Annotated in this window: 43 protein-coding genes; 8 read left to right on the forward strand and 35 right to left on the reverse strand. The window is 41.4% G+C overall.

The features are described from left to right. The 30 genes from DEH07_03725 to DEH07_03870 all read right to left on the reverse strand — a co-directional run. On the reverse strand, positions 1-620 hold a 620-nt coding region (locus tag DEH07_03725; protein ID HBY03645.1), incomplete at its 3' end, for a polymerase. Further along, positions 613-1,749 (reverse strand): glycosyl transferase, encoded by a 1,137-nt coding sequence (locus DEH07_03730; protein HBY03646.1) that lies wholly within the window; start codon positions 1,747-1,749, stop codon positions 613-615. The genes DEH07_03730 and DEH07_03725, both read right to left, overlap by 8 nt. Before the next feature lie 18 nt (positions 1,750-1,767). Further along, positions 1,768-2,853, reverse strand: a complete 1,086-nt coding sequence (locus DEH07_03735; protein ID HBY03647.1) for a hypothetical protein — start codon at positions 2,851-2,853, stop codon at positions 1,768-1,770. 20 nt (positions 2,854-2,873) lie between these two features. Beyond that, positions 2,874-3,758 (reverse strand): glycosyl transferase family 2, encoded by an 885-nt coding sequence (locus DEH07_03740; GenBank protein ID HBY03648.1) that lies wholly within the window; start codon positions 3,756-3,758, stop codon positions 2,874-2,876. Between the two features lie 77 nt (positions 3,759-3,835). Next, on the reverse strand, positions 3,836-4,285 hold the full coding sequence (locus DEH07_03745) for a dTDP-4-dehydrorhamnose 3,5-epimerase (GenBank protein ID HBY03649.1): 450 nt from the start codon (positions 4,283-4,285) through the stop codon (positions 3,836-3,838). Continuing rightward, entirely contained in the window at positions 4,282-5,280 is a 999-nt protein-coding gene (locus DEH07_03750; GenBank protein ID HBY03650.1) for a sugar dehydratase, read from the reverse strand. The genes DEH07_03745 and DEH07_03750 overlap by 4 nt, the downstream gene beginning before the upstream one ends. Positions 5,281-5,300: 20 nt before the next feature. Then, positions 5,301-6,083: a glucose-1-phosphate cytidylyltransferase gene (gene rfbF / locus DEH07_03755; protein ID HBY03651.1), complete on the reverse strand. Its 783-nt coding sequence runs from the start codon at positions 6,081-6,083 to the stop codon at positions 5,301-5,303. Between the two features lie 5 nt (positions 6,084-6,088). Further along, entirely contained in the window at positions 6,089-7,210 is a 1,122-nt protein-coding gene (locus tag DEH07_03760; protein ID HBY03652.1) for an aminotransferase, read from the reverse strand. 39 nt (positions 7,211-7,249) lie between these two features. Beyond that, entirely contained in the window at positions 7,250-8,731 is a 1,482-nt protein-coding gene (locus DEH07_03765; protein ID HBY03653.1) for a hypothetical protein, read from the reverse strand. Positions 8,732-8,746: 15 nt separating this feature from the next. Beyond that, positions 8,747-10,528, reverse strand: a complete 1,782-nt coding sequence (locus DEH07_03770; GenBank protein ID HBY03654.1) for a hypothetical protein — start codon at positions 10,526-10,528, stop codon at positions 8,747-8,749. A gap of 8 nt (positions 10,529-10,536) precedes the next feature. Next, a complete protein-coding gene (locus tag DEH07_03775; GenBank protein ID HBY03655.1) occupies positions 10,537-11,406 on the reverse strand; it encodes an NAD-dependent epimerase in 870 nt (289 codons plus the stop codon). A 453-nt stretch (positions 11,407-11,859) separates the two neighbouring features. Then, positions 11,860-12,519: an HAD family hydrolase gene (locus tag DEH07_03780; GenBank protein HBY03656.1), complete on the reverse strand. Its 660-nt coding sequence runs from the start codon at positions 12,517-12,519 to the stop codon at positions 11,860-11,862. Beyond that, entirely contained in the window at positions 12,516-13,178 is a 663-nt protein-coding gene (locus DEH07_03785; protein HBY03657.1) for a hypothetical protein, read from the reverse strand. Before DEH07_03785 ends, DEH07_03780 begins: the two co-directional genes overlap by 4 nt. 12 nt (positions 13,179-13,190) lie before the next feature. Next, positions 13,191-14,120: a hypothetical protein gene (locus DEH07_03790; protein ID HBY03658.1), complete on the reverse strand. Its 930-nt coding sequence runs from the start codon at positions 14,118-14,120 to the stop codon at positions 13,191-13,193. A gap of 74 nt (positions 14,121-14,194) precedes the next feature. Continuing rightward, a complete protein-coding gene (locus DEH07_03795) occupies positions 14,195-15,178 on the reverse strand; it encodes an SAM-dependent methyltransferase (GenBank protein ID HBY03659.1) in 984 nt (327 codons plus the stop codon). 1 nt (position 15,179) lies between these two features. Then, entirely contained in the window at positions 15,180-15,956 is a 777-nt protein-coding gene (kdsB, locus tag DEH07_03800) for a 3-deoxy-manno-octulosonate cytidylyltransferase (protein ID HBY03660.1), read from the reverse strand. 22 nt (positions 15,957-15,978) lie between these two features. After that, positions 15,979-16,746 carry a 2,4-dihydroxyhept-2-ene-1,7-dioic acid aldolase gene (locus DEH07_03805; GenBank protein HBY03661.1) on the reverse strand — a complete coding sequence of 256 codons (768 nt, stop codon included), beginning with the start codon at positions 16,744-16,746 and terminating at the stop codon, positions 15,979-15,981. After that, positions 16,743-18,311, reverse strand: a complete 1,569-nt coding sequence (locus tag DEH07_03810) for a hypothetical protein (protein ID HBY03662.1) — start codon at positions 18,309-18,311, stop codon at positions 16,743-16,745. The genes DEH07_03805 and DEH07_03810 overlap by 4 nt, the downstream gene beginning before the upstream one ends. Next, positions 18,271-20,148, reverse strand: coding sequence for a hypothetical protein (locus DEH07_03815; protein ID HBY03663.1), 1,878 nt, complete (start codon positions 20,146-20,148; stop codon positions 18,271-18,273). The genes DEH07_03810 and DEH07_03815 overlap by 41 nt, the downstream gene beginning before the upstream one ends. Beyond that, on the reverse strand, positions 20,145-20,774 hold the full coding sequence (locus DEH07_03820) for an acylneuraminate cytidylyltransferase family protein (GenBank protein HBY03664.1): 630 nt from the start codon (positions 20,772-20,774) through the stop codon (positions 20,145-20,147). Before DEH07_03820 ends, DEH07_03815 begins: the two co-directional genes overlap by 4 nt. Positions 20,775-20,794: 20 nt before the next feature. Then, entirely contained in the window at positions 20,795-21,877 is a 1,083-nt protein-coding gene (locus DEH07_03825) for a hypothetical protein (protein HBY03665.1), read from the reverse strand. Continuing rightward, entirely contained in the window at positions 21,849-22,580 is a 732-nt protein-coding gene (locus tag DEH07_03830; protein ID HBY03666.1) for a hypothetical protein, read from the reverse strand. Before DEH07_03830 ends, DEH07_03825 begins: the two co-directional genes overlap by 29 nt. Then, positions 22,571-23,686, reverse strand: coding sequence for an aminotransferase DegT (locus DEH07_03835; protein ID HBY03667.1), 1,116 nt, complete (start codon positions 23,684-23,686; stop codon positions 22,571-22,573). Before DEH07_03835 ends, DEH07_03830 begins: the two co-directional genes overlap by 10 nt. Beyond that, positions 23,677-24,585 carry a hypothetical protein gene (locus tag DEH07_03840; GenBank protein ID HBY03668.1) on the reverse strand — a complete coding sequence of 303 codons (909 nt, stop codon included), beginning with the start codon at positions 24,583-24,585 and terminating at the stop codon, positions 23,677-23,679. Before DEH07_03840 ends, DEH07_03835 begins: the two co-directional genes overlap by 10 nt. Then, a complete protein-coding gene (locus DEH07_03845; protein ID HBY03669.1) occupies positions 24,579-25,709 on the reverse strand; it encodes a hypothetical protein in 1,131 nt (376 codons plus the stop codon). Before DEH07_03845 ends, DEH07_03840 begins: the two co-directional genes overlap by 7 nt. Beyond that, on the reverse strand, positions 25,618-26,283 hold the full coding sequence (locus tag DEH07_03850) for a hypothetical protein (protein HBY03670.1): 666 nt from the start codon (positions 26,281-26,283) through the stop codon (positions 25,618-25,620). Before DEH07_03850 ends, DEH07_03845 begins: the two co-directional genes overlap by 92 nt. Further along, the gene (locus DEH07_03855) at positions 26,280-27,371 is read right to left on the reverse strand and encodes a hypothetical protein (GenBank protein ID HBY03671.1); all 1,092 of its coding nucleotides are present in this window, start codon (positions 27,369-27,371) and stop codon (positions 26,280-26,282) included. Before DEH07_03855 ends, DEH07_03850 begins: the two co-directional genes overlap by 4 nt. Positions 27,372-27,402: 31 nt before the next feature. Then, positions 27,403-28,344, reverse strand: a complete 942-nt coding sequence (locus DEH07_03860) for an epimerase (GenBank protein HBY03672.1) — start codon at positions 28,342-28,344, stop codon at positions 27,403-27,405. A 14-nt stretch (positions 28,345-28,358) separates the two neighbouring features. Further along, the gene (locus tag DEH07_03865; GenBank protein ID HBY03673.1) at positions 28,359-29,510 is read right to left on the reverse strand and encodes an aminotransferase DegT; all 1,152 of its coding nucleotides are present in this window, start codon (positions 29,508-29,510) and stop codon (positions 28,359-28,361) included. Positions 29,511-29,626: 116 nt separating this feature from the next. Beyond that, positions 29,627-29,857, reverse strand: a complete 231-nt coding sequence (locus DEH07_03870; protein HBY03674.1) for a hypothetical protein — start codon at positions 29,855-29,857, stop codon at positions 29,627-29,629. Positions 29,858-30,126: 269 nt separating this feature from the next. Here DEH07_03870 and DEH07_03875 point away from each other — a divergent pair, with 269 nt between their 5' ends. Genes DEH07_03875 through DEH07_03885 form a run of 3 tightly spaced genes read left to right on the forward strand, consistent with a single transcriptional unit; the run spans position 30,127 to position 32,582 of the window. Beyond that, a complete protein-coding gene (locus DEH07_03875) occupies positions 30,127-31,128 on the forward strand; it encodes a pilus assembly protein PilM (protein HBY03675.1) in 1,002 nt (333 codons plus the stop codon). Beyond that, positions 31,125-31,769: a hypothetical protein gene (locus DEH07_03880; protein HBY03676.1), complete on the forward strand. Its 645-nt coding sequence runs from the start codon at positions 31,125-31,127 to the stop codon at positions 31,767-31,769. Before DEH07_03875 ends, DEH07_03880 begins: the two co-directional genes overlap by 4 nt. Next, on the forward strand, positions 31,770-32,582 hold the full coding sequence (locus DEH07_03885; GenBank protein HBY03677.1) for a hypothetical protein: 813 nt from the start codon (positions 31,770-31,772) through the stop codon (positions 32,580-32,582). Between the two features lie 66 nt (positions 32,583-32,648). On the opposite strand, the gene DEH07_03890 is transcribed toward DEH07_03885, so the two are convergent. Both DEH07_03890 and DEH07_03895 read right to left on the reverse strand, forming a co-directional pair. Next, complete coding sequence (locus DEH07_03890) at positions 32,649-34,163, reverse strand: undecaprenyl-phosphate galactose phosphotransferase WbaP (GenBank protein ID HBY03678.1); 1,515 nt, start codon at positions 34,161-34,163, stop codon at positions 32,649-32,651. 22 nt (positions 34,164-34,185) lie between these two features. Then, the gene (locus tag DEH07_03895) at positions 34,186-34,485 is read right to left on the reverse strand and encodes a hypothetical protein (GenBank protein ID HBY03679.1); all 300 of its coding nucleotides are present in this window, start codon (positions 34,483-34,485) and stop codon (positions 34,186-34,188) included. A 10-nt stretch (positions 34,486-34,495) separates the two neighbouring features. Here DEH07_03895 and DEH07_03900 point away from each other — a divergent pair, with 10 nt between their 5' ends. The 5 genes from DEH07_03900 to DEH07_03920 are packed head-to-tail and all read left to right on the forward strand — an operon-like array spanning position 34,496 to position 38,648. Then, positions 34,496-34,837, forward strand: coding sequence for a hypothetical protein (locus DEH07_03900; protein HBY03680.1), 342 nt, complete (start codon positions 34,496-34,498; stop codon positions 34,835-34,837). A gap of 9 nt (positions 34,838-34,846) precedes the next feature. Continuing rightward, positions 34,847-35,437, forward strand: coding sequence for a hypothetical protein (locus DEH07_03905; GenBank protein HBY03681.1), 591 nt, complete (start codon positions 34,847-34,849; stop codon positions 35,435-35,437). After that, on the forward strand, positions 35,401-35,958 hold the full coding sequence (locus DEH07_03910; GenBank protein HBY03682.1) for a hypothetical protein: 558 nt from the start codon (positions 35,401-35,403) through the stop codon (positions 35,956-35,958). Before DEH07_03905 ends, DEH07_03910 begins: the two co-directional genes overlap by 37 nt. A gap of 27 nt (positions 35,959-35,985) precedes the next feature. Next, the gene (locus tag DEH07_03915; GenBank protein ID HBY03683.1) at positions 35,986-37,284 is read left to right on the forward strand and encodes a hypothetical protein; all 1,299 of its coding nucleotides are present in this window, start codon (positions 35,986-35,988) and stop codon (positions 37,282-37,284) included. Then, positions 37,245-38,648, forward strand: coding sequence for a hypothetical protein (locus tag DEH07_03920; protein ID HBY03684.1), 1,404 nt, complete (start codon positions 37,245-37,247; stop codon positions 38,646-38,648). Before DEH07_03915 ends, DEH07_03920 begins: the two co-directional genes overlap by 40 nt. On the opposite strand, the gene DEH07_03925 is transcribed toward DEH07_03920, so the two are convergent. The 3 genes from DEH07_03925 to DEH07_03935 form a co-directional block, all read right to left on the reverse strand. Continuing rightward, a complete protein-coding gene (locus tag DEH07_03925) occupies positions 38,638-39,759 on the reverse strand; it encodes a Nif3-like dinuclear metal center hexameric protein (protein ID HBY03685.1) in 1,122 nt (373 codons plus the stop codon). The genes DEH07_03920 and DEH07_03925 overlap by 11 nt on opposite strands. Next, positions 39,740-40,444, reverse strand: a complete 705-nt coding sequence (locus DEH07_03930) for an SAM-dependent methyltransferase (protein HBY03686.1) — start codon at positions 40,442-40,444, stop codon at positions 39,740-39,742. The genes DEH07_03925 and DEH07_03930 overlap by 20 nt, the downstream gene beginning before the upstream one ends. A 2-nt stretch (positions 40,445-40,446) precedes the next feature. Beyond that, positions 40,447-41,115 (reverse strand): adenosine deaminase (locus DEH07_03935; GenBank protein ID HBY03687.1); only part of this gene is annotated, 669 nt, incomplete at its 5' end.

Here is a 41,115-nt window from a genome sequence, read left to right on the forward strand (position 1 = left end):
TTTTGAAAATAAAGCAAAATAGAACCCGGCAGAGTGAATACCATATATGTGCCCAGAAAATTTGGATGGGGCATGGTACCATAGCTGATTAAATCCTTTTTAACAAAATCGTGCGGAACTAGATTAATTCCGGTATATTGAAGGAGGGCAATAACAGATACAACTGCAGCGGTAAAAATTAATGAGCTTAAGATTATTGGCAGCTTATCTTTACTGCAGGTACTGGCTAAAATAAATAGTATTATGCAGCAAAAAATAGTGCTGGCGCCTGTATACCTGTAAGGGCTGCCTATCCAGGCTGTTACCTGCACAGGCGCAAGAAATGATGAAATAATAATCAAAACAACAAACAAGGACAGCGGTATGAAAACCGGGTGGTTTATTGTCGTTCTATCCTTAATTAATATTATTAAAGCTATAATGGAGATAATAACCAAAATCACATATCTCGGGGCATAGAAATAATTTGGCGGCACAACCCCTCCCGGAAAACTGATATAGAATGGGTTTGGTATTACAACCAGGGGGTATACGGCAACCATAAACCAGAGGATTAAAAACCTTATATTAAATAATCCCTCTTTTTTATATGAGATAAACATATCTTTTAGCTTATCCATCTTGCTCTTCCTTTTTCCCTGTATATTTTTCTGTTATAAAGTTATTTATCTGTGTTTTAAACCTTTCACTGTTAAACAAATCAGCATTGTTTTTAAGCGCTTCCAATTTGAACTTATCCTCTATTCGCAGGAAACTCCGGATGGCTTCGTTTAAGGAACTTACAGACTGCTCCCTGAAAAAAACTCCGGTTGCCTGGAACCAGTTATTATCGCAAGCCGGTACAACGGTTTCTAACACGCCGCCTTTGCCATAAGCAATAACAGGCGTGCCGCAGGCTTGCGCCTCGACAGGAACTATTCCAAAATCCTCTTCGGCGGCAAAAACCAGCGCCCGCGCTTTGGACATCATCTCTTTCACAATATTGTTTTCCTGGTAGCCTAAAAACCTGATATTTTCCCCCGCCGCCTGGACACATTTTTTTAACTGGGGCCCGTCCCCAATTACAACCAGGGGCAGGCCGAGTTCCGTGAAAGAAGTTACAACAAGGTCTGCGCGCTTATAGGGCACAAGTCTTGAAACAAATAGAAAGAAATCCTCTTTCTTACATACGGGCCAGTTTGTTTCCACAGGCGGGTAAATAACATCCGCTTTTCTCCGGTAAACGCGCCAGATTCTTCTGGCTGTATATTGCGAATTGGCGATGAAAAAATCCACCCTGTTTGCCGTAAGAGAATCCCACTGACGAAGGTAGTGGAGGAAAAAGCGGGCGGCCGTGCCCTTTACCCCCCTGTCCAAACCGTGATCCTTCAGGTATTCATGGGTCAGATCCCAGGCATAGCGCATGGGCGTGTGGCAATAGCAGATATGCATCTGACCTGCCCGGGTAAGAACGCCCTTGGCGGCGGCATGGCTGCTGGACAGAATCAGATCGTAATCCTTAAGGTCAAACTGTTCAAAGGCTAACGGATAAAGAGGAAGGTACTTCCGATACCATTTCTGCGCTCTGGGGAAACGCTGCAAAAAAGAAGCATGTACCCGGTTGTGGTCAAAGCCTAGTTCCTGAGCGCTTTCAGGGTTATAAACCAGAGTATAAAGCGGGGCTTCGGGGAAAAGCCCGTGAAAAATTTTCAGGCACTTCTCGGCGCCTGCTATTGTAACTAACCAGTCGTGAACAAGAGCAGTTTTCATAAGCCGCTGACCTGCTTTTCATTCATAAACTTTAAGGAGTTCGCCCAGCATCTGATCAGTTTGAAATCTCTCCTCATATATTTTTTTGCCGTTTGTGCCAAGTGTTTGTGATTTTGCCGGATTATTTTTCAGATCCAAAATATACCGGACTGCTGTTTCGGGATTGCTTAAAGGATAAAGAAAACCGTTTGAGCCATCCGTTACCACTTCGTTATTCCCGGCTGTATCTGTGGCTATTATAGGAACGCCCGCCGCCGCAGATTCAATTAAAGTTAAAGGCAGGCCTTCTTTTAGCGAAGTTGACAGATAAACATGGGCGTACTTGAAGAGTTTTACCGCTTCTAATTTAGGCCCTAAAAAATATATGTTGGATAAATTTCTGTTCTGGGCTTCTCTTTCAAGAGCCGATCTTTCAGGTCCATCTCCTACAATAGCGAAGATAACCCCTGAATCCCGTCTTTTTATTGCTTCCGCTATTTTCAATACCAGGCTGCTGTTCTTTGCGCTGTCAAAACGTGAAATATGTAAAACAACAAAGGAATTACCTGCTGCTTCCTTAAAGCTGTTGTCTTCAAAACCCGATAAATCAGGGCTTTCGATACCATTGAAAACAAGCGAGCTTTTTTGCGGTCTGCAAATACCCAATTTAACGGCTTCAGCCAACTCTGCCCTTGATACGCAGATAAATTTGTCCGTAAAACCTGTTAAGAGCCTTTCTGCTTTCAATTGAATGAAATTAGACAGCTTTTTTTCTTCATAATGCAGTCCGTGAAAGGTGTGGACAACTCTAAGATCATTTTTAAATATTTTTAATAACCTTGCGTAAATACCTGCCCCTTTTCCGTGCGAATGAACAATATTCATATCTCGTGAACGCAGCAAGGAAACCAGCTGTAAAAAACTTTTCAGCGAGAATTTCCGGTGGGGAATTTCGAACAATCTGCCCGGTCCTATGATTGATTCATAAAGTCCCCAGTAGGGAAAAGAACGCGGGCATGCCGTATAGATTTCAAAATACTTGTTGAAACCCTTGATTAATGTAAACATGTGTTCAGGGCCGCCGCCAAAATCAGCCCTGGCCGAAATATATAAAAGACGCTTCAAAATTACCCCGGCCTTGTTTTTTAGGATAATCTTTTTCTTGCAAGATAATTAATGTGGTTTAAGAGCTGCCTATATTTTTTAGCGTAACTGCAGGAATACTTGATTGCCTGTTTAAATCTGAAGCGCTTTAAAAGTATATTTAAATTGCTTAAAAAGAGCATGCAGACCTTATTTTTAAACTGGCCGGCTTCTTCTTTTGAAACACCTTCTAAAAGCCTGATATTTTTTTCTATAACGTATAGCTTTTCTTCAATGTCCTTTTCCCAGTGGGTAAAGGTAAAACAGTTCTGATGTTTCCTATAAACAGCCAGAGGATTGGCTAAGCAGAAAGCTTTGTACTTGTGCGTAAATCTCAAAAACAGATCATATTCTTCGGCAATGGTCAGCGATGAATCAAAACCGCCGATCAGGTCATATTTGTCTTTTTTTAAAACAGCGGTCAGGCAGGGTATGAAATTATATCTGGTTAACAGGTTGAAAAAAATATTTTCTTGAAACGGTTTATATTCGTCAAAAAAGGTGGCGCCTTTTGGAGTACTGTCGCTGCTGATATAGCAATCGGAAAAAACGAGGTCGATTTCCGGGTTGTTTTCCAGGAAAAAAATCTGCTTTTCGAGCTTTTCCGGCAGCCAGACGTCATCACAGTCAAGCAGCGCAATATATTTGCCCTGCGCTTCCCCGATAGCCTTATTTCTGGCCTCGCCAAGCGGCAGAAAACTTTCACCGCGGAAATAACGAAGCGGGGCGCCGAAGCTCTTCGCGATTTGAGCACTGTTGTCGGTTGACTGGTTATCCCAAAAAATTATTTCGTAATCTCTAAATGTCTGCCGGGAAACGCTGTCCAGCGCTTCCTGCAGATAGTCACCGCAATTATGGCAGTTCATTATGATGCTGACTTTTGGCATACCGGCTTTACACCTGCCCTAACTGATCACTACTTTGAAAATAGCTTGCATAGAGGAATTTTAAAGCCCATTCGGAATTAGCCGTGGCGGATATTCCAATCATAGGGTATTTCCTTTGCAAAGGGACTAATCCTTAATATTTCACCGGGATCATGGGGATGTGAAGCGCAATTGGCTACAATAGCCTGTTTTATGCCTATACCCTTAAATCCGTTGTAGATTAAAGGCGGTATTTTAACAAGTACATAGTTGTCTTCACCAACAAACAACTCCTGTACAGACCCTTTTGTTACCGAATTTTCCCTCGAATCATAAAGCACGAGCTTAATCATACCGGAAACCACGGCATAATTCAGCGTCATTTTCTTATGCAGGTGCCAGGCTTTAATCGCCCACGGGTAGACGACGGAAAAGTAAATTTCCCCGAACTGCTCGAAGTGGGGATCGTCGGCGCGCAGCATATGCATTACAGCGCCGCGTTCATCAGGTATCTTTCTTAGCGGTATTACTTGTACTCCCTCAATCATCGGTTTGCCTTTCCGTATTTAAAAAATTCCGTATACCAGCTTATGGTTTCTTGGAGGCCCTTTTCAATGCTGCGCCGGGGGCTCCAGCCCAGGATTCTTCTGGTCTTTTCCGTTGAAAGAAATTGCTTTTTAATCTCACTGCCCGCTTCTCCCAAAACTACCGGTTTTAGATCCTGCCTTCCCATAAGCTCAAGGATTTTATTGGTCAGTTCCAGGACAGTCAGTTGAATTTCATTGCTGAAGTTGAATGCCTCGCCGTGCAGCGGGTGTTGGTCCATCTTTTCAGCCAGACAAAGATAGGCGTCAACCGCATCCAAAATATACAGGTAGTCCCTTACATAACTGCCGTCGCTGCGGATTACCGGCTTTTCGTTAAAAAAAACCGAACGGATTGTGCCCGGGACGATACGGTTGAAATTCAGGTCACCCCCGCCGTAGAAGTTGCCGCACCTTGTCACGCAGACGGGCAGTCCGTATGTATTGAAGTAGCTGTGTGCGATCATGTCGGCGCAGCTTTTTGATACATCATAGGGATGCGAGCCCTGAAGAGGCATTTCTTCACTATACGGCAATACATCCTGGTCTCCGTAAGCCTTATCACTGGAGGCAACGATGATCCTATTTACATTGTGATTTTTGCGGCAGGCCTCCAGCAGGTTCCAAGTTCCTTCAATATTAGCCTTAAAGGTTGATACCGGGTTGTTGTTGGCGATGGTGACAATGGTCTGGGCAGCCAGGTGAAAAACTGTCTCTATCTCATATTCGTTGAGAACCCTTTCCAACAGCAGGTAATTTTCAATTTCTCCATGCACGGAAACAATCAGCTTGTCCAGGCCCAAACTGAAAAAATTGGCTTTGGGCACATCGTCCCTGACCAACCCGACAACGCTGGCTCCCCGGTTGACCAACTCTTTAGCCAGCCAGGCTCCCAACAGGCCTGTGCATCCGGTTATAAATACGTTTTTGCGGCTCCACCTGTCATTCAGTGTATTCATGCAAATACTTCCGGTCCTTTTTACCATGTCTTCCAGAAGGCTTTTTCGCTCTTCCAGAGTTTGTTCAGATATTCGACGTCCCTGTATGTATCCATGCAAGCCCATGAGCCGTCATGCATATAGACCATCAGCTCTCCTTGCGCAGCCATTTCTTCCAGGGGGCCTTTTTCAAAATCACAGCTGTCGTCTTCATTCAAGTAATTAAAAAGATTTTTATTAAAAACAAAAAAACCCCCGTTGATCAGACCGGCTGAAGTCTGCGGTTTCTCAGAAAAGAGAGTTGCCCTGTTTTCTTCCACGACCAGTTCCCCAAATAAGGACGGCGGCCTTACGCCTGTAACCGTGCCCGTCCGGCCATGCTGCAGGTGAAAAGACAATAATTTCTTAAGATCGACATTTCCTATGCCGTCACCGTAAGTGACCATAAAGACATCACTGTCAATATATTTTTCAATCTTTTTTAAGCGGGCGCCTTTTAAAGAACTCTTGCCTGTATCCACAAGGGTGACGCTCCAGTTGTTTTCACCCAGATCATTGTGCATGGTAATAGATTTCTGGGCGCCGAACTTGATGGTGAAATCATTATTCAGTATTTCATAGTTATAAAAATAATCTTTGATCATTTCACCCTTGTACCCCAGGCAGAGTATAAAATCAGAAAATCCGCAGCTGGCATATATTTTCATGATATGCCAGAGGATTGGCCTGTTGCCTATCTGTACCATCGGTTTTGGCCTGTATTCAGTTTCCTCTTTTAATCTTGTGCCCAGCCCGCCGCATAAAATAACTGCTTTAGTTTTCATGGCTTTTACTCCGTTGTTATACTTGCCCATGACTTTACCCCCTCGATTACTTTTTCAACATCTTCGTCGGACAGCCTGCAATGCAGGGGTAAAGTCAGGATTTCCTCAAAGACCTTTTCCGTCACAGGCAAAAACGTCTTTTCTTCTTTGTAAAAAGAGTGAAAGTGATTGGGAATATAGTTTATAGCGGTTTCTATGTCCCTTTCTTTGAGAAAAGACATCAGATTATTGCGCTGGCCGTTTTGAACAAGAATAACATAAATATGAGGGAATACATCAGTATAATTTACATTTAAACATCTGATCAGGGGAAGGCTTTGAAAAGCAGCATCGTACTCTAAGCAGATCTGCCTTCTCCTGGCTGCAAAAGCGTCAGCCTTTCCAAGCTGCGCGAGGCCGATGGCGGCGTTAATATTACTCATATGATAACGAAAGCCCTGTGTTCTTACTTCGTAAAACCAGCTTCTTTCTCTCCAGTCAGAAACGTGTGTCTTGCGATCCATCCCAAGCAGTCTTTTTTGTTTGATTAATTCCATCAAGTCATTGTCCCGGCTGACAATTGCCCCGCCTTCACCGCAGGTTATATTCTTAATCGAATCAAAGCTGAAGCAGGTAAGATCGCCGAAACTGCCGATTTTTTTACCCTTATAAAAAGAACCGAAGGCGTGAGCGGCGTCTTCTACAATTTTCAGGTTATATTCCTCGCCGATTTTTAACAAAGAATCCATGTCACAGGGATTTCCGCCGTAGTGCACCGGCATAATGGCTTTTGTTCTGCCGGTTATCCTATTCCTGACGTCATCAAGATCGATCAGCAGTGTATCCCCGCTGACTTCACAGGCCACCGGCCTTGCTCCTGTGGCTGAAACGGCCTGAAAGGAGGCCACAAAAGTCAACGACGGGACAATCACCTCGTCCCCCGGGCCCAATCCCAGAGCATCCAAAGCCAGATGAAGCGCGGAAGTGCCGCTATTTACAGCCGCTGCCTGCCCGCCGCCCAAATAAGCGGCCAACTTTTCTTCAAACTCGACAACTTTGGAAGCCATGCCGAAGTAACCGTAACCAAAAGCGTCCTCTACCTGGGCAAGTTCTTCTTTGCCAAGGCATCCCTGAGATACCTTTATCATCTATATTCCTTTCCGGAGCAGATTTGTTCTGTGCCGTATCTAAGCATTTCTAAATATAGATTTCGGGTAAGAAACACAAATATTAATCAGCTTTTGAATTCCTTTTAAAATAAACTTGAAAGGCTGATCTTTAAAGAAAGAGATTATTAAATATCTCTTTCCCTTATTATAAATTTCTTTTAGCTTTTTGCCATCCCAGTCTTCTGTTGCAATACAAAAACTCCTGATATATAAATCGTCTAAGGAAAAATTATCCGGCAAATATTTTTTTTGAACACAGATATCATAAAGTTCGGACCCCGGGTATGGTGTTGCAATTGATATATGGGGAGAATAAATTTTCAAATCCCTGGCTAAACGAAAACTGTCCCAGATTTGTTCCTCTTTTTCTCCGGGCATTCCCATAACTAAAAACATCCCTACATCAAGCTGAATACTTCTGGCGTAATCCACAAGTGGTTTTATTCTATGTAATTTTACAGGCTTTTTAATGATATTGTCCATAACGTATTGATTGCCTGTTTCTATGGGCAGATTTAATTTATAGCACCCACTTCTTTTCATTTTATAGATAATATTTTCATTTAAGGAATAAGCGGAAACACCATTTGGCGTGTCCCAAACGAAATTTAATTTTTCCTGGATCATTAAATCAAGTATTTTTTCAGTTCTTCCAACATTTAAGTTAAAGTTATCATCTTCAAATAATAATTCTTCAATTGCATAGGTGCTTTTAATCTGTTTCATTTCGGCGATTACATTTTCTGCCGACCGGCACCTGTATTTCTTCCCCCAGACCTGCTTCGCTGAACAAAAAGTACATTTTGCAGGACATCCCCTGGAAGTAATGATCGGTGAAAAACGCTCTTTTCTTCTGGTTCCATGCGACGCTGCTAAACCAAAATACTTTTCCATGTTTAGCAGATGCCTTGCTGGAAAAGGAAGTCCGTCCAAATCGGAGATGAACTTTGTTTTGGGCAGAATCCTAATCGTGTTCTGGTCTTTAAACCCGATCCCGTCAAGAACAGACCTGTCGCTCTTACCCTCCAGCACATTAATTAAGTCGATCAGCGTATTTTCTCCTTCGCCGATGACTGCATAATCTACATTTTGATCGGCTAAGACCATCTCCGGCAGAACAGTTGCGTGTGCCCCTCCGGCAACTGTAACAATATTTTTATTAACCTTTTTGGCCAGACTGAAAATTTTATGTGCATTTTCCCGTTGTTTTGTAAAAAGAACATTAACCCCAACAAGGTCGGGATCATACTGCCTGATGATTTCCTCAATTTCTTCAAAAGGCAGGCCGATTCTGATTGTGTCTTTTCCAATCTCAGCCCTTTTTTCCCATCCTTCCACCAGGCAGTCTACAATCTTAGTCTGGATTCCGTTTCCCTCAAGAACAGCGCCTAAATAAGCAAGCCCCAGGGGCGGCAGCGGGTTTATGTCTATATTATCCTTAAATGTAAATGCAGGCGGGATAAATAAAAGGACTTTTTTAATTTTTTTCATTTTTTTCATTTTGCAACCACCTGCTTAACTTGCTTTTTTTGTTGTTAAAATGTTTTTCCATGTTTCAACATCAATTGGGGCGAAATATCTTTTCAGATCTATTTCTGTTTCTGCAAAAGAGTAATTCTTACCAAGAGCTAGTAATATTTGGTCACGAATATTTTTTCCGGAACATTTTAATACAGGAAGATCACTGACTGCATCCAAAGGATCCAGGTCGAGCAAATGCTCCGAATAGTATTTGATAACCGGCACGCCTGCCAGCAGGGCTTCCAAACCAACAGTTGATGAAGAATAAACTGCCAGGCTGATTTCCGGTAGATAGTGGGATATTTTTTCTCTGGCGACACTGATATGTTCCGGCAATACACCTAATTTAAAAGAATTCATTTGAATGTCAGGGTGAAATTTTACAATGAACCGGATATTACCGTTTAAGCTGCTGAAAGATGTAAGCAATACGGTTATCATCTCTTTTGTAAGCTCAACTGAGGAAGGCAGGGCGATTAATACTTTTTTAACCGCATTTATTTCAGAATCGCTTTTTCTTTTAATGTGAAAGAGGTATTCATACCTTAAGGCGCCGCCGTTATGCATAGGCAATTTGCCGTAACCCGAGTTCTTTAGAAGATCCAAATTATAATCACTGTTGGTTACAAGAATATTTGGCTTTGGAATTATCTCCTCTTCACGTTTCCCCAGGAAATAATTTAATAATAGAGTGGGAACTGTAGAATGTTGATAACCTATTAGCTCAGCGCCAGCCCTTTTGCCTTTTACCGCCAGGCAGAGCATTTTTTCCCAGGGTTGATTTTCAAACAGATAAATAATTTTTATCTGTTTGCTGGTAAAACGGCTTAATAAATTATTAAACGCATAATAATAAAGAAGGTTCAGCAAGAAGGAACTCTTCGAAAATTCATAAACTTCCTCTCTGTTCAGCAGTGTCTTATATGAAAAGAACTCCCCGTTTGACTTGCTGATTCTGAATGTGGAAAAGGCTGCCCTGGCGACGCTGATCAGATTGATATAGTTATCCAGAAAGATATTTACGCCATGTTTTTTGCATAATGATTTTAATTTCCTGGAAACAGATAAGGTAGTTATATAAGAAAACTTAATTCTCTCATCATTAAACACTTCTTCTATTTTGTTAAAATATTTATTATCATATTTCTGATCATTAAAAAAACTGTCTTCTATCCATGAAATAATAAAATGATTTCCTTCAACAGTATTTTTATCGGACAAACAAAAGGTATTAATAAGACATTTGAAAGTGGCTGTTAAAAAAAAATAGGCTCTTGAAAAGAAGCCTCTGGCCATCAGCTTGATCAATTCAGGCAGAACGCTTTTTCTGCCTGAAAACTCTGCAGCATCCCTGTACTTTTCAAATAAGTGTTTATATAACCACTGATCTTCGACAATAAAAATAATGAATGAAGTATTGTTTGGCTTTTCCCCGGATAGGATTTCTTTAAATATGCATTCATAGCAGAACAACAGATATAAGTCGTTGGTCAAGGGGTTTCTATATGATATATTTGATGCCCACCAGGAAAGCTGATTATTTTGGTGAAAACCTAAATTAGAAATAAAATCCAGAAATGTTTGCCTGTTTTCGTAAGCCTTCTTTTGAAGAAGATCGTCCAGAAAAAAAGATTTCTCGGCTCCAAGCCAATAATTGATTCTTTCCAGTTGTTTTGTTTTTTTACCCAGGTAAATCCAGCTGAAATTTTTTTCACCAAAAGATTTTTTTATTTTGAAAATGTCCCTTGCATGGAAAACAATTATTTTTAATTGCATTTTACCATTTATTTGATACTCTTATAAATTTCACTAATACATTCCAACAACCCTTGCCCCATATCTACATGATACTGGCCTACCAGTTTATATCCGGCTTTGGGTACAAATGAATACGGAGTAATATTATAATGGTTGTTATTCTCCATTCCGTTAAATTCGATAGAAATCTTATTGCCTAAAATTTCATTGATCATGCTCAGCATATCCTTGAACTGCATAGAATTGCTTCCGGTAATAATGACGTGCTTATTGCTGTATTCTTCATCTAAAGCCATTACGCTCAAGCGCGCCGCATCCTTGACGTTTATATATTCCCGAATTTCGTTACCCGTCCCGCTGCAGACAATTTGTTTATTTTCAATAGCCTGCCTTAAATAATTGTAAATGCTGTTTCTGTTGTTTGCTCTTTGCCCATAGAGAGTGCCAAAACGCAGCACAGTATAATTCAAACCATATTTTCTGAGATATTCTTCTATATACAACTCCGCGGATTGTTTGCTGCAGCGGTAAAATCCTCCTTTTTCACTGTAGACGTATATGGTGCTGGCGTAAAGGAACCTTTTCACGCCGTGTTTTCTTGAAGCTTCCAGAAGAATCGCCGAACCCATGATATTCTGCTTTATTGTTTCGATGGGCCGGGTAGTAGCGTCGTCAAGGTCGGCTATGCCCGCAAAGTTAAAAATGTAATCCTGGTCTTGAACAGCTTCATAAACTGCCTGCTCGTCCAGAATATTTCCGATAATCATCTTTTGATCCGGAAGCAGGTAAGGTGAAGGTTCCAAATCAAAGATACTTACCTGATAGCCTTTTTCGGTTAAGCAGTCGGCAACGTGGCTGCCTAAAAATCCTGATCCGCCAAAGACAATAACTTTCATTTCGTAGATCACTCCGCCTGTAAATATAATCTGCTTTAGGGAGGTCAACTGCCTATGTGCTCATGTTCTCCCTCAAGCCGTTGTTGTTACGGTTCGCTCAGGTGCTCCGTGCCGGCAACACCAACGGTTCGCCCCGGACAGGACCAAGCGGCGCTGCAAAGGCGGCAAGGCAGGTATCGTAATATCGCCAACATTAAATTCCCGACATCACTAAGTCATTTCAAGAAGCTTTAAGTGTGCCGCTGGTTTCGCACCGCAGTCCTGTGACAGAAGCTTCACCGGGTGCTGCAGCGGCACTCCGCAATATCGCTCACCTGTGAACAACGACGCCCTTCAACTAATATGATTCACTCGTTCTTTGAATTAAGGCTCAAAATCGCACTTAAGGTATTGACCACCCTTTGAATGGATGGTTCATCCCTTTAGCTGGCGCCGCTTCAGCGGCATGGATGTCTAATTATCTTTTTGAGAGTTTTCTATTAAAGTAAGTAAATTACTTAATTGATTAAAATCCTTTATTGTCCATTTGTAATTCTGAAATAACGTGTGATTTTCACTGGTGATGCGGCCAATAAAAGGCACTCCTGTTTCTTCCGCCGCCATTTGGTCGGTTGCGGCATCGCCGACGAATACCGCTTCGTTTTGATTAATCGCATGCTTTTCTAAAATTGATTTGATAATTTCTGCTTTTGTTTTCGGGGTTCCGAAAACTTCTAAGAAAAAGCTTTCTATATTTCGTCGGTTAACAATCTGTTTCAGTTCTTCCTCGGGTGTTCCGGAAGCAATGAAAAAAAGATATTTTTTCCTGCTGCTGTCAAGAAAGTCCATTACGCCCGGAACAAAAGGCGCTTTGATAATTTCGTCCAGTACAATCTCGGAAAACTTCCTTCCCAACTCGGCTTCTTTTTCCGGAGTCAGTTCTAACTTAAGAAAATTAGTATAAATGTACCTGAATTTCACATAGCGGGAAACGCCCATATTGTCAATGTGGTATTTTACGATATTATCGACCATGTTTGGATAATCGTTAAACAACATTTGAAACGCCCTCGTTTTTATTTCTGAGGACTCAACTAAAACACCGTCAAAATCAAAGATTACAGCCTTGATCATTTGAACTCTCCTATCACTGTACACGGTGAACTATCGGCTTCTTCCAATAGAAGCGGGACCGCATAAACACAGTGAGGGCCTGCAAGGTCTTTGGATAGATCCATGTCTTCTATGAACAGCACTGGAGAACCGTCTCCATTGGGACCGAGAAAGGCCCGGTGGGTTTCCCTGCCTAATTCCCTGTTTTGATATGGTGAGGCGGAAATAAAATCGAATCCTACAGCCCTGACGGAAGGATATTTCTTTCTCAGCAAAAATCCGGTCTCCGGGCTGAATTCCGGGTTGTGGAAACTGTATTTATCAGTCCCTCTGTAGTTTCCGAAACTGCTCTTGATGAGAATTAAATCACTTTGTTTAGGCACTGCGCCGATATATTCCGGAGTAATGATTTCATTTTCCATAAGAGTTATTTCCAAAACGTACGGGTTTTTAAAGATCCATGTTTCCGGGGAGTATTCCGATACTCTTTTCCCTTCTTTAAAAAAGTGCGCAGGACAATCAATATGAGTGCCCCAGTGGTTTCCCATGGTAAATTTGCAAGTGCTGCTTGAATCTCCATGACTAACGGAGCTTAAAATATGAAAATCTATTGTTTCCATACCTTTTCCGTAGACGGGAATATTTTTTTGAAGAGCATGTGAAAGGTATTCAAGTTTCACGTCTGACTCTCTTTACGTGTATTCTTTCAGGCCGCGTAAAAGATTTTGCACAGCCTGCACTTCCATATCTATACGGGTTTCCCTGGTGTATGAACCGATGTGTGGAGTAAGGATTGCATTTTCAAGTCCGGTTAAAGGCCCACTATATGGTTCGTTTTCGAATACGTCAACAGCGGCGCCGGCTATTTGCTTTTCTCTCAAAGCTTCAGCCAAAGCATCCTCATCGACCAGTCCGCCACGGGCGGCGTTAACCAGGTAAGCTTCCTTTTTCATCAGCCTGAGCTGGTCACTGCCGATGATGTTTTTTAATCCTGGCAAATAAGGAAGATGAATAGTTAATATGTCAGAGCCAGCCAAAACCTCCCCGAGTTCCGCAAAGGCAACTTTGTAGCGGGATGCGAAATCAAGGTCGGGAGAGATATCCCAGGCCAGGTATTTCATTTCAAATGTTGAAGAAAGCTCGACCACTTTCTTGCCGATTCTTCCCATCCCAAGCACGCCCAAAGTTTTACCCCTCAGCAAGCCGCCCATGTGCTTTTCCCAGCGGCCGGTTTTGACCAGCATGTCTTCACGGCAGATTAACCTCAGTAAATTTAAAATCAGACCCAGGGTAAGTTCGGCGACAGCCTGGGTAGGGATATCTGGGGTGTTGAAAACTTTGATGCCCAAATTTCTCGCAGCTTGCAGATCTACATTATCCAATCCGGTTCCGCACCGGGAAATGACTTTTAATTTACCTGCGTTTTTTAAAATTTCATAAGTTAACATTTCTGTTCCTGCAATCAGGCCATCTATACCCTTATACAGTTTGACGCATTCATCAAACTGAAGTTTTCTTCCCTGGGGATTAAGCTGGTATAAAATGCCGGAAGATTCCAAAATATCTAATGGTGTGTGGTCATATTCGGCAAATGATGATGTCGAAATAAACACTTTATACAAAAGTACATCAATCCTCGTTTTTTCTGTTCTTAATAACTCTCAAAGGAACGGAAGTTTAACATATCCCCATGTTTTTAAATATTCTTTTTGGCTACTACTCTCATATGTGAAGATAACTTGCTTTTTGCTATCCAATCCTGCAGGCGTTGTTTTATAGCTGTGTCTTTATCCACCAGGAGACTCCAGAAACGGCCTATATCAATTCCTTCTTTAAGAAACATTCCTTCTACTATATCCCAGTCTAATTCTCCCGGAGTATCGACATTAACGACCTCGAAGCCATTTTTTCTTAACAATATTTCTATGGAACGGACATTAAAAAAATTAAGATGGTGAGGGGGAGCGATGCTTTTTGAGTTTTCCCATAATACCTGTATATCGAATCCTTCTCCATTTAAGGTCGTTAAGTATAAATATCCCCCTGGCTTTAACAACTCCCAAATCTTCTTCAAAAAACTTGAGGGACTATGAATATGTTCAGAAAGCTCGAAACAAGCAAGCAAGTCAAATCTATTATCACATCCACGGACATTTTCCAGAGCATCCGGTATTACACTAAGACGTTTACTCTTGCATATTTCAGCCATTTCTATGGATGGTTCGATTGCAATTAATTTTGCTGATGGCCAAATCTTGGCAAGTTCCTCTAAAAACAAACCAAAACCGGCCCCGATGTCACCTATTATACTGTTTTGCAGTTCGGGAAAGATAGTATTTATATACTCTGCTCTCTTTTTAAAAATTTTATCTCTGCGGATTTCTGCTATGGGTTTAAAAAAGTCATTTACCCAAAAATTTGTGGACGGTGATTCTTTGTAAAAAGACAGCAGGGAATCAAACCTGGGCCTCGGATTTACAAATAGGGTTTTGCAATTGCAACATAATACATAATTAAAACCCCACTTTTTGAATTGCTTTTTATGCTCTAAACTTGCGCAGCCAGGGCATTCAATAAAAATAAATTTACTTTCATCAGGAAAGAAAATTTTACTGTCCTGCTGGACCAATTCCAAATAAGTATTAAATACGGAACGCTTGCGAATATCTTCCTCTATCATCTCAATTTATCCCAATATAGCTGTTTAATAAGTCATCGTTTGTCAGAAGTTTTTCGACATGGCTTAAGTCATCTGATGTATCAACGCTGTATGTTTTAAAACTAGTTTCCAGCATTTTTACTTTATATCCATGTTCGATTGCCCGCATCATATCTACCGATTCAGCTATTTCTAAAGGAGTGGGTTCTAACCGGGAAAACATAAATAAAAAATCTCTTTTAAAAGCGATTATACAAACCTGTTTAAACATAGGAACATTGAGGGAACCCATTTTCCTGGATGGAATCGGTTCTCTTGAGAAATACAATGCATTATTGTTTTTATCGACTACTACCTTTACTTCGTTGATATCTTCATGCTCCTTTATTGTAGCCAGTGGGGCCATCAAATTAACAGTCTCTGCAGGTCCGTTATCCAAGATTTCTTTTATTGCGTCATCGATCATTTTAGGATGTACCATCGGTTCATCGCCCTGGATATTTACTATAACGTCATATTGAACCTGGTTGGAAATTTCGATTTTTTGAACAGCCTCAGTAATGCGATCCGTACATCTGACATGTGAATCCAAAGTTATAACGGCTTTACCGCCTATTGAGTTTATGTAGTTATAGATTTGCTCATCGGGAGTAGCTACATACAGTTCATCCAGAGAATGGCTCATTTTGCTTCTTAAAAAAACGTGCCCAATCATTGGCATGCCTAATATCTTGGCCATTGGTTTTCCAGGAAAGCGGGAGGAGCCCATCCTTGCAGGTATAATACCGATAACTGACATCTCAACACTCCTATACAATTAATTATTTTAGATTGTCTTTAATTATGGACAAGCCGCTTTTGCAGGATTCCCCAAGAAACATAATATCTATGCTGTAAGCGAGAAAACTGTATCCTTCTTTTATTTTCTGAAGCAGAAGATTAGGATCGGAGGATACTTCATGATAACCGAGAACTTTATTTAATTTGCGTGTAGTATTTTTTATTCTTGTTAATACATCAATAAAAATAGGATTTTCAAATTGACCTGGGATTCCCAATGAACCGGAAAGATCATAAGGACCAACTATAATAGCATCAATAAAATCTGCATTAAGGATGTCTTCTAAATTTTCAACGCCCTTTATATGTTCTATTTGTGCTACTACTATACTCTCCTCGTTTACCCACTTTTTGTATTCTGTAAAACGGGCTCCATATCCTTGAGCCCTTGCCAGTCCGATGCCTCTTGTTCCATAAGGAGGGTACTTGACAGCTTGGACAGCTTTTACCGCATCGTCCAGGCAACTAATCATCGGTACTATAACACCATGTGCTCCCGCATCCATTACCCGCTTAATTAGATTGGCGTTATTTTCCCCTACTCTCACCAGCGGAACAATACCATTAAGCTCTATGGCCCTTACGATTTCCTGCGTTTGATCTAAAGTAATGGCGCTATGTTCCATGTCAACAACAAGCCAGTCAAAGGCTGCCTGGCACATAATTTCGGCAATAGAAGAATGACCCAGGGTAATCCAGGAACCGATAGTTAGTTCATTTTTTCTCAATTTTTCTTTTAAATTAATCATAGCTCCTCTTTTCTAAATAAATATTTTAATATGTAAAGAACATCTTGTCTATTAAAGCCTGCAATATATGGAAAAAAGTAAATTACAGCAGCTACCGCAACGAAGTAAAAAAAACCAGATAAAAGAAAACTCAAAATAACATGTTCTTTTAGCCCCAGACCCCTGTCTACTGCCATGGTGGCAGCTAAGGCGAGTATAATCAGGCACCCGGCGCTGAAAAGCTGGTGTTTAAAAAAATGTCCCAAAGAAATTTTTAACAGCCTGGTATTAAAATAAAGTTGTACATTAACTGCGAAAAACTGAAGCAGGACCATTTTCAGGGCAAGTCCGGCAGCGCCTGCGTTTAACCCCATCTTTTGCGCAGGAGCAATAAGGAAATAGGTGACTGGAATGCCTGCAAGCATAAAAACGGTTCCGATATTTCTATAGAGTTTGGTTTGGCCGCTGGCATAAAAAACGGAACCGCTTAATTGTCCGTAAGTCTGATGGATCGGGTAAAAAGCCATAATGGCTACAGGTATTACCGCATTTTGATAACCGGTCCCGCCTACAAAATAAGTTACCTTGCCTGCCTGGACAGAAATAAAACATGAAAAGAAGGCGGCAATAAAATAAAAAACTGGAATGTAGCGTTGAAATAGATGGGCCATTTCCGCCAGGTTTTTGTTGGCAAAAGATATGGAAAACTCTCTGGTTAAAAGCGGAGTCATTGCGCTTGTAAAAAGAAAACAGAACGCTCCTACCTGATTAGAAAGCCCCAGGAATCCCTGTTGAATACTACCGCCGTATACCTGTAACAACCACCTGTCAAATAAAGCGGTAACCAGACCTGCTAAGGTGTAGAAAAAAAGAGGGTGGCTGAAGTGGTAAAACTCTTTCAGATATTCTTTTGTACTGTTTAAAGAAGAATGCGGGATATACTTTAAGGGAGATACTTTTTGCTGTGAAATCCAAATCAGGCATCCGCCTAACAAAAAGAATAAGAAATAATGATAACAGAAGAAATTGAACAGATTAATCTGTCCGAAAACATACATCAGACAGATGATCCCCAATCCCAAAAACTTCTGTATGATCCGGGCTTTTTCAGAGGTAACGGTTAAACCGTGGGCGTCATTCATCTGGTTAATAATCTGCAGGACCCAGCTTAAGGCTGCCCATAACGACGCCAAAAAAATAAAAATAAATTTCTGATCCGGCCAGATTTTTGCAGATGCCGGAGTCAAATGAGTCAGATAGACAAGAGCGAGTGTCAATGAAAAGACGGTTAGTACAAACCGAAAATAAAAAGACACCAGGCCGGAGTCTTTTTGCCTTTGGGAAAGCTTTGTATAAAAGCAAATTGAAGTTCCCATGTCAAAAAAATTAACAACCTGGGTAAAGAAGCCGGTAAGAAAGTTAAAATCCCCAAAAGCCTTTGGACCAAGTCCTCTAGGAATAATACTGAATGTGATCAGGTTAATGGCCAGGGAGACGATGTTTGTAAATAACTTATAGGAAAATCTTTTGATCAGAAAAGATTCATCAGCCAGTTTCAAATTCTCCCATCCTGTATTTTGCGGCATTATTCAAAATAACAGCCGCTGCTCTATTGTGGCTGTTGCCGTCGTCTAGAAAGGTCCCGTACATTTTTAAAAAAGCGTTGTCGTTCACATCGGCGGGATAAATATTGTTTCTCAAAAAACAGGAAATATTACTCAACAATTGTTCCGGTTCATCTGAACAGATGGCGCGCCTTTCCAGCAATGTTCTTGCCTCAGTAAAATATTTGAGGTGCTTCATGACCACGAAAACAGGTTTATCGGTGGTCAGTGATTGAAGCAAAGTAGTGCTTGGCCAGTCAAGTACTATTAGATCCGCATATTGTAAAAGATCGCTGAAACCATATTCATTGTGAATTACAATTAATGAGTCGCTTTTAAAGTTAGATAAAAAAGGAGGTTTAAGATATATAGGATTGGGATGCAATTTATAAACCAAACTCAAATCTTTTATATTTAGTAAACCATTAAAAAGGGTAAATTGTGTGCGGTAAAATTTTATATCTGAAGGAGGCGGATCATATCCCGCGTACCAGTTATTTTGAAAATAGTTGGTAGTTGCGTACAGGCAGATAGTTTGTCTTTTCTTTTTCATATCGGAAACCCACCTGGACAGCGGAGAATGTCTTTTTATAAATTTTTTTCTTTTTAATTTATCAAGAGAAGAGGAACCCGTTGTTAATAACTGTGTGTGATAATAATTCGCTTTTTCCTGTAAAAACTTACAAACATTTTCGCCATAGGAAAGGTAAATATCTGTTGTGAGCAAATCATAGAACTCTGCAGTTAAATGGTAATGAGAACCAAATTCTCCATACTGATAAATAAAGACAGGGATTCTCATATCCTGTGCCGCTTTACATATAATATGATCTTCAGGCAGTGTTTTTGCGTTGCATAATAAAGCGCTAATTTTTTTTTGCTGAAAAAGACATTTTGCCTTTTCATAGATCGATATATATTTTACACTATTTCCTAATAAACGAAGGATATGTTTTTTAAATAACGGATAAGTGTCTACTTCATGGCACATGAAGAGATGGCGAAAATAACTTTCCTTTTCCATATTATTAAGAAGTAATAAACTGATTTTATCATCTATACAATTATTGGGGGCAAATAATTCTTTGGAAATGTATTTAACTTTTACTCCTAGATGAGTTAGATTGCTGCTAACATTAAACCATTCATTATTGCTGCCGTACAAACAAATATTATATTTTTTACTGCCTAGATTGTTGACAGCAGTTTTGTATCTTATATTCATGAGCAAGTTATAAATTAAGATATTTTTCTTGTAGTGATTTTTAATTAAACTAAGAATATTTTGTCTGCTAATTGTTTTAATAATATTCCTATGGATTATAATATTTGTATCTGGTAAGTTTACTAATTCTAATAAATCCCCAACAAAGGAATCAGAATTGGTTAAATTACAAATATCATAATCATACGTTTCATTAGTTGAACTAAAAGCTATTATTGATTGATGCTTTTCTTTCTTTGTTAAACACTTTAATTGAGAAATACGTGTAAATACCAGGTTAAATTTATTAAAGAAGTTGGTTATTGAATAAAAAGCTGTTTTAAGTCCATAACTCTTAATATCTTCGTTGTTATCCAATAATAATTTATCAATGTAATTGCATATCTTATTTACTCTATCCAGAGCGTCTTGACCATTCTTTTTAAGTTCATCTGGGGTCGAATAATCTTCTAAAGCAACACAAGGTATTCCTAGTCTTTCTAGTGTATATAAAGATTCTGGTCCTGTAGTAACCCACTGTATATTTTCCTGCAAATTGAGGTTCAGTATATTTAAAACTTGTTGTTTAAACTCTACAATTGCTAATATGCTCAATATAGTTGACCTTTACTTCTTTTTAATAATACCTGCTCGGCCAGCCAGAAACCGAATTCATCATCAATATCAACATTTTGTTCATTGTCAAGAAGGACTCTTTCAATTTTTTGTCCAAATCTTTCTCCTGCTTTTATCAATGTACTATTCATGATATATATATTTCCGTCATCATAGAAGAATCCTTTTATGTCCTGCCTTCTTTGCAGGCTTTTACCGTATTCGACATACTTGCAAATAAACCCTGTTGCTAAAGAATCAGCCCCGCTGTCAAGGAATCTTTTTATGCAGCTATCAATTAAATCGTCATTTCTTACCGGAGATGTAGCCTGCAGCACAACTACGATATCGGCCCAGACTTGTTCTAAAACATTCTGAAGGACTGAAAGTGTTGTGCTTTCATCGGAAGCTAATTCAACAGGGCGTTGAAGGACTTTTACCCCGTATTTTACTGCTATTTGAGCAATTTCAGTATCTTCTGTTGTAACAACGTAATCGTCCAGCAGTTTCGAATTCAAGGCCGCTTCAATAGTCCAGGCAAGTAAAGGCTTGCCGCAAATTGTTTTGATATTTTTTCTGGGTATTCCCTTGCTGCCGCCCCGTGCAGGTGTTATTCCAAGGATCATCTTCACACCCCCAAAAAATATTAAATGTCTTCTTTGCCAGTTAAATTCAGCATGTTCCAGACCAAAATCTCATCTTCCTTGATATGGGTTAAAGCCTTCTTTCCAACTACATCAAGGATAAACTTTGGTTCGATGCCTGTGCCCGGTCTTTTAATGCTCAACATATCTTTGCTTATCCTGGTTCCCTTTGGTATGTCTGTTTTTGCTACAATACTCCTTCTAGCCAGGGGAATGATCTTCTTTTCGGATTCGGTCGGCTTTTTACAGGAAATACCCAGTCCTCTTTCCAGAATTCTTAACCTGTTGGTTATTTCCTTTAAATCCTGGTAATCGGCTGAAATTTCATGATCGTATCCCGGACGGTTTTTATCAAAAGTGAAATGTTTCTCAATAGAGTTTGCGCCCAGAGCGGCTGCTCCGATTATAATGCTTAAACTGTCTTCCATCTTTGTATGGTCCGAGTAACCGATAGGGTAATCGCCGAAATTATTTTTGATATCTATTATCATATTCAAGTTTACATTTTCAACCTTTGCCGGATAATTGGTTATGCAATGCAAAATAACTATTTGCCGGTTCCCTTCGGACACTATAGCTGTAACAGCTTCTTTTATTTCTTTTATTGTAGAGCCTCCGGTAGAGATAATTATGGGTTTGCCCTTTTTGGCTACATGCCTTAAGAGAGGCAAGTGTGTAATATTCATGGAACTGATCTTGTAAAGTGGGACGCCGATACTCTCTAGCAGATCAGCCGAATCCTCATCTTCGGGCGTTGAAAAAAATATGATGCGGGCGTCCTCAGCCGTTTTTTTAAGTTCCTTGTATTTTTCCAGAGTCAGCTTAGGCATCTGAATAAATTCATCATACTGAGTTTCACCCGGACAGCCTTCAATATCCCAGAATTTAGGGGCTGTCCTGGTGGTAAGCTTTTCAGGTATAAAAGTTTGAAATTTTACGGCATCTGCTCCGGCAGCCGACGCCGCGCGGATCATTTCTTTCGCCCGGTCCAGATCGCCTTCAAAATTACATCCTATTTCGGCTATAACAAATACAGGGCATCCGGGCCCTATTTTTTTATTGCCAACTTTGATTATTTGTGTCATTTAAAAGAATCCCTTTATTTTTATTGGCACCTAAAATCTTTAAAGACTCTGCTCCACAATTGAATAATAAGTCCACAACCGACATAAAAGGCATAAAATCACCCTGGACTTGATTGTATTCTGGATGCAGATAATCGTGGAAAAGTATTTTAATGTTGTTTTGGTTCCACAAATCCTGGTTTAAATAATTTCTGCCATCAGGCCCGGATAAATACTCTTTTGCTCCAAAGTGTTTACATAAGTTTAAGACCAATTCTTCCTTCTTCCCTTCCGCTGGGGAAAGGGAAGCTTTTTTTACCGGGGTTTTGATTCCTATACCATTCAGCAAATAAGAAAGTATGTGTTCTATCAAATCGATTAAAAGAAACCATTTTTCCTGATATGTCTTTTTAAAAAAATCCTTGTGCAGTTCAAAGTAGGGGGCTTTTTTATATGTATAATAAAGCGATTTCCAGTGTTTCTCGGCCCAGTTAGTTGAGTTGTCAATACGTACATCCTTGATCAGCTGTCCAAAGTTTCCTTTAGTCAGCACAGGTACGGTTAACCAGGTCCATCCTTCCAATGTTCTGATTTTATTTCGGTTGACAAAATAATTTTTAGAATACGCTATATTATCCAGCAGGATAAAAGTATCACATTTATAAATCCTGTCAAAGAACCCCAACCAGGGTAGGTACATCGGCTGGTGGATACCTATACGCATAGAAATTCCTTCATTCCGGAAACAACATGATCAACGTCTTTTTCACTAATCAGGGAATGAATAGGCAGTGTTACCTGCTTGCTTAGAATCTGCTCGGCTGCAGGGAAATCTCCCGGATTACAACCAAAAAGTTTTCTAAACACAGGCTGCAGATGACATGGCGGCCAGTAAACGCTTTCCAGTTCAATCTGATAATTTTTATGGAAATGATCTTTTAGTTTATTACGCTCGTCTTCGTTTTCCAACTGAACCGGGTATTTGTAAAACGAAGGCATGCATCCGTCTGCAGCTTTAAGTATGTTGACACCTTTAATTTTTTCTAGCTTCTTATTATATAATTTGGCTATCAGTCTTCTGTGAGCGATTAATCCATTAATATCCCGCAGTTGGTACAGCCCCAGGGTTGCCCTTATTTCATCCATAAACCAGTTGTTGCCGACATTTACAATCTCGTGGCTGTCATTGCTTTTACCATGATATCTGACACTCCTGGCAAACATGTCCAGTTCTTTTGAATTGGTAGTGATCATTCCTCCGGTTCCCGTAGTAATAATCTTTGTCGGGTAAAAAGAAAAGCACCCAGCCAGCCCATATGTTCCTGCCAGGTTATTCCCGTAAGATGCCCCGACGGCATGGGCACAGTCTTCAATAAGAGATATATTATACTCTTCACATAGTTTTTTTATTTCCAGGATATCCTCACAAACAATACCGGCAATATGCACAACAACCACCGCTTTCGTTTGGCGGCTGATCTTTTTTCTGACTTCCTCGACTCCTATGTTATAAGTATTGTCCTTAATATCCGCAAAAACAGGTTTGCCTCCCGCGAATAATACGGCGCTGCACGTAGCTACAAAAGTGTTGACAGGAACAATAACTTCCTTGTCCCGGATATTAAGGTGACGCAGGACAATTTCCAGGGCTGTCGTACAAGAATTTACTGAGATTGCATAATTAGTTCCTGTGAATTCTGCAAACTCGCGCTCAAAAGCTGCGGTATTGTCCCCGTTCATTAATTGTCCTGTTTCCAGTATTTTTTTAATTTCCTCAATAATTAAATCCTTATTTTTAAAAAATGGCCTTGCAGTTTGGATCAACAGTATTTCTCCTTATAATCTCGAAAAAATTTTTTTATTGACTGTTCCAAAGCTTCTTCAATTACTGTGCCTGTCTTGTTTTCTAATTCAACAATGGAAACCCATTTATCATCCGCCTTAACTTGAAAGGGGGGGTGTACGATGGGTACTTCAGTTTGATACTCATTATAAAGTGTGAGCTTAATTATTTCGGCAAGTTCGTTAATAGTAACGGGCCTTCCGCTGCCCACATTCAGGATGCGCCTAGAAATTTCCTTGTTTTGACTAATTCTTAGGAGACAATTGCAGACATCCCCTATTTCTATAAAGTCCAGTTTCTGTGTTCCTTCCCCAAATACATTTAAAGGCTTTCTTTCTACTGCGGACTTGATAAAGTTAAAAACAACATCTTCATGCTTTATCCCACTGCCCAAACCAAAAATATTTGTAAACCTTAAAATAACGTAATCTATATCCGACCCGGTAATTTCCATTTCAGAAACAGCTTTGCTTATCCCGTATAATTCGTCCGGCCTGGCCGGCATGCTTTCCTTAAAGGGTAATTCGTTGGTACCTCCGTAAACCCAATAAGTCGAAGCAAAGATAAATCTTTGAACATTATTTAGCAATGCGTTTTTTAATAGGGTATGGGTTCCCCAAACATTTATTTCGATAGTTTCCAGGGGTTTTTCCCTGCACTGCTCCGAACCTTTAACTGCCGCGAGATGCAAAACCAGGTCAATGTTTTTCGTCAATTCATAGACGAGTTGATCATCTGTGATACTGCCTTTAATGAATGTAAAATTATCCGGGAGGATTATCCCCGGTTTTTCCGTTCCAAGCGCCGTAATATTCCAATCAGGTAAACGGGCTAATAACGAACTTCCTAAATAACCGCCTGCTCCGGTCATTAGAACCCTTAACATTCTAAAATCCTCTCGGCAACTCTTTTACTTCCAAGCCCATCTGCTATTCTTTTTATATTTCCGTTCAAGAAAATCCTTTCTTCTTTAGAGTTAATCAGATTATGAACAGTTTTAGCAATAATACCATCACGTAATTTTAAACCTTCGCCTAAATTAATTACAGCTTTTCTTTCGGCGAATTTGCCCGCAACCTTATTGTGCAATTCATGATGACAGACGGTTATCGATGGTACTCCGAAAACAGCAAGCTCATAAAGTGTATTGCCGGCTGCAGTAATAGCCAAATCGCATTCGGCCATTAATTCATATACTTTTTCCTGGGTAATGCTGTCCATGAACCGATAATTATTTTTTAGAAACGGCTTTGTTTTTTCGATTTCGTTCTTGTGTTTCGGCAGCATTTCCTGGCCTGTGAGTATATAGATTACCTGTTTAAGGTTTAACAATTCCAGTTCTTTTATAATCCGTATAGTTAGCCCGAAGGGATCGCTTCCTCCCTGATTCAATAATATAGCCCGGCATTGATCAGGTATATATTTTTCCTGTTTCCATGATTTATGCAGTATCTCCGGTTGAAGAGCATACTTGGGCCCGATGTAATATAAAGTCTTAGACTGAGGCAGGGACAGATAGTACTTTTCTTCCTGAGTTATACTGTAATTTACAACAATATCAGCTTTTATCGGCCGGTGTTCAGCATCGTCAAGAATAACCGCTGTCTTTTCTGCGCCTGACTCCAATTTATTAAAAAAACTGCTGTCTTTACCGGGAAGGTTAATAATTAAACACTGACAGCCGGATTTCCTTAAAATGTCCTTTATGAAAGAGACTTCTTCTTTCTCATTTATCTGATCATTTATCTTAACAGCTTTATGACCGTTTTTCTCGATAATCTTGATTGCTGGACTATTGGCAATAAAAACAATCTCTTCGGTAATTTTTTTCTTCAAGCTGCCGGCAAGCGCCAATGATTCCATTAAATGCCCCATGCCGATTTTGTTTCCAGCGTCTACCCTAAAACAAATCTTCAATCTAATCCCACTTTTCCCTGACCAGTGAAAATGCCTCAGCATACTGGTATCCGATTTCCATACCCCTTTTTTTAGCCAGGGTAACCACTCCATCTACGGACCTGGGGTGGGGGAAGATTCTCAGTTCATCTTCATAGCATTTTAAAGCGTTAATTTTTTGTTGGATAAAATCCTCTATGTTGACGTAGTAATTGGGTAAAAAACCGTATTCCTGAAAAGGAGGAGCCTGATCAGTGGAAGATAAAATTTCATAACATAAAATTCTTTTTAGATATGGATTTGCAAATGTCCTGGCAGCGATAATTCCGGCTTTAAAAACAGAACTGTGATCCTGGTTTGTGTCGCCCCTGTGGTTAAGATAAATGATTTCGGGTCGCAGTTCAGTAATCAGTTTTTCAAGAGGAACAAGTATATTGATTGTTTTTTCGTCCAACTGTTCGTCATTCAAGTCAAAAAAGATTGCTTCATTATAACCGAGGATTTCTTTTGATTTTAGGGCGGCTTCTTTTTGCTTTTGGATCATGCAATTATCATAAACATGATTGTAAGCTCTGTTGGCGATGAAACAGACCGTTACCTGATCACCCGCTGTAACGTGTTTAGTTATGGCGCCTCCTGCGCCCAGCGTTTCGTCGTCCATATGAGGGGCAATAACCAGAACTCTCATTTTCTTGCTCCCGGCCTTGCGTCCATTGAAGCAACGTCAAGTTCCTGTCCAATGTATTTGAGAATCTTCATTTTCTTGTCTTCCACAATAATATTTTCTTCCTGCGTTATACCACCATCACAGCATATTTTACAGGGTGGAGTATCCAGCCTTTTTTTGTTTCTCATTAAGCTTCTTAAATTGTTGAATTTTTCACCATGCCAGATTTCACGCAATGTATTTGCTTTAACATCCCCTAATATGTTTCTTTCCAGATAATCTCCGTGGCATTGAGCTACCCGGCCGTCCCACATAATACAAATTCTCTGCCATGGCGACTGGCAGATATAATTTGGATCGTGTGAAAAATCTTTTTCTTCCCTGGACCTTATCTGATCGGCAATAAAATTGATTCTATCGGCAACTGGTTTCCAGAAATCTTTGAATTCGTCCGGGTTGTTCTTTATAGCCGACCAGATTGATTGTATCCTGATCAAAGGTTTTTTCAGCCTTTTTTGTTCACGGGCTTTTTTGATGTATTTTATTTCTTTTACAGCCTTTTCAAATTTGGCAGGATACCTGATTTTTTCGTACACATCATTTAAACCGTCAAATGAAATGCTTATCCAATCCAAACCGGATTCGATAAGCTGATTGGTTAAATTTTCGTTTAACCTTTCGCCGTTTGTAAGAAAAGCAACATCCTTGATTCCCTTTTCTTTTGCGTAGTTAATCATCTTTGCAATGTTGGGATTTAACAGCGGTTCACCGCGCCAGCTGAGCTTTATTGAGTACACCTTTTCTCTCGAGCATTCGTCAATGATTTTTTTATAAAGATCAAAATCCATATGACCCTGTTTGATGTTTTTCATCAAGTGTCTTCCGCACATTGGACATGACATTTGGCACATGTTGGACGCTTCGATGTCAATATGGCTTGGGAATCTTAGAACATAAAAAAAAGAAGGGGCATAATGCCATTTGATTCGATCTATTAAATGGTTGAATAAAAAGCCTTGTTCTGCAAAATACTTTATATTTTCCATTTTTGAGCTTAAGCTAAAATAATCATGATTTATTTTAACTGCAAACCAGTTTCTAATACTCATTTTTTCTTTCCAATTTTGATTTTAATTGTTTTTACGTTTTATTTAGGTCAAGCTGTGTTACACCTAATTTATCCTGAGTTTCTTTAAACCATTCAACATACCTTTTTACCCCTTCCCTGAATGAGATTTTCGGTTCCCAGCCAAGTTCTTCTTTGGCCAATTGGCTGACAACTTCCTTTCCGGAGAAATCCCCGGGGCGGGCAGGGATATATTCTATTTTTACATCGCCGATTATTTCGCGGACAGTTTCAGCTATTTGTCTTATAGAAATTTTTTCGTTGCCGTCAAGATTATATATCTTGTTTTTAGCTATTGACTTCAAGGCCAGGACATTTCCTTCGGCCAGGTCTTCAACATAGACGAACTTTCTAAACTGGGAACCGTCGCCTGCAATAGTTAAAGGTTCTCCCCTCAGGGCCTTGTTTACAAAAATAGGTATTACTGCGCCGTCCCTGGCCCTGGGCCCATATGGTATTCCATAGCGAAGCACGACAGTTTCCAGTCCGTAGAGCCTGCTGTAGGCAAAACAGTAATACTCACCGGTTATTTTAGTGGCAGTATAGAGATGAGTCGGTGGATGCAGGGGTACGCTCTCGTCCACGACCGCACCTTCTGCTTCGCTGTAAACCCAGGTAGTGCTTCCGTATACTACTTTCTTTACCCGTCCGCCGGATCTTCTGGATGCTTCCAGAACGTTCATCGTGCCCCTGACGTTAATGGCTTCGGCATAATACGGATCTTCGTACACGTCTTTAACGTCCGCTATGGCGGCAAGGTGAAAGACAACATCCACGCCGCTTATTGCCATCCTGAGCGCTTCCAGATCAAGTATGCTTCCGTGATAAAATTCAACATCATGCCTGAAAGCAGGCAAAACCATATCAAAAATCCTTACTCTTGCACCTTTGCTGATCAGTTTATCCACTACGTGTGAACCTATAAAACCGGATCCGCCGGTTACCAGACATCTCATTTAGGTATCCTTTCTCATTTTATATTTTCTATTTTTTTTTGGCCGTAAATATCCTCGGCAGCTTTCTTCAATGAGAAAGCTGCGTATTCAGCATCTTCATCTTTCATTCCCTGGTATACAGGCAGGCAGATGTGCCTTTGACAGATTTCCTCCGCCAGCGGAAAATCGCCTTCTTTAAACTGCTCTTTAAAGACAGGCTGGAGATGACAGGGAGTCTCATATACCTCTCCGCTAAGGCCGACGTCATATTTGTCCCGGAGATGATTTTTTAAAATTTGACGATCAATATTTTTATCGATCATTGCTATGTACTTGTAATAGTTCGTTCTGCAACCTTCGGGAATTTTTAAAGGAGTAATTACATTGCCGCCTTTTAAGTGTTTATCATAAATCCTGGCGATATTTGCTCTTTCTTCTATAAAAGATTCCAGGTTTCTGAAATGAACAAGCCCTGCAGCCGCGTGAATCTCGCTCATGCGCCAGTTGTAACCCAGCTTGCCGTGTAAATTTTGCGTAAAAGATACTTTGCCCTGATCACGGAAGAGCATAGCCTCGTTCTTTATCTTTTCATCGCTGGAAGCAATCATCCCGCCTTCCCCGCTGGTGATAAGCTTGGTGGGATAAAAAGAGAAGGAAGCCGCGTGGCCGAAAGTACCGGCTTTTTTGCCGCTATATGCGCTTCCGTGGGCATGGGCTGCGTCTTCAAGCAAAAAAATGCCGTGTTCTTCACAGAGTTCTCTTATTTCATTAATCCGCGGAGTTACAATTCCTCCAATATGGACTACAATAACTCCGGCCGTTTGAGAACCTATTTTGTTTTTTAAATCGTTCACATCTACTGAAAAAGTTGCCGGATCGGCTTCTACAAAACATACTTTGGCTCCCGCGTGAAGAACAGCCAGAACAGTGGCAAAAAAAGTATTTGTAGGGACAAGCACCTCTTTATCCTTGACGTTGAATATCCGCAGCGGTATTTCCAGGGCGCTGGTTCCGCTGTTTACGGCAACTGTATTTTTAATGTTAAGATAAGCCGCAAAGCTTTCTTCAAATTCCCTTGTGTTCTTACCCAGTGTTAATTGGCCGCTGGTGAGTGACTCGTTTATTCTGTTTAAAATTTCAGACTTATCTTTTTCTGAAAAATAAATTTTTGCGGGTGGGATTTTCATTTTTTACTCCTTTTTTTGGCTGTCTTCCAAATTTCTGATATTTTCTACAGATGTGATGATTTTTCCTGCATATTAACATTCAATGGATGGGTTTGTAACTGGATATATATTATCGTTTAGAGAAAGGCCTTGTGGATTTTAAATTCCATTTTTCTGATTAAGACGGCTTCAAAAGTCCTGGCTGTCCGTAAATGAATCATGCCTGTGGAAAAGTAGTAGCTGTTTTTATTTACAAAGAGATAACCGAATCTTCTTAAAATGAAAGGTTTAAAACTAATGACATATTTCAACACAAATATATAATCTGTTTGCCAGCAATCCTTTTTCGAACCAGAAACCGGCTGCATTTTACATCCACGGTTCTTTAATATATTTCGGCGGTTTTTTTCACAAGTATAGTTTTTGGTTAAATGTTTTTAGTTGATAAAATATTTTAAAAACTTTCAGGATAAAAAAGGAAAAATTAAAAAAATGTCGAAGGTTGTAAATTTAGATTGATTAAAGGACAAAATAATTTTTCATGAAAATCTTTACTTATTTAAAGTTAAACGTTGCTTAGGGGGACTTCTGTTTGAAAAATATTTTACAGAGGATCTTGCCCAAAAAAAATCACTTTATGGGAATTGATATCGGCACAAGCACGATTAAAGTTGCGGAAGTCAAGGTTATAGGTGGTGTTCCCGAAGTTGCTGACTTGAGAAGTTATCCTGCTCCTTCAGGAGTTTGGACGGAGCAATTCGATGAAGAAAACCTTGTCGTTGCTTTGAGAGAAATAGCCAATCCCCAATTAAAGGAAGTTATTACCTGTATCGGCGGGGAAAAGCTGATCAGCCGCATTATACTCCTGCCGAAAATGAGTGATAAGGAACTCGCGGCGGCTGCCAGATTCGAGCTTGAGAAATTTGTTCCCATACCGGTTGATCAGCTGATTGTCAGGCATATCCGTTTGGATCAAGGACTGACAACACAGGATCAAAAAGAAGGAGAAAACATCCTTCTTTTAGCCGTGCCTTCGGCCATAGTATACCAGTATCACAGCGTCTTTTCACGCGCCGGAATGACATTGACCGCTATTGATTTAAAGGCTTTTGCGCTCTGGCGCCTTTTTGGAAAATCATCAGCAGGGATTGTGGCCATTGTCGAAATAGGCGCTAAAACTTCTCAACTGGTTATAGTAAAAGATACAATGATCAGATTTGTTCGTCTTTTACCGGTAGGGGGCGGCGTCTTAACAGGACGTCTGATGGAAACCTACGGCGTGGAATTTTTGGATGCCCAGCAAATGAAAGAAGAAGCTGCTGTTACTGCGGAATACGAACATGACCAGGGGCCTGGAAGCGGGCATATTAGTGGGATTTTGCGTGAAGGTCTTGATGAGATTTCCAGGGAGATTAGCCGTTCACTTGATTATTATTCCAGTTTGGAGAATCTCTCTGTAGAAAAAGTAATTATAAGCGGGGGAACATGCAAGCTGAAAGGTCTTGCCGATTACTTGCGTGATGCGCTTGATCTTCCTGTTGAAGAAGGGATCCCCGGATTGGATCTGCCGCAAGGTATGGATTTTGATCCTCAATACGCTGTAGCCATTGGGCTGGCCATAAGGGAGGTACTCTCTTGATTTACAAGGTAAATTTTTTGCCGCCCAACCTACAACGGGAGGGAAATATTGATCTCCGCCGTCTTTTTTTAATCAGCGGTGTTACCCTGATAGTTACTTTATTGGCAATTAGTTGTGGCTTCTTAGTTATTAATTTTTTTGTGATGAATAATCAGCTGAGAGGAACTCAGCAGCAGTTGGCTGAACTGGCTCCGGTCGTTGACAGGGTTGAGAAAATTACCAGCGAAAGGAAAGAACTGGAGAAAACTATCGACCAATATAATTTCCTGTTAAAAAGGCATGTAGTTTGGTCTGATATGTTCTACGATTATAATAATATTTCTCCTGTTGACCTGTGGCTTAACAGCGTGGAACTGTCTTACAAACCAGACCTTAAGGTAACTATTGGTTCCAGCCCGGTTATAACGGGCAAAGAAGAGCAGAAGCAGTCAAGTTTGGCTGGCTCTGGCCAATCTGTTGATATACAGAGGCCTAACCAAGTTGATTTTAAGGGAGCTTCTCTGACCATGTCTTCTATTGGCGTTTTTATCAACAACCTGTATCAGCTTCCTTATTTCAAAGAAGTTAAACTGATCAAAGCAAGCAGGGAGAGCCAGGGGATTACTTTTCAAATAACAGCCCTACTAAAGGATGATTTATAAATGTTGGAACGTTTAAGCGGCAGGGATAAGATACTTTTACTGATTTTACTCATCGCCGTGGTGGGATTTTGTTTTTATCACTTTATCCTTACTAAACAGCTTGAAGCGTATTCGAAAGTAAAAAGCGAATTGGCCGAAAATCAGGCCAAGCTTACTCAGGCTTTAGCGCAGTCAGCATCTCTGCAGATTGAGAGCAGCAAGCTGGACAAGGCAAAAAATGATATAAAGGCAACCGGGAAGTATTTTGAGACTGAAATGAGAGACGGTTCCAGTGTGATAATTTTAGGTCTGGACGGAATCTTTGCAGGGGTGGATATTACCAGTCTGGAGCCCGGAAATATTAAAGAAGATCCGATATTGCTGGAAATGCCTGTTAAAATCACGGCACAGGGAAATTATCGCGAGATGCTGCATTTATGTGAGGATATAGAGAACATGACCAACTTAACCGAGGTGCAGGGTTTAAAAATGGAGTCGGTTTCTGGGACAAATGACGTAAAAATGACTGCTGATATGACTATCTTTTCTGCAAAAACACCCCAGGGGCGTCTTTCTTTAGAGGATGTTTCCAGATGGTTGACTGGAAGGTATAATATTTTCCGGCCTGCGGTTATGATAGCTCCTATTCCCGAATTAACCGGAAAAATCATTAACCCCGTAAGCCCGCCGGAGAGTACCGGCAGCCCGCCGGAAGGAACCGGATCCGTTCAGAATACAGCCGGCGGTTCGGACAGTGGTACAGCCGGTGTTTCAACCAGTGGTTCGGATGATGAATTAGTTCCACCTCAATCCGAATATATCTGGAAGAAATAATTCAAGTAGACATTCATGCTGCTATCGCAGCGCCAGCAGATTATAAAAATTCATCAAAACTTCTGATCAGTATGCCCCTTTTCCCGCCAAAACAGCAGCCAGAGTGCGAAGCAGCAGAGTAATATCCAGCCATAAGGACCAGTTGCGAATGTACCACGCTTCAAGACGCCCACGGCGAAGATATTCAATTTCACTGCGCCCGCTTACCTGCCACAGACCTGTTACACCGGGACGGACAAGATAATAATCATCTATGTACGAGTTAAAGAATGGAATTTCTTTCTTTGTAATAGGTCTGGGTCCGACAAGACTCATCTCGCCTTTCAACACGTTAATCAGTTGGGGTAACTCATCCAAACTGGTCCAGCGAAGGAATTTTCCCACTTTGGTTATACGAGGGTCGGTTCTGAGTTTGTAGTGCTGATCCCATTCCGTTTGCAGGCGGGGATTTTTTTGAAGGATGTCTTCCAGTATTTCCTGGGCATTTTCAACCATTGTCCTGAATTTGTAACACAAAAACATTTTTCCCGCTTGTCCGATTCTTTGGTGCCCGAAAAAAACAGGTCCTTTGGAATCAAGTTTTATTATTATAGCAATGATCGTTATGACAGGCAGCAGGCATACGAAAAGAAGAAAACCAACGGTAAGATCAAATGTTCTTTTTACCAGCATGTTCCAAATATTAGCCAGGTTATTTGCAAGGCGGAAGGTGAGCATTTGCTCGTCAAAAAAGTAATCAGCCTTTACTCCGGTTACCGGCATTCCGAATAAATCCGGGACCACCAGCACTGAGTTTGCCGAACGTTGCAGGCGGTTGACCAGTTCCACCAACTTTTCTGGTTTCATTCCCGGGGCAGCTACAATAAGATCGCGGACACCGCTTAATTCCATAACGGTTTCGCAGTCCTGGAACTTGCCCAAAACTTGAAAATGTCTGCCATTAACTATTATTCCCACCTGTTTTTTAAAAGGATCATCATCTAAAAGACAATAGATGTTGTATCCAAGGTAATGGTCTCTGATCAGCGCCTGAGTAACAAGTTCTCCTGTCTTTCCAGCGCCGAGAATGATTACAGGCCGGGCCCATAAACCATAACGCAAAAGAAATGTCTTTACACAGAGACGTGAAAAAGGCATGAGCAGCAACGCAAAAATGTAGCACCAAACAAGAACGGTTCTTGAAAATTCCGCACTCATCTTGCCCAGAGAGATCGAGGCCAGGATAAGAAGAAAGGCAACGGTCAGAATTTTAGTCATCTTTCTTGTTTCCCGCCAAAATGGCAGGTGAACGGAATAAAGACCTTCAAAAGACAGGTAGGTTAACAGTATAAACAAAATCCAGCACTGATGCCTGAAGAAATCCAGTGTCATTTCACCGGCATATAGAGGCGATAATAGTGGTAAAAAATGCAGTCTTACCTGCCAGGCTAAAAGGAGCGAAACACTCAGGGCAGCGATGTCTGAAAATAGAAGTGAAAATGTTATATACACCTTAGGCGCCGATTTTGGTATTGGCATTTTTATATTTCGCGCCCCGGGCGCAAACGAAAAAAGCTCTTTTTCGACTGGCAAAGTTTCCATTTTTTGCTCCAGTATTTTTTGTTTATTTTATCGGGTATTTTTGCTTTAAATCAAGACTTTTCCACAATATAGCAAAAAATTTTTTATTATAGCAGGTAAATACCAATATTTGTTGAAATATATCATGTCTGGTTAAATATATAATGTATGGGTGATCATATGGTTCCGGGATAAAGAAAGCTTTTGTTTCAAGTTCCGGGTTTTCCTTGTTTGAAGTTGTTTTGGCTCTTCTTATTGCTATAATGTTCTCCGGTATCGCGCTTGCCTCATCAAACCTTGCCAACAGGCAAAAACTCAACTTAGCGGCAAATTTAATCTGCAAGGATATACGCTTGATTCAGCAGCAAAATGCAGATAATAACGGAACTTATGCAATACTTTTTGATTGTTGCAACGACGTATACTACTTGAAGAAATGTGAGACCGGCGCAAAATGCCGAAAGGTGGTTTTGCCGGCCGGAATAGACCTTACTGCGACAAATTTTGATTTTGACAATAATCCGAATAATGGCTGCGACAATGAGCTAAGATTCAACTCAAAAGGCGAACCCTTCCGCAATACCGGAATTTTATGCGGCGGGCATTTGGGGTTAAGAAACAAAAACAATAAATTCCTCTACGTAATCGTGGCTTCTGTGACGGGTCAGGTAAGAATCGATATCAATCCTCCGTAAGAGAAACGCATGAAAAAAAGGCATCTCAGATATTTGAAAAAAATTTGTTTTGATCAGCACGGAGTTGGTTTACTAGAGGTAATTGTTGTCCTTATTTTTCTTGCTGTGGTCACTGTTCCGCTGATTAACTTTTTTATTTCAGGCAACAGTTACACAGCGGAAGCGCGTCATAAAGTGGCTGCGCTTAACCTGTCCCAGGAGGTTCTCGAAGAAGTCAAAAGCATTCCGGAAAACCAGATCGGTTTTGCCTTGGGAGGAACAGCCGGAACAATTACTTTTGCCGGGACAAAGACAACTGATGGCTTGTACGATAATTACAGGGTAGCCATAACCGGGGGAGCCGGTTCCGGTCAGGTCAGAACAATAACCGGTTATACCGGATCAACGCACGTGGCCGCTGTCTCTCCCAACTGGACAAGTATCCCTGACGGCACGTCTTCTTATGTGATATATCAAAAGGATAATTCCACCCCGTATACATACAGGATTAGCGTAACGGACGGAGAAAACAGCCTGAAAACAGTAACCGTATCGGTTGATTATAAGGCAAAGGGGATTTCCAAATCAGTTTCTTTGACCGGCGAAATAATCAGAAGATAGGCTGTAATGGCTTCACGTTGCTGGAAACCACTGTATCCATGATCGTTTTTTCTGTTGTGGCAGCCATGGTTTTATTTATTTATTTAAACGGTTTCTCGGATTACACCAAGAACAACCGGAAAATAGAAGTGCAGGAGAACTTGAGACTGGCTGTAAAAAAAATAGCCGGGGATATCCGGCAGGCTGTTTCCCTGGACGACATGTCCGGCGCAACAAGAGCCAATCTGGGAACGGAGTCCGGGGAAAACCCGCCGGCTTATGCTATATACATAATGGACAGCGGCAGAAAAATTGTTTTTGTAATTACCGAGGGCGCCGAGCAGAAAGTAATCGATTATTACCTGAACGGCGAAAAAATTTTAAGGGGTGTAAACGGGGCGGGAAACAATACTGTGGCAAGCAATATAAAAAACATTAATTTTCAGTACGACGGAAAGACAGTACTGATAACCTGCGAAGGAGAAAAATCGAACAGCGGTATAATCATTCAGAGCACAAAGATAAGACCAATGGCGCTTTAAATTTTTAGGGTAGAAAGAATAATGAAGTTGTCTTATAAAAATTGCAGGGGACAAACATTTGTATTTGTTTTGATTATTACTGCCGCAATTTTTTTAATAGGCGGCGCTGCTCTTGTGATGGGCTCTTCGGTTATGAAGACAGCAACGAATGAAAAAAAACAGAGCCAGGCTTACTATACAGCTGAAGCCGGAGTTGAAAGGGTAATAGCCAAAGCTCTGGCCGAGCCTGACTGGGCAAAAACGACTCTCCCGGAAAGCGTATCTGCTTCTGTTTTTGAAAATGTTGCCTACCCGGATTCAGCGCAGGGGAATGAAATTAAAAATGTTACTGTAGACAAGACAACAAATGACTATTATTATGATCTTATAATTACTTCCGAAGGGAGTTACAGGGAAAGCAGGAAAATTATTGAGGCGCGGGTAAGATTTTATAAACCGGTCGATTTCGAGAAAAAGATTTGGACCGGTACATCAGCAACTCTCTTAAATTGTGGAACCATTAATTCAAACGTCTGGTCTAACGGTGATATTACGGTACAAAATGACGGCACGGTTGTGAAGGGAAGTATTTATGCGACGGGTAATGTGCATTTATATGAAAATGCGTCCGTTGGGGAAAATATTGAGGCTTATGGAAATATTACTGTTGAAGACAATGCCGTGAGCTGTGTCGCTTATAACAATCCTGATTCGCCAAATTATTTAGGCGGCTGGATTAAATCAAAAAATAATATAACAGTGGACGGCGGCGCCCCGGCAGTTTGGGGGAGCGCCTGGGCAGCCAATACAATAAGCGATCCCGGTAACGCCATTAAAGGAGAAAAGCATCCTTCGTCCGACCCCGGCACAATTTTTCAGTTGGACTCCTTCCCTATACTTACCATACAGCAATGTCAGGATACGGCCAGTTATTCTTATGTTGGGCCAAAAACCTTTACTTCGAGCGATATGAGCGATATAAACGGAATTATCTTTACAGACGGTGATGTTACAGTATCAGGTGACTATACCGGTGTGGGAGTTATCGTAAGTTCAGGCAATATACATATTAACGGAAACATCCGCCGCTTAAACACCGACAGCTGTCTGACTCTGGTCTCGTTTGGGAACATAAGTCTTTCTAATGGGTGTAATCCTGTGGAGGCGCTTATCTATACACCCAATACTTGCCAAATTAGCGACGGCGGGAATCTTGCAGGCGCCATTGTCGCCGGAACAATAACAACAGATCTGAATGCCGCGGCGACTTTGGATCCGTTAATGGAGGAAGCCGCCAACCCAATAACTTGGAATTGCAAAATAATATCCTGGAAGGAAATATATTGAAAAAAATTGCACTAATCTCAGTTATTCTTTTCATGCTGTTGAGTCTTAACGGTTGCACCGAAAAAGAATCGGAAGATCCGGTTTACCGGCCTGTCATTAATCACTCCGCTCCAAAAACCCCTCTGCCTGATCTGTCACAGGCTTTAGTTGTGCGGACCTTAAAAGGAAACTCGTTGATTGTAAAGATAAACAACAGCGAACAAGAATTTACTTTAACCGGAATCGATTTTCCTAAGATTTATACACCTTACGGTTTACCGGAGAGCGATGATAAAGGCGCCCTCGATTTTATCAAACCATTGGAGGGTACTACAGTTTATCTGGAAACAGACGATTCCGCCAAATCCGGATTAAACGAGGGATATATATATACCGCCAAACCCGGGGAAATTTCTAACCAGGAAGTCAGGGATAAAATGTTAAATGCCAGGCTCATCCTGATGGGATACGCGAAGATGCCTCTAAATAAAGATTTTAAATATGCGGATTATTTTATGAAATGTGAGACAGAAGCGAGAAATAACCGGGCAGGGGTATGGGACAAGGGACCAATTATTGAAGAAGAACCATATCAGGTGGCTGCGGGCGAGGCGATTTCTTTTCCTGCTTCTTCCCTTTCTGAAACAGATTCGAACTACATAACCGTAGGCTCAATTAAATTTAAGGATGTAGAGACAACAGGCAGGGATTTCGAATGGCAGTATAACGGTTCTTCTTACAGGTGGCGGGTAGAAGTTCCGCAAAGCCTGGTCGACTGGGACAGAAAAATAAGCGACACATGTTCCAAGTTTTACGCCGGCGACAGCGGTTCGACTCAAAGCCAGATGCTGTCTTCGCTGAATGAGGATGAGATGCATCTGCTGGCTGTCTGTTCCACTGAAGACAAAGGTAATTTTTCTGTCTGGGCAGCTGAAGAGCAAAACAACAGGCTTACCGCAATTTTAGGAGAAAAACTCCTTGCCCGGGCTCAGGCGGATGGTTTTGATGATTATCAAACCGCCAATTTTGTGCTGGGTTTTATCTGCGAAGCGTTAATGTACAGTGAAACAAACATGCAGCTTCCCGCACAGACTATTGTAGATAACGGCAACAGCGACTGCAAGGCGCTGCTTTTTGCCTCAATTTTGAATAATATGGGCTACAGGACTTCACTGCTGGTATCCGGAAAAAATATGGCTGTGGGAGTAGCGTTTCAGCAGGCTCCGAAGGATAAAGCGTTTTCTTATTATGAATATAAGGGCGTTAAATACTATTTCACCCAAACAACAGCCCCGGGACTTCATGTTGGGGAGAAGAGCGAGTCGTCGTCGTGGGGAAATACGGTTTGTTATCCCATAAATCAGGAAGACCTTCCTACCGGCTGAAACTGAAAGGATCAAATTGAGTCCGGGATGTCGATATAGCCACTTCAAAACCTTTTTGACGGCAGCAGTCTTCCAGATATTTGCGCAGAACAGGCATAATTATATTTTCCGTCCCGAAATGACCAGCGTCAACAAAGCTGAGCCTGTTGGAAAGCATGTCCTTTGCGGTATGATAGTCAATATCAGACGTTACCATAACGTCAGCGCTTTTCTTTTTTGCCCAGGTCCACAATGATGCTCCCGCCCCGCCGCACACCGCCACAGAATGGATCATCCCGTCCGGATCACCGCCGAAGCGGAGGCCGGTAATTCCCAGGGCGCTTTTTATTTTTTCAATAAAGCTGTTCAGCTTTATTGGCTCTGCGGTATAACCATACCTTCCCGTGCCCATGGCTGGGCCTTCGTTAGCCAGAGGGTAGAGATCATAGGCTACCTCTTCATAGGGATGGGCGACGCACATTGCTTTGATCACTTCTTTGACGCGTCCGGCCGGCAGGATTGTTTCCAGGCGAACCTCGTCAACCTTTTCAAGTTCCCCAACTTTCCCGATGAAAGGGTCGCTGCCTTCCAGCGGCCGGAATGTCCCGGTTCCCTGCGTCTGAAAAGCACATTCACTGTAATTGCCAATCCAGCCTGCTCCGGCAAGCGAGATAGCCCGGCGCACTGTGTCCGTATGGTCCAAAGGCACAAAAACGACCAGTTTAAGATACTTTTCAGTATAACCTGGACGCAGGACCTTTGTGTCAGCCAGGCCCAGCCTTTTGGCCAGTTCGTCGTTAACCCCTTCTTTCGCATTGTCCAGATTGGTATGGGCTGAATAGACAACCAATCCCGAACAAAGGCATTTGGCAAGCAGGGCGCCGGCAGGCGTGCCGGTCAGAATTTGTTTGACGGGCTTAAAAAGCAGCGGGTGGTGGCTGATGATCAGCTGAGCGCCTGCCTGGACTGCTTCGTCACAGGCCTTTTCATCAACATCAAGGCAGAGCAGAATGCGGTTTACTTTTAACTCCGGATCCCCAATCTGCAAACCGGGGTTGTCCCACTCTTCAGCAAGGTTTAAGGGAGCAAAATCTTCGATCAGATTAAAAATATCAGCACAGCTTACGCTCATTTTTAGCCAGTACCTCCTTTATTCCGGTCAGCTTTTCTTTAACTTCCAAGGCTTTTTCTTCTGCCGCTGGACTGGCGGCGCCGGAAAGTTTATCCGCCAGTTTTTGATAGTCCGTACATAATTTCCAAAAGTACTTGTCCACCAGCGGGTTGTTTTTTTCGACAAGGCGCGGCCCTAGTTCAATAATAAATTTGTCCTGCGTGCTCTCCCGGCCGTGTTCAGCCATAATCACGCAGTAAAGCCTGCCTTTTTCCTCCACGATGGTTTCGGCGCCAATCCGCCAGCCGTTTTGAACAAGCCAGAGGCGTAAGTATCCTGCTCCGGTCATTGGCTGCAGAATAAGCCTTTGGATAGTGTTCAGCACTTCGGGTGAATCGGAGAGCATCTTTAAAATAGCGTCTCCTCCGATTCCCGCTATAACAACGACCTGGGCCTCACCCGGGGAAAGAACCTTTAGGCCGTCTCCAAGCCGGACTTGAATCTTATCGTTTAATTTGTGAAACGCGGCCAAGTTTTCAGCCTGCCGATAGGGCAACTGGTTTAGCTCGCTGGCAATTACAGACCGGCAGATCCCTGAATTGATCAGGTATACAGGAAGCTGCAAATGGTCCGTGCCTATGTCTGCAACAGTGGATCCCTGCAGGATATAACCTGCTATAGTGTCCAAACGACTGGAAAGGCTCATCTTTATTCTCCAGGGTTTATTTTAATTCTGCGGCTGGGGATAATCGTCCTTTTGTTTTTTATATCAATTATTCCCAAAGCGGTTATTCTTAAAAAGGGAAGAAAGTCACAGGCCAGAAATAAAAGTGTGTAGCATATGTCATTGTATTTATAGCCCAAAGCGCTTACCTTTTCTTCAAACTCCTGTATTTTTGCGGCTGCTTCGGTAAAACTTTGATCGCTCATTACGCCCGCCAGTTTCAGGGGGAAAGAATAAGAAATTCCCCCTTTTTCAATAAGGGCTATTCCTCCTCCCATTTCCACCACCCTTAAAGCCGCCCGGGCCATCGCCGAAATATCCTGCCCGACAACGAGGAGATTTAATGAAGTGGACAATGTGGCGGCAAGGGCCTCGAATTGGCCCAGGCCGCTGACAAAACCGTTTGTAATCCATTTTGAGCAGCGGTCGATCAGCGTGCAGTACAGCAGATCGTCCTCCCTCTCCAGATACCCTTCCCGTTCATTCAAGAACCTGTCCTGCCGCCTGGTGATAGCCCCGGAGATTAGCTCGATAACCGGGAAAGCTTCATCCTGTGACCCCGGGACCCGGTAAGTCGCCGGATTTGCTACCAAATCAATGGACGGAAGCCGGCTGTACAGGCCGATTTCGCCCCAGTCAGGCTCCGTTATGGA

Origin of the sequence: Desulfotomaculum sp. (assembly GCA_003513005.1) — a bacterium.
Lineage (GTDB): Bacteria > Bacillota > Desulfotomaculia > Desulfotomaculales > Nap2-2B > 46-80.

Excerpts from the sequence above, each read along its gene's own strand:
- DEH07_03730 (HBY03646.1), bottom strand. The coding sequence starts at position 1,749 with ATGAAAACTGCTCTTGTTCACGACTGGTTAGTTACAATAGCAGGCGCC.
- DEH07_03740 (HBY03648.1), bottom strand. The coding sequence starts at position 3,758 with ATGCCAAAAGTCAGCATCATAATGAACTGCCATAATTGCGGTGACTAT.
- DEH07_03745 (HBY03649.1), bottom strand. The coding sequence starts at position 4,285 with ATGATTGAGGGAGTACAAGTAATACCGCTAAGAAAGATACCTGATGAA.
- DEH07_03750 (HBY03650.1), bottom strand. The coding sequence starts at position 5,280 with ATGAATACACTGAATGACAGGTGGAGCCGCAAAAACGTATTTATAACC.
- rfbF (HBY03651.1), bottom strand. The coding sequence starts at position 6,083 with ATGAAAACTAAAGCAGTTATTTTATGCGGCGGGCTGGGCACAAGATTA.
- DEH07_03760 (HBY03652.1), bottom strand. The coding sequence starts at position 7,210 with ATGATAAAGGTATCTCAGGGATGCCTTGGCAAAGAAGAACTTGCCCAG.
- DEH07_03765 (HBY03653.1), bottom strand. The coding sequence starts at position 8,731 with ATGAAAAAAATGAAAAAAATTAAAAAAGTCCTTTTATTTATCCCGCCT.
- DEH07_03770 (HBY03654.1), bottom strand. The coding sequence starts at position 10,528 with ATGCAATTAAAAATAATTGTTTTCCATGCAAGGGACATTTTCAAAATA.
- DEH07_03775 (HBY03655.1), bottom strand. The coding sequence starts at position 11,406 with ATGAAAGTTATTGTCTTTGGCGGATCAGGATTTTTAGGCAGCCACGTT.
- DEH07_03780 (HBY03656.1), bottom strand. The coding sequence starts at position 12,519 with ATGATCAAGGCTGTAATCTTTGATTTTGACGGTGTTTTAGTTGAGTCC.
- DEH07_03795 (HBY03659.1), bottom strand. The coding sequence starts at position 15,178 with ATGATAGAGGAAGATATTCGCAAGCGTTCCGTATTTAATACTTATTTG.
- kdsB (HBY03660.1), bottom strand. The coding sequence starts at position 15,956 with ATGTCAGTTATCGGTATTATACCTGCAAGGATGGGCTCCTCCCGCTTT.
- DEH07_03805 (HBY03661.1), bottom strand. The coding sequence starts at position 16,746 with ATGATTAATTTAAAAGAAAAATTGAGAAAAAATGAACTAACTATCGGT.
- DEH07_03810 (HBY03662.1), bottom strand. The coding sequence starts at position 18,311 with ATGCCGCAAAATACAGGATGGGAGAATTTGAAACTGGCTGATGAATCT.
- DEH07_03820 (HBY03664.1), bottom strand. The coding sequence starts at position 20,774 with ATGATCCTTGGAATAACACCTGCACGGGGCGGCAGCAAGGGAATACCC.
- DEH07_03825 (HBY03665.1), bottom strand. The coding sequence starts at position 21,877 with ATGACACAAATAATCAAAGTTGGCAATAAAAAAATAGGGCCCGGATGC.
- DEH07_03830 (HBY03666.1), bottom strand. The coding sequence starts at position 22,580 with ATGCGTATAGGTATCCACCAGCCGATGTACCTACCCTGGTTGGGGTTC.
- DEH07_03840 (HBY03668.1), bottom strand. The coding sequence starts at position 24,585 with ATGTTAAGGGTTCTAATGACCGGAGCAGGCGGTTATTTAGGAAGTTCG.
- DEH07_03845 (HBY03669.1), bottom strand. The coding sequence starts at position 25,709 with ATGGAGTGGTTACCCTGGCTAAAAAAAGGGGTATGGAAATCGGATACC.
- DEH07_03850 (HBY03670.1), bottom strand. The coding sequence starts at position 26,283 with ATGAGAGTTCTGGTTATTGCCCCTCATATGGACGACGAAACGCTGGGC.
- DEH07_03855 (HBY03671.1), bottom strand. The coding sequence starts at position 27,371 with ATGAGTATTAGAAACTGGTTTGCAGTTAAAATAAATCATGATTATTTT.
- DEH07_03860 (HBY03672.1), bottom strand. The coding sequence starts at position 28,344 with ATGAGATGTCTGGTAACCGGCGGATCCGGTTTTATAGGTTCACACGTA.
- DEH07_03865 (HBY03673.1), bottom strand. The coding sequence starts at position 29,510 with ATGAAAATCCCACCCGCAAAAATTTATTTTTCAGAAAAAGATAAGTCT.
- DEH07_03870 (HBY03674.1), bottom strand. The coding sequence starts at position 29,857 with ATGCAGCCGGTTTCTGGTTCGAAAAAGGATTGCTGGCAAACAGATTAT.
- DEH07_03875 (HBY03675.1), top strand. The coding sequence starts at position 30,127 with ATGGGAATTGATATCGGCACAAGCACGATTAAAGTTGCGGAAGTCAAG.
- DEH07_03885 (HBY03677.1), top strand. The coding sequence starts at position 31,770 with ATGTTGGAACGTTTAAGCGGCAGGGATAAGATACTTTTACTGATTTTA.
- DEH07_03890 (HBY03678.1), bottom strand. The coding sequence starts at position 34,163 with ATGGAAACTTTGCCAGTCGAAAAAGAGCTTTTTTCGTTTGCGCCCGGG.
- DEH07_03905 (HBY03681.1), top strand. The coding sequence starts at position 34,847 with ATGAAAAAAAGGCATCTCAGATATTTGAAAAAAATTTGTTTTGATCAG.
- DEH07_03925 (HBY03685.1), bottom strand. The coding sequence starts at position 39,759 with ATGAGCGTAAGCTGTGCTGATATTTTTAATCTGATCGAAGATTTTGCT.
- DEH07_03930 (HBY03686.1), bottom strand. The coding sequence starts at position 40,444 with ATGAGCCTTTCCAGTCGTTTGGACACTATAGCAGGTTATATCCTGCAG.